We start from the raw sequence: 56936 nt of genomic DNA on the forward strand, positions 1-56936 counted from the left end.
GGCCGGCCGGCTGCTGAAGATGCTGGGCATGCAGGGCAGGACCGGATCGCGCTGGCCGTCGCTCTCGCAGGGCGAGCGGGGCCGTACGCTCATCGCCCGCGCTCTGATGCCGCAGCCGCGGCTGCTGCTTCTCGACGAGCCGGCCACCGGTCTGGATCTCGCTGCCCGCGAGCAGCTGCTGGACGCCCTGGACACCTTGCGCCAGGAACACCCCGAGCTGGCGACTGTCCTGGTCACGCACCATCTCGAGGAACTGCCCGCCTCCACCACGCATGCGATGCTGCTTCGGGCGGGGCGGTGTGTGGCCTCGGGTCCGGCCGACGAGGTGCTGACCACGGCTCAGGTCAGTGACTGCTTCGGACATCCGGTGCGGATCGCCCGTACGGACGGCCGGTGGACGGCGCGGGCGCAGCGCGTCACGCGCGGCTGACGGCAGTCGACCGCCGTCGGACGCCGTCAGCCGTCGGACGGTTCGGCGCTGAACGACGTGGCCTGGTGGAAGTAGAGGAGCCAGCCGCGCCCGGTCAGCCGCCACAGTGAACTGCGGTGAGCCCTGAGCCCCTTGTACTCGGAGTCGAAGGTCAGATGGACGAGTTCGTCGGCGAGCTGGACACCGCGCATCCGTGACGCGGTGAGCTGTCCGGGCCGTGGGGCCTCGTCCGCGGTCAGCGAGGCGATGGTCGCGTCGCGGTCCCAGAAGCGGCCGGCGGTGTCGATCTCGCGGAACTCCGGGTGCAACACCTGGACGAGGAGATCGGCGGAGCAGCGCACCAGCGGGTCGAGGAGTCTGAGTTCGCCCTCGACGGCGGCGGCCACGCCGGGCGGCGGCTCAGTCACGCGTCATCTCCACGAGTTTGGCGACGGTGTTCCAGTTACGTGTGGTGGCGGTGAGGCCCTTGGTGAGGGAAGGACGGTGGAGCGCCTCGGCAAGCTTGGAACGGCCCAGTCCGTCGGGGGCATAGAGGTAGAGCGCACGGTCGCCGAGCCGGAACTCCTCCGGGCGGAAGGCGTCGGCGTCGATCGCCGCGAAGCGTGTGGCGTCCACCGGCCGGTCGAAGTAGGTGACGTGCAGCTGCTTGCCCTCGAGGGCGGCGGCCGGGAACGGGCAGGCCTCGGCGACCGATCCGAGATAAGGGCCGTTCCGGATCAGACACGGGACGGCGAAGCCGAAGCGTTCCTCGATGGCCTGCTCCAGCTGTGCGGTGAGCGCGTCCTGGTCGCCCGACGCGCTGCTGAAGACGGCATTGCCGCTCTGCAGGTACGTACGGACATCCGCATGGCCCAGCTCCGTGAGGAGTGTGCGGAGTTCGGCCATCGGGACCTTCTTGTGGCCGCTCACATTGATCCCGCGCAACAGCGCCGCGTACCTGGTGGTCATGGCCACACCATAGGACGATCCGCCGGGGGTGTGCGGCCGCCGCGCCCCGTGGGGGAGAGCGCGGCGGCCGCCGTCTCGGTGGTGGCCGCTACTCGACGATCTTCAGCAGCTTGTTCGGCGTTCCCTCGGTCGCATTGGAGATCGCGTCGGGGGTGGCGCCGTCGGTGAGGGCCGTGGCGACCTCCGCCGGGGTGGCGTCCGGGTGTCCGGCGAGGTAGACGGCGGCGGCACCGACGACGTGCGGAGTCGCCATGGACGTACCGGAGATGGTGTTCGTCGCGTCGTCGCTGTCGTTCCAGGACGAGGTGATGTCCGAACCCGGGGCGTAGATGTCCACGACCGGGCCGTAGTTGGAGAACGACGACTGCTCGTCGTCCACCGTGGACGAGGCGACCGTGATGGCCTCCGGGACGCGGGCCGGGGAGCCCTCGCTCGCGTCGGCGGACTCGTTTCCTGCGGCCACCGCGAAGGTGACTCCGGAGGCGATGGCCTTCTGGACCGCGGCGTCGAGAGCCGGATCGGCACTGCCGCCGAGGCTCATGTTGGCGACGGACGGACCCTCGTGGTGCGCGGTGACCCAGTCGATGCCGGCGACGACCTGCTCGGTGGTGCCCGAGCCGGAGTCGTCCAGGACCCGGACGGCGACGATCTTCGCCTTCTTGGCGACGCCGAACGTCGCACCGGCTATGGTGCCGGCCACGTGCGTCCCGTGGCCGTTGCCGTCGTCCGCGCTGTCGTCGTTGTCCACGGCGTCGAAGCCCGAGCTCGCCCGGCCCTCGAACTCCTTGTGCGTGACGCGGACACCGGTGTCGATGACATACGCCGTGACGCCTTCGCCCGCGCTGTCCGGGTAGGTGTACGCATGGTCGCCGGCGGTCCCGGTCTGGTCGATCCGGTCGAGACCCCACGACGGCGGGTTGTCCTGGGTGGCGTCGATGTGGAACTTCTTGTTCTGGACGACCTTGGAGACGGCCGGGTCGGCCGCGAGCTGCTTGGCCTCGGCCTGCGAAAGGCCGCTGGCGGAGAAGCCGTTGATGGCGGAGCTGTAGGTGCGCTTCAGCTTGCCGCCGTACTCCTTGGCGAGCTTCGCCTTGTCGGCCTTCTGGTCCAGCATCACGATGTAGCTGCCCGAGACGGCGGTCGCCGCGTCCGCACCGTAGACCGTCCCCATCGCGGGAGCGGGTGCGGCTCCGGCGTAGGACGTGCCCAGCAGGGTGACTCCGGCAGCTGCGGCCGCCGCGGTGATCGCCGCGGTCAGCTTGGTCCGGGATGTGCGCTTGTGCATGGCCATGAAGAGGGGTCTCCTCGGCATTGTTTGTGGGGGGATTGACCCTCGGGCGGAAGATCTCCGGGGGCTGGCTCGAAACCCTCGCCGATTGACACGCTCAGATCAACCCCTTCATGCAGCTGTGACTTACTCAACAAGGTTTCGTAATAAGAAATCGGCCAGCGATGGTCAAGTCGGGCGACCGGCCCCAACGCCCCACACACGTATGGGGCGTTGCACGTGCGTGGGACGCACAGTGGAGAAGGACCTCGGTCGGTCCGCCGGGCCTCAGCGCTGGTAGCGGGCCAGTACCCGGTTCCCGTCGTCGACCAGGCGCCTGTTCAGCTCGTCCCGGCCGATCGCCCCGCTGTAGTACTCCTGCAGCGCGGGCGTGGCGACCTTGTCCTTCCACTCGGGGTATCCGCGCACCGACTGGGCGGGCGCCGAGCGCAACCCCTTCGCCAGGGCTGCGCCGGTCGCCCAGCCGTTCTCGGTGGTGTGCAGGGCCGGGTCCGCGAGCGCGGCCGTGCCGGTCGGCAGCATCCAGTCGCCCTCTGCCAGGCGCACCATGTTCGGCGGACGCAGCAGGAAGTCGATGAACTGCGCGGCCGCCTTCTTGTGCGGGCTGGACTCGGCGACGGAGAGGGTCTGCGGGCTCACGCCCTGGGCGAGCCCGTCGCTGCCGGCCGGGGCGGGCAACACCTTCCATTCGAAGCCCTCGGGGGCCTGCTCGACGACCTGCTGACGGTACGAGAACCCAAGCGGGACCATCGCGTACCGCCCACCGAACAGCCCGGGGAGGGTGTCGGAGCCGCCCATGCCGAGCGCGGTGCGGGCAGCGCTGTGGTCGGTGTCGACCTGGTCGCGGATGGTGCCGGGGACCACCTGGTCGCCTTCGTCGAGGCGGATGGTCACCTTGCCGTCGGCGCCGCGGTGGAAGAGCTGTCCGCCGCTGGAGAGGCCGAGGTTGAGGGTGACGGAGACGGGTTCCTTCAGCGGCCAGGCGATGCCGTACGTCGCCTTCCCCTTCCCCTTGCCCGTCAGCTCCTTGGTGACCTGCCGGAATTCGTCCCAGCTCCACGGGTTCGCCGGGGTCGGGATACGGACGCCGGAGGCCTTGAGGATCTTGGTGTTGGCGATCAGGACCCGGGACTCCTGCAGGAACGGCACCCCGTAGACACCGTCGCCGAAGGTCGTGGTCCGCCAGCTCTGCTCCGGGATGTCGGCGGTCAGCCGGTCGGGCAGGAGGGCACGCAGATCGGCGAGATAGCCGCCGTACGCGAAGTCGGCGAGGTCGTCGGAGGCGTCGTGGATGACGTCCGGAGCCTCGTCGCCCTCGAAGGAGGTGAGCAGTTGGTCGTGGACACTGTCCCAGCTGCCCTGCACGTACTCGACGTGGATGTCGGGGTGGGTGGCGTTCCACTCCTTGACCAGCTGCTTGTTGGCGTCGACGGACTCCTTCTGCCAGGCCAGCGACTGGAAGCGCAGTTCGATCTTCCCGTTGGTGTCCGTTCCGCCTCCGTCACCGCTGCAGCCGGTGAGCAGCAGGGCCAGCGCGGTGGCCGCGGCGGCCGCCGTCCGTACCAGTGGGCGCATCAGCTCTTCACCGCCCCGGCGAGCATGCCACCGGTGATCCGGCGCTGGATGACCGCGAAGAGGACGAGGGAGGGCAGGGTGGCGAGGAAAGCGGCGGCGGCGAGCGGCCCGAGTTCGGCCGCGCCCTCCGCGCCGAGGAAGTGGGTGAGTACGACCGGCAAGGTCTGCTTCTCCGGTGTCTTGAGCAGGACGAGTGCGAAGAAGAACTCGTTCCATGCGGTGATGAACGCGAAGAGTGCGGTGGCGACGATTCCTGGGGCCAGCAGCGGGACGGTGACCGAGACGAGCGTCCGCAGCCGGCTCGCGCCGTCGACCGAGGCGGCCTCTTCGAGTTCGGGCGGTACGGCACGGACGTAGCCGACCAGCATCCACAGCGCGAACGGCAGCGCCCAGACGACGTACACCATGATCAGCCCCCACAGGGAGTTGATCAGATGCAGATTCTTGAGAATCAGGAAGAGCGGAATGATCAGCAGCACGAAGGGGAACGCCTGGCTGACCACGACCCAGCCGGTTGCGGCCGCCGAGAGCCTGGTGCGATGCCGGGCCATCACATAGGCCATGGGCGTCGCGATGACGACGGCGATCAGGGCGGCGGACAGTGCGGCGATCAGTGAGTTGGCTGCGGCCTGGAGCAGCGGCTGTTCGTCGAAGGCCTGCCGGAAGTTGTCCAGGGTCGGATGCTCGGGGATCCAGGTGGGGTGCAGGGAACCCAGTTCGCGGGCCGGCTTGAAGGCCGTGGAGATCAGCCAGAGGAACGGGAACGCCAGGAAGACGAGGTAGCCCAGGAGCGCGACGTACTGTCCGGTGCGGGCGGATCTGCTGGTACGGAGGCTCACTGGTCCTCGCCTCCCCTGAGCCGGCCGACGAGATGGAGGGCGAGGACGACGGAGATCACCGCGACCATCACACAGCCCATCGCCGCGGCGTAGCCGAACTGGCCGTAGCGGAAGGCCTCCTCGTAGGCGAAGAGCATCGGCAGCCTGGTCCGGCCACCGGGGCCGCCGTTGGTCAGGACGTAGACCAGGGCGAACGAGTTGAAGTTCCAGATGAAATTGAGGGCGGTGATGGCGAGCGCGACCGGTCTCAGAGCCGGCCAGGTGACGGTACGGAACCGGCGCCAGGCTCCCGCGCCGTCCAGGGCGGCCGCTTCGTGGAGTTCGTGCGGGGTGTTCTGGAGCCCGGCCAGGAGCGCGACAGTGGTCTGCGGCATGCCCGCCCAGACACCTACGACGATCACGGCGGGCAGTGCGGTGGCCAGTCCGGTCAGCCAGTCCCGGCCGTCACCGAACCCGAGATCGCGGATGGTCTCGTTGAGGACGCCCGCGTCCGGGTTGTAGACGAGCCGCCACATGATGCCGACGACGACTTCGGGCATGGCCCAGGGGATGATCGCGAGGGCCCGCGCCAGCCAGCGCATCCGCAGGTTCTGGTTGAGCAGGAGGGCGAGGCCCAGCGCGAGCAGGAACTGCGGGACGGTGACGCCGACCGCCCAGACGAGGCCGATCCGGAACGAGTCCCAGAACAGGGTGTCGTGAAGCAGGTCCTGGAAGTTCAGGCCGCCGACCCACTGGGTGGACCGGGTGCGGCCGGACTGGGCATCGGTGAACGCCAGGGCGACGCCGTAGAGCAGGGGACCGACGCTGAGGATCAGGATCGGGATCAGGGCGGGCAGCACCAGGAACCAGGTGCCGGCGTTCCGGTTGATCCGCGGAGCCTGTCTGCCCTGTCTGCCCCGTCGGGACAGCGGACTGCCGGGCGGACCGTGCTGTCCGGACTGTACGGTTGCATTCGCCAACGTCATGAATTCGACCCCCTTGCGTCATTGGATCGCTTTCACCCAGTTCCGGCCGCTCAGGTGGCCCCCGCCATGGTGCTGACGGGTCGTCGGTTCGTCAAGGTGGCGTGCACGGATGCGAAAATCGGACCATGAACGAGATGCGTGCGCGCGAGGTGCTGACCGCTGCCGGACTCTCCGGCGACACCGAGCTGATCGCGCTGGGCGAGAACGCGGTGTTCGCCGTCGGCGACCTGGTGGTCAAGGTCGGCCGGGACGCCGTACAGAACCCGGAACTGCGCAGCCGGGCCGAGCGCGAGGTGGCCGTCGCGCAGTGGCTCGCCGCTTCGGGCATCCCCGCCGTGCGGGCGGCGGAGCCGGAGGCGCGGCTTGTCGAAGGACACCCGGTGACGGTCTGGCACCGGCTCCCCGACGCGGTGCGCCCCGCCGAGCCGCGGGATCTGGCGCCGCTGCTCACCCTGGTCCACGCGCTGCCCGCCCCGGACGGACTGGCGCTGCCGCGGCGGGAGCTGCTGGGTGGGGTGGAGCGGTGGCTGCGGATCGCGGGCGACGCGATCGATCCGGCCGACGCCGCATATCTGCGGGAGCGGCGGGACGGGTTCGCCGCGGCCGCGGCCGCATTGGTGCCGCATCTGCCGCCGGGGCCGATCCACGGTGACGCACTGCCGCGCAACGTGCATGTCGGTCCGGACGGGCCGGTGCTGGTGGACCTCGAGACGTTCTCCGCGGATCTGCGGGAGCACGATCTGGTGGTTCTTGCGCTGTCCCGCGACCGGTACGGGCTGGCGGCGGAGGCGTACGACGCGTTCACCGCAGCGTACGGCTGGGACGTCCGGGAGTGGGACGGCTGCGCGGTACTGCGCGGGGCCCGGGAGACGGCCAGCTGTGCGTGGGTCTCGCAGCATGCGCCGGGCAACCCGAAGGCGCTCGCGGAGTTCCGGCGCAGGGTTGCGTCCTTGCGTGACGGTGACCCCGAGGTGCGGTGGTATCCGTTCTAACGGTTGTGCCGGGGTCGCCCGGCGGCCGCTTTGTCCTCAATCTCCCCTATGGCCTCCAGAGCATGGAGGACCACGGACTCGGGTCTGCGGGCGGGCTCGGGTTTGCGGGTGGGGTTCAGGTGGTGATCTGCGCCGGTTCCCGTACGGGCCAGTGGGGGTCGATCACTGCGTCCGGGGTGCCCTTGCGGCGCAGGAAGGACTGGAAGCCGGACGCCCAGTCCGCGTACCAGGTGATCTGACGCTCGTGCAGTTCGGCCGCCGTCAGCGCGGCCACCGAGCCGTGCCGTTCGGCTATCGCGTACGCCACGCGCACCGCGGCCAGCGCGTCCGCGCCCGCGTCATGGGCTCCGCCGTGCACCACCCCGTACTCGACGCAGACCGCCTCCAGCGTCCGCTTGCCCTTGCGGTAGCGGTCGACCGCCCGATCGATCGTGTACGGGTCGACGACCGGACCGATCCCGCCGCCGTCGAGCCGGTCGCTCAGCGACGGCAGTCCGTGCCGGCGCAACTCCGCCGTCAGCAGCGTCAGATCGAAGGCCGCGTTGTACGCGACGACCGGCACCCCCTGGCGCCAGTAGCCCGCGAGCGTCTCGGCGATCTCGTCCGCCACCTCGCGCGCCGGCCGCCCCTCCGCCGCCGCCCGCTCGCTGCTGATGCCGTGGATCGCCGAGGCCTGTGCGGGGATGCGGATCCCCGGATCCGCCAGCCAGGTGCGCTGCCGCACCGGCTTCCCGTCCCTGCCGTCGACGCCGACGACCGCAGCCGTCACGATCCGGGCCTCCAGCGGCTCCGTACCCGTCGTCTCCAGGTCGAAGCCGACCAGCGCCTCCCGGTGCCAGCTCATCCCGTACCTCCTTCGTGGTGCTCTCCCCCAGGTGATGACCACCCTGCCATGCACCACTGACAACGGTCTCAGGCGGTTGGCTCAGGAGACGGGGCGGGAGTCCGTCCACACGGACTCGAACTCCTCGCGGTAGGTCTCGAACAGCCCGTGCTCGTTGTCCTGCCCCGCGCGGACCACCGCCCGGCCTCCGCCCCGCAGCACCAGCACCGGCGCCTCCATGCCGCGTGCGCGCCGCAGATACGGCTGGACGACGCCCACCGCGTCCGCCCCGTCACCGTCCACCAGATAGGCCGTGAAGCGCGGCGTCTCGTCGAAGACATGGATCTCGAAGGCGCCCGGGTCACGGAGCTTGGAACGGACCCGGCGCATATGGAGGATGTTCATCTCCACGGACCGGCTCAGCTCGCCCTTCTTGAGGCCCAGTTCGCGCTCGCGGCGCTTGACCGCACTGCTCGCAGGGTTGATGAAGAGCAGCCGGATCCGGCAGCCCGATTCGGCCAGCCGGACGAGCCTGCGGCCGGAGAAGTTCTGCACCAGCAGATTGAGGCCTATGCCGATCGCGTCGAGGCGGCGCGAGCCGCCGAAGAGGTCCTCGGCGGGGAGCTGGCGCTGCAGCCGGACCCGGTCGGGGTGGATGGAGACCACATCCGCGTAGCGGTCGCCGACCAGTTCCTCGACGGCGTCGACCGGCAGCCGGTCGGCGGACGGCACCGCCGCGCCGCTGCCGAGGATCTCCAGGAGCCGCGCCGAGGCGCGCTCGGCCTGGGCGAGAACTGCCTCGTTCAGTGCGCGGTTGCGGGAGACCACATTGCGGGCGACCTCCAGTTCGTCGAGCGCCAGCTCGACATCGCGCCGGTCGTCGAAGTACGGCTCGAAGCACGGCCAGTGCTGGATCATCAGCTCCCGCAGCTGCGGGAGCGTGAGGAAGCTGAGCACATTGTCGTCGGCCGGGTCGAGAAGATATCCCTTGCGGCGGGAGACCTCGCGCACGGCGACGGCGCGCTGCACCCATTCCTGCCCGGCGGGCCCCGCGGCAGCGACCACCCAGTCGTCGCCGTGCACCGGTTCGTAGATGGGCCGCAGCACCGCGGCGACAACGGCGCGCAGCCGCTGTTCCACGAGATTCAGCCAGATGTAGGCCCGCCCGGCGCGCTGGGCCCGGGTCCGGACCTCGCTCCAGGCATCCGCGCCCCAGTCCAGTTCGGCGCCGATCTCCATGGGCTGCGCAAGCGATACCGCCCCGGGCGGGGCGTCGACGGATTCCCCCTCGTGACCTGCGTCACCTGGGGGCAGCTCGAACCCTCCCGAGCTCACCCGCGCACCGCCTTCCGCTCCCCCACCAATGATCAAGGAAGGGTACTCCGGGAGCGGGAGCCGGTGCAGCCGGATGCACAGGCTCCTTTCCCAACTCCCCCATGACTAAAGCCTGTTCCCGATGGCAAGATCTGCCGGAGTGAGCGGATTCACGGTGATTGGGCACCCCGTCAGGTGCCGCATACCGGACGTGTGCCCCGGTCAGGTTCTCGGATTCCGGTTCCGGGCGACACCGAGAGGACCGATGTTGACAGGACCGGGCGACGTCCTAGGTGCGGGGCACTCTTTCGGGGAAGATCTGGCCGGGTCGGTCCCAAGTGCCCCCAGCACCCGGATCAGAAGTGGAAGAGTCATATCTATGCAGGTCTGGCCGGGACAGGCGTATCCCCTCGGTGCCACGTACGACGGCGTCGGCACCAACTTCGCGGTCTTCTCGGAGGCCGCCGACAGAATCGAGTTGTGCCTGCTGCACGACGACGGTTCCGAGACGGCGGTGGAGCTGAGAGAGACCGATGCCTTCGTCCGCCATGCCTATCTGCCCGGGGTGATGCCCGGGCAGCGGTACGGGTTCCGGGTGCACGGACCGTACGAGCCTCAGCACGGGACCCGCTGCAACTCGGCGAAGCTGCTGCTCGATCCGTACGCGCGGGCGGTCTCCGGACAGATCCGGTGGGGCGAGGCGGTGTACGGCTATCCGTTCGGCCGCCCCGACGCACGCAACGACCTCGACTCCGCGCCGCACACCATGACGTCGGTGGTGGTCAACCCGTACTTCGACTGGGGCGACGACCGACGGCCCCGTACGGACTACCACCGCACGGTGATCTACGAGGCCCATGTGAAGGGCCTGACCATGCTCCATCCGGGACTGCCGAAGGAGCTGCGCGGCACCTACGCGGCGCTGGCCCACCCGGAGGTCATCGCACATCTGACGGAGCTCGGTGTCACGGCGATCGAGCTGATGCCGGTGCACCAGTTCGTCCAGGACCACCGGCTGGCGGACGCGGGGCTCGCCAATTACTGGGGCTACAACACCATCGGCTTCTTCGCCCCGCACAACGCGTACGCCTCCCGCGGCGACCGCGGTGAACAGGTGAGCGAGTTCAAGCAGGCGGTACGGGCGCTGCACCAGGCGGGTATCGAGGTCATCCTCGACGTCGTCTACAACCACACCGCGGAGGGCAACCATCTGGGGCCGACGCTGTCGTTCCGGGGACTGGACAACGCCTCGTACTACCGGCTGGCGGACGACCAGCGGTACTACATGGACACCACAGGCACCGGCAACTCGCTGCTGATGCGGTCGCCGCACGTGCTCCAGCTGATCATGGACTCGCTGCGGTACTGGGTGACCGAGATGCATGTGGACGGCTTCCGCTTCGATCTGGCGGCCACGCTGGCCCGGCAGTTCCACGAGGTGGACCGGCTGTCGTCGTTCTTCGACCTGGTGCAGCAGGACCCGGTGGTCAGCCAGGTGAAGCTGATCGCCGAGCCGTGGGACGTGGGTGAGGGCGGCTACCAGGTGGGGAACTTCCCGCCGCTGTGGACCGAGTGGAACGGCAAGTACCGGGACACCGTGCGCGACCTGTGGCGCGGCGAGCCGCGGACCCTCGCCGAGTTCGCGGGGCGGCTGACCGGCTCCTCGGACCTCTACCAGGACGACGGCCGACGGCCGCTCGCCTCGATCAACTTCACCACCTGCCACGACGGGTTCACCCTGCACGACCTGGTCTCGTACAACGACAAGCACAACGACGCCAACGGTGAGGCCAACCGGGACGGCGAGAGCCACAACCGGTCGTGGAACTGCGGCGTGGAGGGCGAGACTGACCAGCCGGAGGTGCTGGGGCTGCGCGAGCGGCAGATGCGGAACTTCATCGCCACGCTGATGGTGTCGCAGGGGGTGCCGATGCTGAGTCACGGCGACGAGTTCGCACGCACGCAGCGCGGCAACAACAACGCGTACTGCCAGGACAACGAGCTGTCGTGGGTGCACTGGCCGGAGCCGCGCAAGGCCGGCGCCCAGGACGGGGACGGGACCGGGGACGGGGCCGAGGACGACGGCGGGGCGGGCTCCGTCTCCGCCAGCACCCTGCTGGAGTTCACCCGGGCGATGGTCTGGCTCCGTCGCGACCACCCGGTCTTCCGGCGTCGCCGGTTCTTCCACGGGCGGCCGGTGGAGGGCACGCACGACGAACTCTCCGACATCGCCTGGTTCACGCCCGAAGGCAGTGAGATGAAACAGCGGGACTGGCAGGCGGCGCACGCCAAGGCGCTGACGGTCTTTCTGAACGGGCACGCGATCTCGGAGCCGGGGCCGCGCGGTGAGCGGATCTCCGACGACTCGTTCCTGCTGATGTTCAACGCGAGCGCCGACACGCTGGAGTTCGCCGTTCCGGTGAACCATGGGCGGCAGTGGTCGATCGTGGTCGACACGGCCAGCCCGGACGGGGTACGGCCGGGGGCGGGGCCGAAGGTGGCGGCGGGCGAGCGGGTGACGTTGGTGGGGCGGAGCATGGCGGTGCTGCAGCGTCCGGCTTAGGGCCTTTCTCCTTCCGATGCGGCATGATCCGAACGAGAGCCCCTGGGGGGATGAGAGAGCGGTGACGGGGGCACCCGGGCCGCTCCGTGATGACCGCTCATCCGGATGGATGGGGCGGGTGCGGTGTCACAGTCGGCGTCAGGCTGGGTACGTACGTTCGTATGACGCCTACCGCCACGTACCGGCTTCAGCTCCAGCCCGACTTCCCGTTCTCGGCCGCCGGGCACGCGGTGCCGTATCTCGCCGCGCTCGGCGTCTCCCATCTGCATCTGTCCCCGGTTCTCGAAGCCGTGCCCGGCTCCACACACGGCTATGACGTCGTCGACCACAGCCGTGTCCGGGCCGAGCTCGGCGGTGAGGAGGGGCTGCGGCAGCTGGCTCGCACGGCGCGGGAGCACGGGCTCGGGCTGGTGCTGGACATCGTGCCGAACCATATGGCCGCTGCTCCCCGGCACAACCGCGCGCTGTGGGAGGTCCTGCGCGAGGGCCCCGGGTCCCCCTACGCCCGCTGGTTCGACATCGACTGGGCGGCGGGCGGCGGCAAGGTGCTGCTGCCGGTGCTCGGCGGCCGGATCAACGACGAGAGGGACCGGTTCCGGGTCGACGGGGAGGTGCTGCACTACGGCGAGCAGGAGTTCCCGCTCCGGGCCGGCACCGCCGGTATGCCGCTGACGAAGCTGCTGGATGCGCAGCACTACCGGCTCGGCTGGTGGCGGCTGGCCCGTACCGAGCTGAACTACCGGCGGTTCTTCACCATCTCCGACCTCATCGGGGTGCGGGTCGAGGACCCCGAGGTCTTCGCCGCCACCCATGACAAGATCCTCGAACTGGTCCGGGACGGTGTGGTCGACGGGCTGCGCGTCGACCATCCGGACGGACTCGCCGATCCCGCCGCCTATCTGGAGCGGCTCGGCGAGGCGACCGGTGGCCGGTGGACGGTCGTGGAGAAGATCCTCACCGGCGCCGAGCCGCTGCCGGCGGGCTGGGCCGTCGCCGGGACGACCGGGTACGACTCCCTGCACCGGGTCGACGGGCTGTTCATCGATCCGGTGGGCGCCGCCGAGCTGGCCGGCAGGTACCGGGAGTTCGCGAGTCCGGCCGGGGACCGCGGCGGCTACTGGGCGGCGACGGTCCGCCGGGCCGCGTACCGAGTGGTGACGCATGAGCTGGCCGCCGAGACCGAACACCTGACCAGGCTCGCCGTACGCATCTGCGCCGAGGACCCCGCGCTGCGCGACCACGCCCCCTGGGCGCTGCACACCGCCGTGCGCGAACTGCTCGTCCGGGTTCCGGTCTACCGTCCGTACGTCACCGCCGGCGGGCCCTGCACGGCGGCGGCGGAGGCGACGCTGCCGGACACGGCCGTACGGGAGGCCAGAGCGGTGTTCTCCGTGCCGCAGGAGGCGACGGCCGTCGATGTGGTGCGGGATCTGGCGCTCGGGCGGCTCGGTGACGGGCCGGACCGGGCGGCGTTCTGCGCGCGGTTCGCGCAGACCGCGTCCGCGCTGCGGGCCAAGTCGGTCGAGGACACGGCGTTCTACCGGTACGCGCCACTGATCTCGGCGACCGAGGTGGGCGGTGATCCCGGGTCCCCGGCGGTGGCCCCGGAGGAGTTCCATGCGTTCTCTGCCCGGCTGGCGCGCGACTGGCCCGCCACCGGTACGGCGCTGACGACCCATGACACCAAGCGCAGTGCGGATGTGCGGGCCCGCATCGCGGTGCTGTCGGAGTGCCCGGAGCAGTGGTCGGAGCTGCTGGCGGAGCTCGGGCGGGCGGCGCCGACGGCGACCGCACCCGATCCGCAGCTGGCCTGGCAGGCCTGGCAGACGGCGTTCGGCTGCGCGGGGCTGCCGGTCGCGGAAAGAGCGGGCAGGCTCGAACCCGCACTGCTCAAGGCGGTTCGGGAGGCGGGACTTTTCACCAGCTGGACCGAGCCCGATCCGGTGTACGAGCGTGCGGTGACGGATTTCGTCGCGGCGGGACCGGCCGCCGGCACCGGCCCGGCGCGGGCGGTGCTGGAGCGGTTCGCGGCCGCGCTCGAACCGTTCGCACGGGCCAACATCGCCGGCGCGGCGCTGGTGCAGCTGACGATGCCGGGGGTGCCGGACCTGTACCAGGGGACGGAGCTGGAGTACGCCGCCCTGGTCGACCCGGACAACCGGCAACCGTTCCGGCGGCCGCCCGAGGACGGGCCCGTCAGTGAGAAGGCCGCGCTCACGGTGGCGGCGCTCCGGCTGCGGCGCGAGCGGCCGGAGCTTTTCGGCGAATCGGGAACGTACACCCCGCTGACCGCGAAGGGTCCGGCGGCCGCGCACTGTCTGGCCTTCTGCCGCTCGGGCGAGGTGGTCACGGCAGTGACCCGGCTGTCGCTGCGGCTGGCCGGGGCGGGCGGCTGGCGCGGGACGGAGCTGACGCTGCCGGACGACGGCACGTGGACCGATCTGCTGACGCCGGGCCGGGAGTTCTCCAGGGGTGCGGTCGCGGTGGCCGAACTGTTCGCCGAGCGGCCGGTGGCACTCCTCAGCCGGGCCGGACGAGAAGGATCCGCGGACCGCGGGTGATCAGGCCGGTGCCGGCCGGGCGGAACCCGTCCGCCCAGCGGAGCCGGGGCATGGCGTTGAGCAGGGCGCCCAGTCCCTGCTCGGCCTCCAGCCGGCCGAGCAGGACGGCCGGGCAGGACTCCGGTCCGGCCGTGGACGTGCCCTGGTCACGGCGGAAGGGGTCGAAGAGGTCGGGTGAGGCGTACCGCTCCGGGTCGCGGCCCGCCGCACCGATCAGACAGGCGACGGGTGCACCGGCGGGGAGCGTGCCGCCGCTGACCCGGACCTCGGCGACGGTGCGGCGCAGCACGAACTGCACGGGAGGGTCGCGGCGCAGCGATTCGGTCCAGGCACGGTGGGTGAGGGCGGGTTCGACCCGCAGGGCGGCCAGGAGGTCGGGGTCGTCCAGCACATTGGCGAGGAAAGAGGCGAGCGCGGTTTCGCGGAGGCCGGTCTGCCGGGTGCAGGGGGCTGTTGCGGCGTTGCGGGGAAGCGGGCCCAGGTCCGGGTACGCACCGGCGCCGACGGGTAGCCAGCGGCAGAACTCCTCGACGAGGTCCGCCTGTTGCCGCCCGGCGATGCGGCGGGCGAGGACGTAGGCGGTCCGCTCGACGCGCTCGGTGAGGTGACGGGGGGCGGTCGCTGCCGCCCTCGCGATGTCCTGCGGCCGGGGCTGGCAGAGCATGCTGCCGTGGCAGAGCCCGCGCGGCGCGGGTCCGCCGCGGGGTGCCCCGTCGTGCGGGAAGCCGGTGAACCGCGGGTCGGTGAGGGCGGTGGTCACATCGGCGTGCCGGCTGAGCAGCCAGGCGCCGAGGAGTGCGTCGTAGCTGAGCGGGTACTCCTCGCGCAGCACGCGGTAGAGCCGGTACGGATCGTGCGCGGCGCCGGGGGCGAGGAGGCTCGGGCCGGTGCCGGGCCGGGCGGCGCGGCGGCCGCGGCCCGCTGCGGGCACGGGCGTGGGCACGGGTATGCCGTCGGGGGCATCAGCCGGCATCCGTACCCCCTGGATCGGTGCGCCGCGGTACGGCGCGGATGAATTCAGGGGACCATCGCGGCGTACTCACTGCAGTGGCGGTGCGGCCATTCGGGTGAAGGAGGGGCCGGGAGCGGTTACCGACCGTGCCCCCATCCGCAATGGTGGGAGCCGGCTTTCGCCGGGTGCACCCAGCCCGCCCGCAGCAGCTCCGTGAACGAGGAAGGAGTACCGATGTGCGGCCCGCGAGGCGGTCGTCGAACGGGATCACCAAGACGATCAACGCCGGACGCGGCCTCCACCAACAGGCCTGATCCGCGGCTGCCCCGTCGACGTCAGACCGGACGCCCGGGAATCCCCGGGGACTCGGGCGGCTTGAGTACGGGCGCGGAGAGCCGGAAGGTGATCCGGCCGAAGCTCACCTGGTCCCCGTCGCGCACCGACACCGCCCCGGTCACCCGCTGCCCGTTCACACACGTACCGTTGGTCGAGCCGAGGTCGCGCAGGATCCATCGGCCGCCCTGCACCGTGAGTTCGGCGTGCATCCGCGAGACGGTCTCGTGGGTGAGCCGCAGTCCGTTCGCCGGGTCGCGCCCGATGAGCACGGGGTACGGGGTGGGCGCGGGCAGCAGCAGCTTCGGCAGCCGCTCGGCCTGCCAGGCCCTGCGCACCCGGGCTGGGAACCCGGAGACCGCGCCCACCACCTGGAACAGCCCTCGTGTCCAACGGCCTTCGGTCCGCAGGTCGGCGGTGAGTGCCTCCAGCTCCTCCGAGCGGTGGGCGGACAGGGCCAGTTCCATGCGCCGCATGAACGTGTCATGGGACAGCTTGCCCTGGGCCGCGCCTTCTCTGAGCACACCGAGAACACGGTCGCGCTGGGCGTCGGAGACCCGCGCGGGATACGTGTGGAACTCGAAGGAGGACGTCACAGGACCGATTGTCGGGCCGACCGCCCCGGAGTGTCCAGAAGAAGCCTGCTTTCCGCCCGCCTGACCTGCGCGGAACGGCTGCGTGGAACGCCCGTGCCGAAAAAGTCGGGGGCGGTGTCCGGTGAACGTTGGTACTGTCTGCCGCCGCGTGCCGTGAGCGCCGAATGGCCGGCACGCCTCAAACAGATGTGGAGACTTGGTGACCCCTGCACCACTGGAGCTGACCGTCCGTCCGCTCACCGGGCCCGACGAACTCGGGCTCTTCCGCCGCCTGTCGTACGTCCTCGACCACGAACTGGCCGACGACCTCGCCGCAGGGCGCCGCCGCCCGGAGTGGCTGTGGGTGGCGCTGCGCGGCGACCGGGTGGTGGCGCGGGCCGGCTGGTGGAGCCAGGGCGGAGACGTACCGCTGGCGCTCGACTTCTTCGACGTCGACGACGCGCTGCCCGAGCCCGAGCGGACCGAGACAGGTCTGCGGCTGCTGGAGGCGGCGACGGCGGCCGTCGTTCCCGCCGGGGTCACGCGGCCGGAGTACGGACGTTTCGTACCGCCGGACTGGCACGAGGACCCGGTGGCCCGCGACATCGTCGAGGCCCGGATCCGGGTGATGGAGCGCACCGGTGCGCGGATGCTGGTCGAGCGGCTGCGCCTGGAGTGGCGGGCGGGTACGCCGGTCCCGGCCGACACCGGCCGGCTGCGCTTCCGTCCGGTGGCCGGGCGCGAGGATCTGCTCGCGCTGATGACCCCGGTGATGGAGGGCACCCTCGACGCACACGGTCAGGAGGACCTCGCGTCGGGGCTGTCCGCGCGCAAGGCGGCGGAGAAGCACTACGACGAGGAGCTCGCGGAGTACACCACCCCGCGGGAGTGGTGGCGGATCGCCGAACTCCCCGGCGGTGAGCCGGTCGGGTTCGTGATCCCGGCTCGCAACAGCTACAACCCGATCATCGCGTACATCGGTGTGGTGCCGGCGCAGCGCGGTCGCGGCCATATCGACGAGCTGCTCGCCGAGGGCACCCGGGTGCTCGCCGCGCAGGACGGCGTGGAGCGGATCCGGGCCGCGACGGACCTCGGCAATGTGCCGATGGCGAAGTCGTTCGAGCGCCTGGGGTACGTCAACTTCGAGCGCGCGTTCAACATGATCTGGGACCCGGCATAAATCGGTGGACCGTGCGCCGCGGCGCCGGTTACGTTGGTCACCCGCCCGAGGATCGAGGAAGGAGGCGAGAACAGTGCGTACCAGTACCACTTCATTCCCGCGCTCCCGTCCCGTTCGCCGGGCGGTTTCGGTTTCGGTCTGACCGGGAGCGCATCGCTTCTTCCGGAGGACTTTTTCCATGACCGATCTGGTCGTTCGCGCGCTCACCGAGAGCGACGCACATCTTTTCCACACCCTGCAGGACCCCGGTCTCGTCGGCCGCGCCGCCTTCGGCCACAGCTATGCCACGGTGGGCGAGGGCGGCGAGTACCGCCCCGAGTGGACCTGGATCGCGCTGCGCGACGGTGTCGTCGTGGCCAGGGCGGCCTGGTGGTCGGGGCCCGACGACACCGAGCCGGTGCTCCTCAACTGGTTCGACTTCGCCGACGGCGAGGACGAGGCGGGCAGCGAACTGCTGCGCCGTGCGGCGCTGTACGCCGAGTACGAGCTGATGCTGCCCGCCGACTGGCGGGAGCGGCCCGATGTCACGGCCGCCGCCGGGGCGAGGATCGCCGCCGCGCGCGCGGCCGGTATGGAGCCGCTGGTGGAGCGGTACCGGTACGAGTGGACGCCGGAGTGCGGGCTGCCCGAGCGGCCCGGGCGGCTCACGTTCCGCCCGGAGCCGGACGACACAGTGATCCTCGATGTGTTGCGCCGGGTCCACTCCGTCACGCTGGACGCGCACGCCCGGCGGGCCATCGAGGGCCCCGGCGGACTGGAGCAGGCGGCCCAGGAGGAGCTCGACTTCTTCCACTGGTGCCCCTCGCCGCGCTCCTGGTGGCAGCTGGCGTACACCCCCGACGGCGAGGTGGCCGGCATCCATGTGCCGGCCCGTAACCCGGGCGGTCCGTGCATCGGCTTCATCGGCGTCGTACCCGAACAGCGCGGCCACGGCTACGGGTACGACCTGCTCGTCGAGTGCACGCACTTCCTGGCGGCCGAGGGCGCCGAGTTCATCGCGGGCGCCACCGACCTGGGTAATGCGCCGATGGCGGCCGCGTTCGCCCGGGCCGGCCATCGGCTCATACAGGAACGCATCCATCTGGTGTGAGGTCCGGGGTGAGTTCCGCCAGCCAGTCGAGGCGGAGCTGCTGCGCGGCGGGGATGGTCGCATCCTCGCCGCGCGGCCCCACATTGAGCAGCAGGTTGCCGCCCGCGGCCGCCGTCCCGGTCACCAGCGCGGTCAGCGCGGTGCGGCTGAGGAAGGCGTCGGGCGGCGAGTTGCGGTTGTAGCCGAAGCTGTGGTCGATGCCCCGGGTGATCTCGTACGGGTCCGGCCCGATGTAGCGGGCGAATTCGGGTGTACGGAAGTCGTAGTACGGGGGCTTGCGCGGCACGAAGCCCTCGCCCTGTGCGATCGTGCGGCGCTCCCACCGGTTGTACAGGGGCTTGGCGCCGGGCAGTCGCAACGCGCTCCACAGCGGTGCGCGGGGGAACAGCCGGTCGTTGACGACGCCGTTCGGGACGGTGAAGCGGTAGTACTCGATGAGCCGCTGCACATCGGCGCGCGACCCCGGCCAGGCGATGTCGTTCCACAGGATGTCGGGCCGGTAGCGGCGGATCAGTTCGCGCATCTGGGCGGCGGCGTACGCGGGGTAGCTGCCGCGCGGCACGGCAGAGACCATGTCCGCACCGGTGCCGATGGGCCGGTCGTCGAAGGTCCAGTCGAGTCCGCCGGAGTAGTAGACCCCGAACCGCAGGCCCTCGGCCCGGGCCGCTTCGGCGAACTCGCCGACCACATCGCGAGTGGTGTGCCAGCCGGTCCGGTGCGGGTTGCGGACCTCGGACGGCCAGAGACAGAAGCCGTCGTGGTGCTTGGTGACGAGGACGGCGTAGCGGGCGCCCGCGGCGCGGAAGCTGCGAGCCCAGGCCGCCGGGTCCCAGCCCTCCATGGCGTCGTTGAAGTCCTGGCCGAAGGCGGTGTACGGGCGGGTCCCGTAGGTCGCCCGGTGATGGGCGGAGACGGGGCTGCCGGGGAAGCGGAGCGCGTTCTCGTACCACTCGGCGTACGACGTCCAGCCGAGCGGCGTACGGCGGCCCGCAAGGGGCAATCGGTCCGCGGGAACGTACGGCGGGGCCCAGCCCGGTACGGACGCGGGTGTCCAGTGCACAAAGATCCCCAGCTGGGCCCGGGACCACCACGAAGCAACCATGGCGCGAAGTATTGATCACTCAGGGGGGCGTTCGTAAGATCCGGGCACCTCCGGGGCACCTCCGACCGTGATGGCTACGCGCACGACCGAGCTGATGGCGAGCGGCCGATGACCGTGGACGACACCCGAACGGAACCGCAGTCCCGCGTCGGCGGCGGCTGGATCAGTGGTCTGGTGCTGGCCAACCTGGGCCTGTACATGGCTTTCCTCACCCCGATCCAGGTACTGCTCGCCGAGCAGATCGACGATCTGACGACGTCCGGCAAAGAGGTGTCGCTCGGCTGGGCGACCGGTGTCGGGGCGTTGGTCGCGGTGGTCGCCAACCCGGTCGCCGGTGCGCTGTCGGACCGGACCGGCGGGAGGTTCGGGCGCCGTCACCCGTGGATCGTGGGCGGGGCGCTGGTGGGTGCGGTCGGTCTGGTGGTCACGGCGGCGCAGACCACCGTGGTCGGGGTGGCCCTCGGCTGGTGTCTGGCGCAGCTGGGGCTGAACGCGATGCTGGCGGGCACGAACGCGGTGGTGCCGGACCAGGTGCCGGTGCGGCAGCGGGCGGCGGTGTCCGGGTTCATCGGGATACCGCAGACACTGGGACTGGTCCTCGGCGTGCTCCTGGTGTCGGTGGTGGTGACCGGAATCGCCTCGGGGTATCTGATGCTGGCGGGTCTGGTGGTCCTGTGTGCGGTGCCGTTCGTGCTGCTGACCCGCGATCCGGCGGTGCCCGGGATTCCGGGGCCGGCGGTGCGGCTGAAGGACTTCTGGGTGAGTCCGCGGCTGCATCCGGACTTCGGCTGGGCGTGGCTGACCCGGTTCCTCGTCCAGCTGGGCAATGCGATCGGCACGCTGTATCTGCTGTATTTCCTCAAGGACGCGGTGCATTACCCGGACCCGGACATGGGTGTGCTGTATCTGACGCTGCTCTACACCGGCGGTGTGGTGCTGACGGCGGTGGCGGGCGGCATCGTCTCGGACCGGCTGGGCAAGCGGAAGATGATGGTCAGCGTCTGTTCGATGGTGATGGCGGTGGGTTCGCTGCTGCTGACGTTCTGGCACACCTGGCCGGCGGCGATGGGCGCGGCGGTGCTGCTCGGGCTCGGCTACGGGATCTATGTGGCGGTCGACCAGGCGCTGATCACCCAGGTCCTGCCGGCGGCCGAGGACCGGGCCAAGGACCTGGGGGTGATCAATGTCGCCAACTCGGCTCCCCAGGTGCTCGGTCCGGCGCTGGCCGCGCCGATGGTGGCGTACGCGGGTGGCTACGCGGGGCTGTACCTGGCGTCCACCGTGGTGACGGTGGTGGGCGGGGTGCTGGTGTGGCGGATCAGGTCAGTCCGCTGACTCCGCGGGCCGTGCGGCCTTCTGGCTGCGGATGACGTCGCGGTACCAGGCGTACGACTCCTTGGGGGTCCGGCGCAGCGTCTCGTAGTCGATGTGGACGAGGCCGAAGCGCTTGCTGGCGCCCTCGATCCACTCGACGTTGTCGGTCAGTGACCAGGTGAAGTAGCCGCGGACGTCGACGCCTGCGTCGATCGCGGTGCGCAGCGCGCCCAGGTGGCCTTCGAGGAAGGCGATCCGGCGGGTGTCGGTGACGGCCTCGTCGACGGCGCAGCCGTTCTCGGTGATGTACAGGGGAGGGAGCCGGTCGCCGTAGCGGGCCTGCAGCTGGACGAGGGTTTCGCGCAGTCCGTCGGGGACGACGGGCCAGCCGAAGTCGGTCTTTTCGTATCCCTCGATCTCCCGGATGCCGAAGGGGAGTTCGGCGGGCATCCCGAAGCCGGAGAACGTTTCGAGGGCGTCCGCCCTGGGGGCGCCGACGAGGGTGGGGTTGTAGTAGTTGACCCCGTACCAGTCGAGCGGGGTGGAGATGGTCCTGAGGTCGTCCTCGACCGGTCCGGGCATCAGCGCGGCGAAGTTCTCGTCGGGGTAGCGGCCGGTGAGGATCGGGTCGGCGAACATCCAGTTGGTGAGGGTGTCGTACAGCTCGGCGCCGAACCGGTCCTCCTCCGACTCCCCCGCGGTCCAGACGGGGGTGTGCGAGACGGCGACGCCGATCTCGGTGGCGCCGGCCGCCCGCAGCGCGCGGACGCCCAGACCGTGGGCGAGGAGCTGGTGGTGGGCGGCGGGCAGCGCGTCGAAGAGGAGCGTGCGGCCCGGGGCGTGCTCGCCCAACGCGTAGCCGAGCATGGTCACTTCAGCGGGTTCGTTGATGGTGATCCACATGGGTACGCGGTCGGCGAGCCGCTCGGCGACGATGCCCGCGTACTCGGCGAAGCGGTAGGCGGTGTCCCGGTTCAGCCAGCCGCCCGCCTCGTCGAGCGGCAGCGGGGTGTCCCAGTGGTAGAGGGTGGGGGCCGGGGTGATGCCGTGGGCACAGAGTTCGTCGACGAGCCGGTCGTAGAAGTCGAGCCCTGCCGGGTTGACGGCTCCGCTGCCGCCCGGCACCACGCGCGGCCAGCTGACGGAGAACCGGAAGGCGTCGGCGCCGAGGCCGGCCAGCAGGGCGACGTCCTCGCGGTAACGCTCGTGGAAGCCGGTGCCGCGGCTGGTGTCGGTGCCGTCCTTGATCCGTCCCGGCTGGGCGGCGAAGGCGTCCCAGCCCGAGGGGCCCTTGCCGTCGGCGTCGGCCGCTCCTTCGGTCTGGAAGGCGGAGGCGGAGGCTCCCCAGAGGAATCCCGGCGGGAACGTCGGCACAGTCATCTCGGCCTCCAGCAGCCGTACGTATGAGCAGAACCTGGCAGGGCAATGATCAGAACCAGACCTTAATCGCCAGTAATGGGCTCGATCCAGTGTCGCGGGCCGGTGATCGCGACTTCTGCCGACCATGGGGCCGAGGCGACGAGACGAGGAGCGATGCATGCTGTTCGAGGTATGGGCACCTGAGGCGGACTCGGTCGGCCTGCGACTGGCCGGCGCGCTGCGGCCGATGACGCGTGACGGAGTACGAACGGGCTGGTGGACGGCCGATGCGGAGGCCGCGGACGGCGACCGGTACGGCTTCGTCCTCGACGACGGCCCCGTGCTGCCCGACCCGCGTTCGCGCCGCCAGCCCGACGGCCCGGACGGCGAGAGCGCCGTCGTCGACCAGGAGGCGTACCCCTGGCGCGCCGCGTGGACGGGGCGCGGGCTACCGGGCGCCGTCCTGTACGAGCTGCACATCGGTACGTACACCGGGGAGGGCACCTTCGACGCCGCCGCGGCGCGCCTGCCGCACCTCGCCGAGCTGGGCATCACACATGTGTCCCTGATGCCCGTCTGCCCGTTCCCCGGCACTCACGGGTGGGGGTACGAGGGGGTGTCGCTGTGGGCCGTGCACGAACCGTACGGCGGCCCGGAGGGACTGAAGCGCTTTGTCGACACGGCGCACGGGCTCGGTCTCGCGGTGGTCCTCGACGTGGTCCACAACCACCTGGGCCCGTCCGGCAACTACCTCCCGGCGTTCGGCCCGTACTTCACCGAGACCCATCACACGCCGTGGGGCGCCGCGGTCAACCTCGACGCCGCCGGCTCGGACGAGGTCCGCGCGTATCTGCTCGGCAGTGCGCTCGGCTGGCTGCGCGACTACCGGCTCGACGGGCTGCGGCTCGACGCCGTCCACGCACTCGCCGACACCCGGGCCCTCACCTTCCTGGAGGAGCTGTCCACGGCGGTCGACGCACTCGCCGCGGAACTCAGCCGTCCGCTGACCCTGATCGCCGAGTCCGACCTCTGTGACCCGCGCACCACGACGCCGCGCGCGGAGGGCGGGATCGGTCTGCACGCCCAGTGGAACGACGACTTCCACCACGCCCTGCACACGGCCCTGACCGGCGAGTCCCAGGGCTACTACGCCGACTTCGCCACCGCCCCGCTGGCCGCCCTCGCCAAGACCGCGACCAGCGCCTTCTTCCACAACGGCACGTACTCCGGCTTCCGCGGCCGCACGCACGGCCGCCCCGTCGACACCGTCCGCACCCCGGCCACCCGCTTCGTCGGCTATGCGCAGACCCATGACCAGATCGGCAACCGGGCGCTCGGCGACCGGCTCTCCGCCACGCTCTCCCCCGGTCTGCTGGCCTGCGCGGCGGCACTGGTACTGACCGGCCCGTTCACCCCGATGCTGTTCATGGGAGAGGAGTGGGGTGCCCGCACACCCTGGCAGTTCTTCACCGACCACACCGATCCGGCGCTCGCCGAGGCGGTACGCAACGGCAGGCGGCGGGAGTTCGCGGCGCACGGCTGGGCGGCGGACGACATCCCGGACCCGCAGGACCCGGCCACCCGCAACCGCTCCTGCCTGGACTGGACCGAACCGGAACGCGAACCGCATGCCCGCCTCCACGCCTGGTACCGCGAACTGATCGCGCTGCGCCGCACCGTGCCCGATCTGTCGGATCCGGATCTGGCCGCGGTGAAGACCGCCCACGACGAGCAGGGACGCTGGCTGGCGTACCGCAGGGGCGACCTGCGGATCGCGGTCAACCTCGACGAGAAGCCGGCCACGATCCCGCTCGGCGGTGGACGGAACCGGACCGGCATGGGCAGGGTGCTGGCGGCCTGGGAACCGGTGGCGGCGCCGGACGCGGACGGGCTGCTGCATCTGCCGCCGGAGTCGAGCGTGGTACTCGCCGACGACTGACGCGGCCCGCACCACGGGACACGGAACGAGACACGTGGGCCGTCGAGACGTCTTGCCTTCGTGTGCGCTCCACCTCGTACGGTCGGTGCCATGAAGCAGCGATTTCTCGGCAGGACCGGACTCCAGGTCAGCGAACTGTGCCTGGGCACCATGACGTTCACCAGGGCGGGCGACGAAGCGGCCGCCCACCACGTTCTCGACACCTTCACCGAGGCGGGCGGCACCTTCATCGACACCGCGGACATGTACGACCGCGGCGGCTCGGAGGAGGTGCTCGGCCGCTGGCTGAAGGGCCGCAACCGCGACGATCTCGTCATCGCGACCAAGGTGTGGGGTCAGATGGGCGACGGCGCGAACGACGGGGGGCTGAGCCGCAAGCACATCCTCTCCGCCGTCGAGGCAAGTCTGCGCCGCCTGAACACGGAGTACATCGACCTGTACCAGACCCATCTGTGGGACGCGACGACGCCGATCGAGGAGACCCTCGCCACGCTCGACACACTGGTGAAGGCCGGCAAGGTCCGCTATCTCGGCGCGAGCAATCTCGCCCCCTCCCAGCTCCAGAAGTCCCTGGACCTCGCGAGCCGGCGCGACTGGACGCCGTACGTGTGCCTCCAGCCGCTCTACAACCTGCTGCACCGCGAGGTGGAGTGGGAGCTGGCCCCGCTGAGCGTCCAGGAGGGCGTCGGAATCATCCCGTGGTCCCCGCTGGACGGCGGCTGGCTGTCCGGCAAGTACCGGCGCGGCATGACCGAGGCGCCCGCCGGCTCCCGCGCCGCCGTCCGGCAGGAGAACGGGAGCGACGACTGGCGGCTCCGGGACAACGAGGAGACCTGGGGCGTCGTGGACGCCGTCGTCGCCGTCGCCGAGGAGGCCGGCCGCACACCCGGCCCAGGTCGCGCTGCGCTGGCTGCTCGGACGGCCGGGGGTCACCGCCCCGATCATCGGGGCCCGTACGGTCGAGCAGCTGACCGACAATCTCGGCGCCGTGGGCTGGGAACTGACGGCAGAGCAGGCGGCGCGGCTCGACGGGGCGAGCGCGCGCCCGCTGCCGTATCCGTACGCGACCCTGGAGCGTCTCAGCAACCGCGGCGGCTCGTGAACTACTCGACGACTGCCATTTCGCGCGCGGTGGTGTTCAGCCGCCGCCCGCCGTCGTCGGTGACGGTCACGATGTCCTCGATGCGCACGCCGAACCGGCCCGGCAGATAGATCCCGGGCTCCACGGAGAAGCACATCCCGGGCACCAGCAGCTGCTCCTCGCCCTCGATCATGTACGGGGGTTCATGGGTGGTTACGCCGATGCCGTGGCCGGTGCGGTGGATGAAGCGCTCGCCGTAACCGAACTCGGTGATGACGGCGCGGGCCGCCCGGTCGATCTCCTGGCAGGCGATGCCGGGCCGGACGGCGCGGCAGCCGGCCTCCTGCGCCTCCCGCACGATGTCGTGCACCCGCTGCTCCTCGGCGGTGGGTTCGCCGACATGGACCGTGCGGGAGGTGTCGGAGCCGTAGCCGTGCTTGAGGCCGCCGAAGTCGAGCACCACCATGTCGCCGCGCTCGATGGTGCGGTCGCCCGCCTCGTGGTGCGGGTTGGCGCCGTTCGGGCCGGAGCCGACGACGGTGAAGTCGACCTGCGAGTGTCCGAACTGCTTGAGCAATGCGGCGAGATCGGCGGCGACGTCGGTCTCCTTGCGGCCGGAGAAGCGGACCTTCAGGATCTCCTCGTACGTGGCGTCCGCGGCGGCCCCCGCCGCGGCGAGCCGTTCCAGCTCGGCCGCGTCCTTGACCGCCCGCAGCATCGGCAGGGCCTCGGTGAGTGAGACGTACGAGGTGCCGGGGAGGAACTGCTGCAGCCCGAGCAGATGCATCGCCCAGGCGTTGTCGCTGATCCCGAACCGGCCGTCCGCGTCGAGCAGCGGGGCGGCCACGGCGTACGGGTCCTTGCCGTCGGTCCAGTCGCACAGGGTCAGGGCCGGGGAGCCGACCGCCCGCTCGGCGTCCGGCGCCTCCAGGGTGGGGACGACGAGCACCGGGTCCTCGCCCGCCCTGAGGACGAGGAGAGTGAGGCGTTCGGTGTTCACGGGCCGGTAGCCGGTGAGGTGGACGAGGTCCGGGCCCGGTGCGACGAGGACGCCTGCGAGCCCGGCTTCGGCGGCGGACTCGGCGGCCCGCGCCATCCTCGCCCGATAGTCGTCGGCGGTGAACGGCACGGGCTGGTTCGGGCTGGACATGCGGAACCTCCTGGCGAAGCGATACGGCACACAGCATCCTGCCCGGCGGCGGGGACGGGCGCGAGTGCGGGTCAGACGGCGGGGCGCAGACGCACGACGAGGTCGGCGCGGTCCCGGCCACGGTCGACGAGCCGGGCATTGGTCTCGTCCGACTCGGCGACCCAGCGCTCGGCGTACGGCCGGGGCTTGCCGAACCGCACATGGCGGTCGACGAGTCGGCGGACCCTGACGTCCGGGTCGAGATCCAGGAACCAGACCTCGTCGAGCAGCCGGCGCACCGGCGCCCACGGCCCGTCGTCATGGAGGAGGTAGTTGCCCTCGGTGACGACGAGCGGGATGTCCGGGGGGACGGGAATGGCCCCGGCGATCGGCTCCTCCAGGGCTCGGTCGAAGACGGGGGCGTAGACGGGCCCCTGATCCCCGGGCGTGCGCAGGCGTCGGAGCAGGGCGGCGTATCCGGCGGCGTCGAAGGTGTCGGGGGCGCCCTTGCGACCGGCGCGGCCGAGGCGGTCCAGTTCGGCCTGCGCGAGATGGAAGCCGTCCATCGGGACGAGGACGGCGAGCCCGCCGAGCCCGCCGACCAGCCGCTCGGCGAGCGTGGACTTCCCGGCGCCGGGCGGCCCCGCGATGCCGAGGATGCGGCGGCGGCCGGGGACGGCGAGCCGGCGGGCGCGGGCCGACAGTTCACCGACGTCACTCGTCTGCATGCGGCGCATTGTTCCGGCACGAGCGGCACCCTCGGTAGTGTTACGTATAACTGACCCACGTACCCTCGAGGAACCGCCATGTCACACATCGCCCTGGTCACCCTGGTCGTCCGCGACTACGACGAGGCCATCTCCTTCTACACGGACGCCCTCGGCTTCGAGCTCCTGGAGGACACCGACCGCGGGGACGGCTCCCGCTGGGTCGTCGTCCGGCCGCGCGGCGCGGCGGAGGGGACGGGGCTGCTGCTGGCCCGCGCGAAGGACGACGACCAGCAAAGCCGCGTCGGCACACAGACCGGCGGCCGGGTCGGCTTCTTCCTGCACACCGAGGACTTCGCGGCCGACCATGCGCGGATGCAGGCAGCCGGAGTGCGCTTCCTGGAGGAGCCGCGCCACGAACCGTACGGCTCGGTCGCGGTCTTCGAGGACCTGTACGGCAACCGCTGGGACCTGCTGCAGCCCGCGTGAGCCGGCCTGGAGGACGATGTCGCTCGTGCCGGTGCGGCGACAGAAGGACGGGCGACCGCCACCCCGGGAGGTGTTGCTGCCGCCCGCGGACTCCGGCGACATGGGATCGAGCCCTTGCGAGGACCGGCCCCTCGGAATGCAGGCGCCTTCGACCGCCACGAAGGGATCAGCCCGCTTGCAGGTACTCAGTCGTGAGGCCTGGCCGCAGGTCCGGGCAGGACCGTGACCTCGGCCGGGGTGAGCGCGCCGTGCTCACCGGAGCACTCGACCACGACCTGCACCGGGGCGCCGCAATCGCTGTGCCGGATGTCCAGGACCGGCCCCTCGGCGTCGGCGACGTAGGCCTCGCCCCACTGCCTGAGCGCCACGAGAACGGGCCACAGGTCCCGGCCCTTGCGGGTCAGGCGATATTCGTGCCGGGTCCGGCTGCCCTGCTCCTGATACGGGACGGTGTGCAGGACCCCGGCCGCGACCAGCTTGCGGAGCCGGCCGGCCAGGACCGCCTCCGAGAGCCCCACATGCCGGCGGAAGTCGTCGAAGCGGCGCACTCCGTTGAAGGCGTCACGCAGGATCAGCAGCGTCCACTTCTCGCCGACCACGTCGAGGGTGCGCTGGACCGTGCAGTTCTCCGTGCTCATCTCCAGCCACTTCATCCCGTCATGGTAGCCCGCCTGGCTTCGATATTGACAGTCAGCTGCACCGAGAGCTAGCTTCATCGAACAAAGCCAGACGAGGAGGAGCAGCCGCATGGGACGGTCACGTACATACGAATGGGAAGATCCGGCGGTCTCGGCGGCCGCCGTCGGACAGACCACGGGTCTGGAGTTCGTGCGCGAGATCGCCACCGGACGGCTGCCCGGCCCTCCGATCGCCGCCACCCTGGACTTCACTCTGGACGAAGCCGAGCACGGGCGTGTGGTGTTCTCGCTGGTCCCGGGCGAGGAGCACTACAACCCCATCGGCAGCGTGCACGGCGGGGTCTACGCCACACTGCTGGACTCGGCCGCCGGCTGCGCAGTCCAGTCCACCCTGCCGCAAGGCATGGGGTACACCTCGCTCGACCTGACCGTGAAGTTCCTGCGCCCCGTCACCGTCGACACCGGCAGGATCCGGGCCGTCGGCACGGTCATCAGCAGCGGCCGCCGCACCGCCCTCGCCGAAGCCCGACTCCTCGACGAGAAGGACCGTCTCCTCGCTCACGCCACCAGTACATGCATGCTGTTTCCGCTGCCGGCGTCCTGACCCCCTGAGGGCTTCAGAGGCCTTGGCCGAGTCCTGCGCGGCGAGGCTAAGACTGCGACGCAGCGCGCGAAGTGGCGGGCCTGCAAGTCGGCGGCCGACTACGCTGACGACGCGATGGGAGCCCGTCCGGCGATCGAGGGCAGAGCCCGCCGCAGGCGGACCCCCACTCAGCCCGCGGGCAACCGCACCGCCGCCCCCCGCAAGGCATCGAGCACCGGTCTGATCAGTGGGTGGCCCTCCGCCCCGTGCCGTACCGCTGCGAACACCCGTCGGGTCGGTGCGCTGCCCTCCACCGGCCGCACCACCACGCCCGCAAGGTCCATGCCGCGCAGTGCCCACCTCGGCACCAGTGCCACTCCGGCCCCCGCGCCGGCCAGCGCCACCACCGCCCGGAAGTCGTCCGAGGAGTGCTCGAGTCTCGGCTGGAAGCCGGCGAATTCGCAGGCCAGGACCACCACGTCATGGCACGGGTTGCCGGGATACTGACCGATCCACGGGTCCTTCTCCAGGTCCGCGATCGTCACCTGGTCCTGGCCGGCCAGCCGGTGGCCCACCGGCAGCACCGCGTCGAACGGCTCCGAGTACAGCGGTACCCGGGTCAGCCGCCGGTCGTCCTCGTCGGGCGCGCCCCGGTATTCGACGGCGACCGCCACATCCACCTGCCGGTCGAGCACCATCGGCACGCTCGCGTCGCCCTCCGCGTCCTGGACTCGGACCCGGATGCCGGGGGCGGTCCGCGTCAGCTCGGCGATCGCGGGGGCGAGCACCAGGCCGATGCCCGTGGCGAACGCGGCGACCGTGATCGTACCGGCGTCCCCCGCGCTGTACGCGGCGAGCTCGGCCTCAGCCCGTTCCAGTTGGGCGAGGACCGCGTTGGTATGGGTCAGCAGGATCTCGCCGGCGGCGGTGAGCCGGACGCCCCGGGCGCTGCGGTCGACCAGCCGGTGGCCGGTCTCCTGTTCCAGCGCGGCGAGCTGCTGGGAGACGGCGGAAGGGGTCAGATACAGCGCGGCGGCTGCCGCGGTCACGGTGCGGTGGTCGGCCACCGCACGGAGAATACGCAGCCGCCGTGCATCGATCATGCGATCCATTGTCCCAGGTCCCGCGGGATGTCCGGGCTCTGGGACCGGGCGGGGAGGCCCGGGACTGTCCGGTCCCGGGCCTCCGGCGCGGTCCTACTCGCTCAGCGCGGCCCGCGCGTCGACGAATGCGTCCACCGCACGGTTCACATCGTCCGTGGAGTGCGCGGCGGACAGCTGCACGCGGATGCGTGCCGCGCCCTGCGGGACCACCGGGTACGAGAACCCGATCACGTACACACCGCGCTCCAGGAGCAGCTCCGCCATCCGGCCTGCCTTCGCCGCGTCCCCGATCATGACGGGGGCGATGGCGTGGTCGCCGGGCAGGATGTCGAAGCCTTCCTCGGTCATCCGGGTACGGAAGAGCGCGGTGTTGGCGTTGAGCCGCTCACGCAGGTCACCGGCGGACTCCAGCAGGTCGATGACCTTCAGCGAGGCCGCCGCGATGACCGGGGCGAGGGAGTTGGAGAAGAGGTACGGGCGGGACCGCTGGCGCAGCAGCGCGACGATCTCGGCGCGGGCCGCGACGTAACCGCCGGACGCACCGCCGAGCGCCTTGCCGAGGGTGCCGGTGATGATGTCGACACGGTCCATGACGTCGTGCAGCTCGGGGGTGCCGCGGCCGCCGGGGCCGACGAAGCCGACGGCGTGCGAGTCGTCGACCATGACCATGGCGTCGTACCGGTCGGCCAGGTCGCAGATCTCGCGCAGCGGGGCGACGTAGCCGTCCATGGAGAACACACCGTCGGTGACGATGAGCCGGCGCCGGGCGTCGGACGCCTCCTTGAGCTGCTTCTCCAGGTCGTCCATGTCGCGGTTGGCGTAGCGGAACCGCTTGGCCTTGGAGAGGCGGATGCCGTCGATGATGGAGGCGTGGTTGAGGGCGTCGGAGATGACCGCGTCCTCCGGGCCGAGGACGGTCTCGAAGACGCCGCCGTTGGCATCGAAGCAGGAGGAGTAGAGGATCGTGTCCTCCTGGCCGAGGAACGACGAGAGCCGCTGCTCCAGCTCCTTGTGGACCTCCTGGGTGCCGCAGATGAAGCGGACCGAGGCCATCCCGTAGCCCCAGCGGTCCAGCGCCTCGTGGGCGGCGGCGATCACGTCGGGGTGGTCGGCGAGGCCCAGGTAGTTGTTGGCGCAGAAGTTGAGCACCTCACCGGGGCGGCCACCCGCGGTGACGGCGACGGTCGCGGACTGCGGGGTGCCGATCACGCGCTCGGGCTTGTGGAGTCCGGCGGCCTTGATCTCGTCGAGGGTGGTGCGCATGTCGTCGCGTACGGAGTCGAACATGAGGGGTGTCTCCCGGCTCGATAGCTGGATACGGGTGGTCAGGAGGTCCAGTCGAGGATGACCTTGCCGCCGAGTCCGCTCGCCGCGTCGTCGAAGGCCGCCTCGAAGTCGCGGTAGCCGTACCGTCCGGTGATCACCGGGGCGAGGTCGAGGCCGCCCTCCAGCAGCACGGACATGGCGTACCAGGTCTCGTACATCTCGCGGCCGTAGATCCCCTTGATCGTGATCATCGAGGTGACGATGCGCGACCAGTCGACGGCGAACTCCTCGGACGGCAGTCCGAGCATGGCGATCCGTCCGCCGTGCGTCATGTTCGCGATCATGTCGCGCATGGCCTCGGGGCGGCCGGACATCTCCAGGCCGATGTCGAAGCCCTCGCGCAGGCCGAGCTTCTGCTGACCGTCGGCGATGGTCTGCTCGCCGACGTTGAGGGCGAGGCTGACGCCGACCCTCCGGGCCAGGTCGAGCCGGGCCTCGCTGACGTCGGTGATGACGACGTTGCGGGCGCCCGCGTGCTTGGCGACGGCGGCGGCCATGATGCCGATCGGGCCGGCGCCGGTGATCAGGACGTCCTCGCCGACCAGCGGGAACGACAGCGCGGTGTGCACGGCGTTGCCGAACGGGTCGAAGATCGCGGCGATGTCGAGGTCGACGGGGACCCGGTGCACCCACACGTTGGAGGCGGGCAGCGCGACGTACTCGGCGAATGCCCCGTCTCGGCCCACGCCGAGTCCCAGGGTGGAGCGGCACAGGTGGCGGCGTCCGGCCAGACAGTTGCGGCACTTTCCGCAGACCAGGTGGCCTTCGCCGCTGACCAGGTCGCCGACGGTGATGTCGACGACGTCGGCGCCGATCGCGGCGACCTCGCCGACGAACTCGTGGCCGAGGACGAGCGGCGTCTTCACAGCCTGCTGGGCCCAGCCGTCGTAGTTGCGGATGTGCAGGTCGGTCCCGCAGATACCGGTACGGAGCACCTTGATCAGCACGTCCGAGGGGCCGATCTCCGGCTCGGGAACATCCATCAGCCAGAGCCCGGGCTCGGCCTTCTGCTTCACGAGTGCCTTCACGGCTGCGGCTCCCTGTACGTGGTACGTGGTGATTGCCCCGGGCCGGGGGCATGCCTGAGGCAGCCTGCGGCCCGGGGAAGAAGGAGGGACGGCATGGGCAGCGCGCGCGGTGATCGGCTGCCGCGCACCATCCTCTGCCGTCACGGAGAAATCTGCCGTACCCCGCGCCCCAGGTCCATCGAGGTTTTCTTAAGCGCAGCCGCAGCTCCGCTTCATGCCCGCCCCGGACGGAGGGTCCGGCCGCCCTGTGGAACGGGCGACCGGCCCCCTGGAACCGAGCGGGCGATCAGTCGCCGATCGCCCGCGGCGGGTTGTCGCGGCCCGGCACCTCATCGGGTGAGGGGACCCGGTCGTCCCCCGGTTGCGGCTTGGCCCATCCGGTGGACGCGGGGGCGCGGCCCCGGCTGTACGCCTCGCCGGCATCACCGCCGCTGGAGCAGCCGCAAGGTCGAGCGGAACTCACCCTCCCTCCGGGGTGTTGAGGAGTGCCAGGCCGAGGGGGGTGAGGCTGTGGAGTACGGAATTTCGGTGACGGAGAGAGTGGATCAATCCGGCTTCGCGAAGAACGGATGCGTGTTCGCTTGCGCTCGCAGGTGCGATACCTGCACGAGCGGCCAATTCCTTGGTTGAACAGCCTTGGTGCTCCGCGATGGTGGTGAGCACCGTGGTACGCGTGCGGCCCAGAAGCGTCGACACACCGGGGGAGCGAGCCTGACCGGGCGCGGAAGCAGGGGTGGTGAGCTCACGGGGGCGGTGGTCCTGGCCGGCGGGATAGCTCACGGAAACGGGCCGGCCATCGGTGACGATGGCGCGTGTGCAGAACATCGACGGAACGAACAGGAAGCCTTCCCCTTCCAGGTAGAGGTCACGATCGGCTCCGTTCACCATCCGGACTTCCAGAACCGGCGGGTTCCACCGCATCCACTGGGGGTTGGCCTGGGTCAGCAGCTGCTCGACACCGCCGGTGAGCAACTGCTGCAAACGCAGGGTTCGATCGACCGCCAGGTGTTCCGTGAACTGGTCCCAGTGCGGACCGAGCAGGCATGCGTGCAGATGGCTGAGTCCTGTGCAGAGCTCAGCGAACAAAGATGCATCGTCTGCCAGGTGGCGAGTCCACTCGGGGAGGGAGGGATGATGATGCGCCGTTTCCAGCAGACTCGCCCTCACCCGCTCGCGAGGTGTGCTGCGTACCTGTTCCAAAAGGTCTTCGACAGCGCCCACTTTGGTGGGGCTGAGGAAGCCTGGCGAATATCCCACAGCAGGCATGAGAGTCAGGACCATGCGCGCTTGGGCAGACAGCTGCGCGCGAGCATGGTGCCGCCAGGCGTCGAGTCGGGCGGGCTGGCTGCGGCTCTGCAGGGCTCGCGCTGCAAGTTCCAGCTCGTGCAGCGGCATCGGCGCCTCAGCCACACGAGTCCGGGCCAGATCCTGAACCGTGAAGTGTATGCGGTAGACCATGACAGCCTGAGGCGATCCTTCCGGAATGTCGTTCTTCGGTCCAGGCCGAATCACATCGAGTTCGTAGCGTTCGCAGGTGATGCTGAGCCCGCAGTCAGCAGGAGTCGACGGCGCACGGGCACCTGAGCAGCCACGAGTTGGTCATGCAGTCAAATGACCGACGCAACCCTGGGCCCGGCACACGGTCGACACACGCACTCCCAGGTGGTGGTGACGGAGGACGCCCGACAACGTACGCGCTCTTGCTTTCTCACCTCACTCGAGGGGTCTCCTTGCGCAGCATTCCCATGCCCCGACCAGGGGCGGGCCGCGCGGCGACGCCGCTCCGGTGGAGATCACCGACACGGTCGGCCTCGTCGGCCGGCCGCAGGGGCCACGGATCGTCGTGCGCCCCGAGCCGGCGTACCCCAAGTACGCCAAGGATCTGAAGTCGAGCCGAAAAACACCATAACGAGATCAGGCTTCATCTGGCGCAACCTGACGATGTGTAACACATCGGAAAAAATGGTTGCCATGCCCATAAAGGAATCAGTATGCCCTCCATACCCGCCCGCAGACGGGCGGCGCTGGCTATCGGTGTCGTGCTGGCCGTGTTCACGGCTCAGCAGGCGGTGCCTGCCACCGCAGCACCGGGTACCAACACACCGGACCGGTCCTCCGCCAGCACTGCGACACACCAGCCGACCTCACGTACCGTCACCTTGCTGACCGGCGACAAAGTCACCGTCAACACTGCCGCCGACGGCAGGGTCACCCGTTCCGTACAGGGTGCGGACGGTCAGCTCACCGGCGCCACGACCTACAAGGTCGGCAAGAACACCTACGTATACCCGGACGCCGCCGTTCCGTACCTCGCCGCCGGGAAGCTGGACCGCGAGCTCTTCAACGTCACCAAGCTGCTGGCGGACGGCTACGGGGACGAGCAGAGCAGCAGCCTGCCCCTGATCGTCACCTACACCGACGCTGCCGTCCGCGCGCGGACCCAGGCCGTGCCCTCCGGCGCCTCCAGGACCCTCGCCCTGAGCAGCATTCAGGGCGCGGCGCTGTCGGAGCACCGGACGAAGGCCGCAGACTTCTGGTCCTCGCTCACCGGCGGGACCGCGGCGGCGACTGGTCGCAGCGCAGGGGCCAAGCCCCAGCTGCGCAACGGGATCGCGAAGGTCTGGCTGGACGGGAAGGTCAAGGCCGACCTGGCCGACACCACCGCGCAGATCGGCGCACCGCAGGTGTGGGCGGGTGGTGACACCGGACAGGGTGTCGACGTGGCCGTGCTGGACACCGGTGTGGACACCCAGCACCCCGACATCGTCGGCCAGGTGGCCGAAAGCACGAGCTTCGTGCCCGACCAGGACGTCGAGGACCACAACGGTCACGGCACTCACGTCGCCTCGACCATCGCCGGCACCGGCGCCGCCTCCGACGGCAAGGAGAAGGGCGTCGCCCCCGGCGCGCGCCTGCACATCGGCAAGGTGCTGGACAATGACGGCTCCGGCCAGGAGTCCTGGGTGCTGGCGGGCATGGAGTGGGCCGCCCGCGACCAGCACGCCAAGGTCATCAGCATGAGCCTGGGCGCCGGGCCCACCGACGGCCACGACCCGATGAGCGAGGCCGTCAACCAGCTCAGCGCCGAGACCGGCGCGCTGTTCACCATCGCGGCCGGCAACGGCGGCTCGCACACCGTCTCGACGCCCAGCGTCGCCGACGCCGCGCTGTCCGTCGGCGCGGTGGACACCTCCGACCGGCTCGCCGAGTTCTCCAGCACCGGCCCTCGCCAGGGCGACGCCGGGCTGAAGCCGGAGCTGACCGCACCGGGCGTGGACGTGCTGGCGGCCCGCTCGCAGTACGCCGCCGACGGCGAGGGCTACTACCAGACGCTGAGCGGGACCTCGATGGCCACCCCGCATGTGGCCGGCGCCGCCGCGCTGCTCGCCGAGGCCCATCCGGACTGGACCGGGCAGCAGCTCAAGGACGGCCTGGTCAGCACCACCAAAAAGACCTCCCAGTACTCGTCGTACGAGGGCGGCAGCGGCCGGCTCGACGTCGCCGCCGCCGTCAAGGGCACGGTGTTCGCCACCGACAGCGTGTACGGCGGCTACCGAGCCTCCACGGCGCCGGCCGACGACAAGTCCGACAAGCAGGTGACCTACACGAACACCGGGGACAGTCCGGTCACCCTCGACCTGGCGGTCCAGGTTCCCGGTGCCGCCACCGGCGCGTTCACCCTGTCGGCACCTCAGGTCACCGTCCCCGCGCACGGCAGCAGCAAGGTAACCCTCACGACCGACTTCGGCCTCGTGAAGGCCGACACCATGACCTCGGGGCAGATCCTCGCCACCGATGCGTCCGGTGCGCTGCTCGCCCATACCATTACCGGCGCCTACAAGCAGGCCCCGCGCCACACCCTCACGCTCAACGGCAAGGACCGCAGCGGCCGCCCGATGGCCGGCGATGTGTACCTGATCAGCGACAAGGTCTTCATGGGGCCGCTGCAGCTGGACGACTCGGGCACCGGCACGGTCGAGGTGCCCGCCGGCACCTACCTCGTGACCCTGGAGAGCGATGTCGAGGGTGCGCACGGGCCGCACTCCAAGGGCAAGGCGATCCTGACTGTTCCCGAGGTGGCCGTCGACCAGGACACCACGGTGGACCTGGACGCCTCCAAGGCCAAGCAGGTGTCCGCCCAGGCCCCACAGGAGACCACCCTCGCCGAGACCCGCATCGACCTCTACCGCGGGTTCGACAGCGGGAACTGGCTGTCCTTGCAGCGGTGGCCCAACAACGGGTACGACAGCGTCTGGGCCCTGCCCACCAAGCCGGTCACCACGGGCACCTTCGGGTTCGGCGGTAACTGGCGCCTGACAGAGCCGGCCCTGAAGGTCGTGTCCGGCACGCGCAACTTCGACGACCTGATCGTCGCGCGCGGACAGACCCCGCTCCAGGAGGGCACGCGCCAGTACACGGCCGTCTATGCCGGGGAGGGCGGCGGCGCCGCCTACGCCGGTATCGACGCCGTGGGCAAGGCCGTCGTGGTCCGGCGCAGCGATGCAGTCGGGCCGGCCGAGCAGGCCGAGCAGGCAGCCAAGGCCGGAGCGAAGGTGCTGCTCGTCGTCAACGACGGTGACGGACGCCTGGACCCGTGGGGCACCGACCTGGATAATCCCTGGGCCGAGACCGGGAACCCGCCGCCCCTGACGGTGGCCTCGCTGACCGCGGACGAGGGCGACGAGCTGATCGCCCGGATCCAGAAGGGCGGGAGCACGGCGCTCAAGGTGACCTCCCACCCGACCACGGACTACCTCTACGACATCAGCCACCACGAGGCCGTCATCCCGGCGGACCCGACCTACCGGCCGCAGAGCGGTGACCTCAACCGGGTGGATGTCTCCTTCCGCAACAACCGGCCTGCGCGGGGCATGGAGTTCCGTTCCGCCGTGTGGCTGGGCTTCTCCGGAGCCAACCTGTTGCCCACCCCCGCCCAGGCCGAGCGCACCGACTGGGTGTCGCGCGACACGGACTGGGTGGAAGAGGCCGATGTCAATCAGCAGCTTCAGATCAGCAGTGACTCCGTGAAGCGGTACCCGACCGGCACGACCTCCCACCTGGAGTACTTCGGGCCGATCCAGCGTCCCCGGTCGAACGCCAACTACGTGCCTGTGCGTGTGGGCGACGATGTCCTGGCAGTGATCCCGGGCTGGGCCGACTCCGGATCCGGACACGTCGGCAGGACCCTCAACAACACCGGTGTGCGTAACAGTGTGCAGATGTACCAGGGCGACCTCATGCTCAGGTACTCCACGACCGACACCATCGGCAGCCCTCGGTACCCCCTCACGCTGGACAGTCCCGACAAGCAGTCCTACCGCCTGGTCTCGGAGAACATGCGGGGCTTCTGGGACAACGACTACTCGGTCACGACCAGGACCGAGTGGGGCTTCACCTCCCAGCGGCCCGACCCCGGTACCTACGCTGTTCTGCCGCTGATCCAGCTCGACTACGCGGTCGAGGGTATGAACGCCGCCGGCAAGACAGGCCGGCGAGCCGCTATCACCGTCACGCCCTCGCACATTCCGGGCGGCCCCAGCTCCGACACCATCAAAACGGTGAACGTGGACGTCTCCTACGATGACGGCGTCACGTGGCAGCACCCGGCCCTGACCCACACCGCCCAGGGCTGGAGCACCCAGCTGAACGCCCCCGCCAAGGCGCGGTACGTGACGCTGCGCACCAGCGCCGGCGACACCGAGGGCAACACTGTCAAGCAGAACATCACCCGGGCCTTCGGCCTGAAGTGAGTGTCCACCCGGTCAGCTCTCGCTGACCGGCACGGGGGCGGGGCCGCATCCAGCGGCCTCGCCCCCTCTTCGTTGCCGTTGCGGAGAGACCGAACACTCGCGCCGGTCCGCCAGGCCGCGACAACACCCCGGAGTCACCGCGACCTCGATGCGGTGCGCCGGGGGCGGCCGGCGTGGGAGCGCGTACAGGAGTCCTTCGACGGTGTCCGGCGGCGGCGTGTCCACCCCCTGGTGCCGGATCGTGCCGAGGGCCGTGGCCCCGAAGGCGTACCCCTTGCCGAGCTAGGCGCTCACCAGCGCACCGGCTCCACCACTCCAGCGGCATCCCGCCCATCCGCATCGTGCTCCTCTCCCGCTGGAGATGGGAGTTGTGGGCGTGGATGAGTGCCGGGCCACGGGTGGCGACGGCGAGGAGGTTGTGGGCCATCATCTGGTCCCGCACGCCCACCAGCTGGGTCATGCGGGCCGGTGAGGTGGCGGCCATCCAGTGTGGTAGCGCAGCAGACCGAGGGCGGTGCGCCCGTACAGTCGCGCCCGGTCCCAGTCGTCCCGCGAGCTCGCAGCCGCAGTTGGCCGGCCTGGGCCGATCAATACAGTCGAAGTCCGTCGTCACGCCGTCATGTTTGTCAAGCAGATCTGGGCAGGTCTCTCACCACCGTTAGGATTCTTACGGCGAACGAGCGTTGCCCCTTGGCGCGAGGCGGGCATCGGCCCTCTCCGCCGACAGCGCCCGGTCGGCACGTCCCATCGGCCAGATCCGAGCAGGTGAACTTCCCATGGGCGACGCCTTTGGTTCCAACAGCCCCCTGCACCTCGTTGGTCCTCGTGCGTCTCGCAGACCGGTTGCCCCGGACAGTAACGACGGGCCGGACGGGTCCGATCCGGTCGGATGGTTGCGGAGTCTGGGGGCGCAGCAGCTGCGACGACTCCTCGATGCACGACCCGACGCAGCGGTGGCACCGGACCCGCGGTCGCTCGGCGAGCTCGCGGAGCGCCTTCAGCGGATCGGGTCGGTGGTGGATAGCCTGAACAAGCTGCCGCTCCCTTGTCTGCAGCTGGCCCAGGCGCTTGCGGCCCTGCCGCAGCCGGCCTCCCGCACGGCCTCGGAGACGCTGCTCGGCACGGACGCCCAGGGCATCTCCGCCGCGCTGGATACCCTCACCGCCCATGCCCTCGTCTGGCCGGACCTGGCAGGCCGACTGCATATGACTCCGGCGCTGCGGGGCGCGTGGGAGTCCCCGCTCGGTCTCGGTCAGGGCGTGGCCGAGCTGTTGGCCGCTGTCCCGTCGGCAGAGCTCGGTAAGACCGCCGCCAGGCTGGGACTCAAGCCCGGTACTCGGCGGCAGGACCGTCTCGACGCAATCGTGGCGCATCACCAGGACCCGCAGATCATGCTTGCCCTTCTGGCCTCGGCGCCGCCGAGTGCCCGCGAGGCGCTGACCCGGTTCCTCGACCCAGAGGAGTATCACGGAGCCGGCCGGTCGGGGGCCGGCGAACGCTGGCTGCTGGAGCGGGCGTTGATTGTGATGGACCAACGGGGGTACGGCCCCGTTCACGTGCCCGCCGAAGTGAGAATCGCGCAGTACGGTCCGGACTGGCACGCCTCGTTCGACCCGCAGCCGCCGAAACCGGCCCTTGCAAAGGTGACCGAAGGCGAGATCGAGCGTGAGGCCGCAGCCGCGAGCACCTCCTTCGCCGGCCAGGCCGCGGTACTTCTCGCCCGGTGCGCGGAGCGCCCTGTGGCGGCCCTCAAGTCCGGAGGCGTCGGCGCACGTGAACTGGCCAGTCTGGGCAAGGACAGCGGGTCCGAGGAAGTGGTGGTGCGGCTGGTGCTGGAGTGTGCGTACGCGGCCGGCCTGGTCGAGTACGAGGGCACGGTCCTGGCCGTGACCGATGCGTATGACGTGTGGGCCTCATGGGAGCCCGCGGAACGGTTCGTCCTGCTGCTGCGTGCCTGGTGGCTGCTCGGACTCACCCCGACCGGATCCCGCGACGAGGACGGCAAGGCGCTGCCCGCGGTACGCCGGGCGGCACACTGTACCGGGTGTGCGACGGCACGGCAGGGAGTGCTGGACGCCGCGGCTTCCCTTCCGCCCGGCCATGGCGCGCGGGCGGTTGTCGACCTCGGCTCGTCGGTATCCTGGTTCCGTCCGCTCGCCGACGAACTCCCTGATGATGCCACCCCGTTTGCCTCTGTGACCCGGGAGACCGAACTGCTCGGGACCGTCGCCCGGGGCGCGCTGACCCCGCTGGGCGCGGCCCTGCTGGGCCAGGACCCGGCGGCCCTTCGCGACCACGCCCGACGGCTGCTGCCCGACGCAACCGACCGCGCCCGCATGGGCGCCGACCTCACCGCCGTGGTGACCGGCACTCCAACTGCCCGGCTGGCGACACTCCTGGACTCCCTTGCCGACCGGGAAACCCGGTCGGCCGCCTCGGTCTGGCGGTTCAGCCCTGCATCGCTGCGTCGAGCGCTGGACGCGGGACACACCCCTGACCGGATCGAGGCAGATCTCCGCAAGGTGACGGACGCCGCTCTGCCCCAGGCACTGAGCTACCTGATCACGGACGCAGCCCGACGCCACGGCCGCATCCGGCTCGCCCCGGCCGCCTGTGTCCTGGTCAGCGAGGACACAGCGCTGCTCGTCGAGGTGGCCGCACATCGCGAGCTGACCCACCTGGGGCTGCGTTCCGTCGCCCCGACCGTGCTTCTGTGCCGCGCGGAGCCCGACGCAGCACTGGCAGCCCTGCGCGCTACCGGATACTCGCCGGTGGCAACGGCCGACGACGGATCCGTTCGGGTGGAGCGGCCGGGGCGGCGGCGCGTGTCCCAGCCCGCCGCCGCGACCGTCAGCCCGACCGTGCCTGCATCCCGCAGAAGGCCGCCGGACGCGGGCCGGACCGCCGATCTGGCGGCCCGGCTGCTGGCGGCCCCCGACCATGCGCCGCGGCCGTGCCCCGGTACGGGAGTCCCCTACGGGACCGACACCGAGGAGATCCTGGACGGCAGTACCGATGCGCTGACCCTGGCTGACGTGCGCCAGCTCGCGTACGCCATCGACGAGGGCGAGCCCATCACCATCGAGTACATCGCGGCGTCCGGGGGCCGGACCGTCCGCACCGTGAGCGAACTCGACTTCGATCCGCCCTATCTCTACGGCTACTGCCATCTGCGCCAGGACAACCGGGTATTCACCATCTCCCGCATCCAGGCCGTCCTGCCGGCCTGAGTGCGGAACGCCGCCGCCTCGGTCAGTACAGCAGGTCCAGTTCGGCGCGGACCGTCTTGCCCGGCTGTACGCGGTCCAGCACCGCCCACCGGTCGGCCAGCGCCTCGACCAGGATCAGCCCGTGCCCGTTGCCGGAACCGGGCGGTGGCGCCACCAGCTCCCCCGGCCCCGGCGGGCGCCGCTCGCCCCGGGTGTCCGTGACCTCGATCCGCAGGACGCCGAGCGTGCGTCCGTCGCCCGCAGCGTGGACGATCCTCAACTCGAAGTCCCGGCCCGGCACCCGGCCGTGCGTGACCGCGTTCGCCGCCAGCTCGGCGACGATCAGCGCAGCGGTCTCGGACGCGTCACCGCCGTACGGGACGCCCCAGTCGTTCAGTTGGTGCAGGGCAAGCTTTCGAGCGAGCCGCGCGCCGCGCGGCGTGGAGCTGAAGCGCTGCACGAACACACGGACGGTAACGGGAAGCTGGGGGGCCGAGGGTGCATCCATGCGCCCACCGTGACGGACGTCAGACCCCTCCCACCAGCTCACGAACTCGTACGCTGAGTCGGCGTACGAGTGCAACGGGTCGACAGTACGCGTAACAGTCAGTGACCATAGGTGAGTTGCTGACCGGGAACAGGCGGGCACGGGAGGTGGCCGGGACATGACGGACGGCGCGGGTGGCACGGGCGGCACGACGGGTGCGGACGGGGAGCCGGAGCCTTCGGACGGTCTGAAGGCGTTCGGCGAGGTGGTCAAGGTCTTCCGTAAGCGGGCGCGGCTCACGCAGGAGGAGTTCGCCCCCAGGGTGCGGTACTCGGTGCCGACGGTCGCCTCGATCGAACAGGGGCGCCGGTTCCCACCGCCCGCGTTCGTGGACCGGGCGGAGGAGGTATTGGATGCGTTCGGCGTGATCAAGGCTGCGGCGAAGCACTTGTCGCGGCAGCGGGGGTTGGCGAAGTGGTTCCACCACTGGGCGCAGTTGGAGACGGATGCGATCAGTCTCAGCACATACGAATGCCGAGTGGTCCCGGGGCTGTTGCAATCCGATACCTACGTCAGGGCGGTCTTCGAAAACCGCGTGCCAGCATTGAGCGATGACCAGATCGAGGTGCAGCTCTTAGCTCGCACTGAGCGCCAGCGGCTCCTGCGGGAGGGACGTCACACTGAGTACAGCTTCATCATCGAAGAGGCCCTGTTCCTGCGCCGCACAGGCGGCAAGGAGACCACCAAGGACCTCATCGACCACGTACTGCAGTGTGCAGAACTGCGTAACGTCGAGCTTCAGGTGATGCCTCTACAACGGGAGAACCACGCCGGGCTGGAGGGTCCCATTCAGCTTCTTGAGACGACGGACCACAGACTTCTCGCATACTCCGAGGGGCAGCGCACCGGCCACCTGATCTCTGATCCGGATGTAAGTGTGCTGCAGAGGCGGTATGCCAAGATGCGCTCGCAGGCTCTCACCCATGAGGACACGGTGAGTCTGCTCGAGCGAATGCGAGGAGCGCTATGAGCACGTCCGAACCGGCCTGGTTCAAGAGCACCTACAGCGGTGGAGACGGCGACTCCTGCGTAGAGATCGCCACCTGCCCCGACACCGTCCACGTCCGGGATTCCAAGAACGAAGAAGGACCACAGCTCACCCTCTCTCCCGCCGCCTGGACCGGCTTCGTCGCCTACGCCGCCCGAGCCTGAGGTTACCTACGGCAGGTACCTCGTCCCGCTGGACCGACCGGCCCGGGACAGTTGCACAGATCACGTTTCGGCAGCGTGCCTGCGGCCCCGCCGCACCTTGATAGCGTCGCTCCCGCGATTGCGGACCGTTCCCCGCCGGGGTCGTCGCCGCGCCCGTACGGCCGGTCCATGACGGACGGCCGACGAGGGCGGGGCGTGCTGACGCACGGGGACGTACGTGGCAAGGACGAAGAGGGCCGACGCATGAGCCTCGCGCAGTTGCACTACACCTCTGCCTCCGCGGGGGAAGACGGGGTCGGCGCACGGTTCACGGCGGTCGGTGGCGGCATACCCACGCCGGTGCTGACCGAGGCGGAGCAGCTGCTCGGTTACGAGCCTCCGGCCGGGGCGCCGTACCGTCCGACCGCCGCTGAACTCCGTTCCTTTCCCGAGACGTTCAGCTTCAGCGCGCTCTCCGACGGCAGCCATCTGCTGAGCCGCACCGTGGCACTCGGAGGTTCCGGCGCCGGTCACTTCCACGCGCATGCGGTGCATCTTCCGGCCGGCACGCGCCTGCCGGGCGACGCGCTCCCCATCACGGCGTGGCGGTCGCCGAGCTGGGCATCGACCACGCCCGACGGCGGTACACCGGACCGCATATCGGCCCTCCCCGCCTCTGCCGTCTTCGGGCAGGAGGCGCTCAACGACTTCGCGGTCTCCCGCAGCCCCTGGCTCGCGACGGTCTTCGCCGATCTGCGCCGGGTGAGCGAGAAACGGTCGTCGGCGCAGATCGTCCTCGTGGAACGGCAGAGCGCGGACGTGGCCCGGTGGATCGCGCTGGCCGGAGCCGTACTCCCGCCGGAGGACGCACACCGGCTGACGTTCACCACGTACACCCGCCGCCCGGCGCACTCCCCGCACCAGGTGATCGGCGTAATGCCGGACGACGCACACGAGCTGACCGGCCCGGGCTTCCGTGTGCACGCATGCGCCGGCCGCGCTCCGGAGGGGCCGGCGGACGATGCCTGGGCGGAGACGGTGGCCCGGATCTGGCGCAGCCGCGCACCGGAACTTTTCCGGGCAGCTGCCGGGCTGCCCGGCGAACCCTTCGCCGCCGGACCGCTCGCCTTCACCGCACTGCACGCGGGCATCGCGCTCGGCCCCAACGGGCGTGCTGCGGCCGCCGATTGGGCTGCCGAGAGGCCGTACGCGCTGGACGAGCAGCAGGCGCACCGGCTGACCACCGCACTCGCGGCACCGGCCGACGACCGTACCGCCGCCGAGTCGGCGTCGGTCGCCCGGCTGCTGGCGGCGCTCGAAGGACGTGCCCCTGCCACCGCCACGGCACCGCTCGCCGCACTACTGGTGACGGAGGCGGTGCGGCGCAGCGACATCGTGCTCGCACTACCGCCCCGCTCGGCGTTCGCCGAACCCGCCGCCGTGAAGCAGCTGGCCTCGGATCTCGGTCCGGCCCTGCTCGCCGAGCTCACCTCGGAAACGACGGAATCCACGGTCGGGGAGACCATCGGGCGCCAGGTGCAGCTGCTCCGGATCGCCCGGCTGCTCGACATGGATCTGATGGACCAACTTCCTTCCGTCGCCCGGCACATGGCTCGGACTCTGCTTGCTGCTCCGGCGCCGGACAGAGGCCACGCACTGCTCGATCTCCTGGACGAACAGTTCGACGTCCGCACGGCGCTCCTCGGCGAACTCGACCAACTCGCCCTGACCGCCCCCTCCGCCGCCGAAGAACTCCTCACCCGCGTCGCCCTCCCCTTCACCGGCGCGCAGGCACTGCCGCATCTGCGGATGTGCGCCGAGGCGCCCCGCGCGAAGGAGCAGGGCTCCGACCGCATCATGGCGCTGCACACGGTGCTGCGAGCCGCCGGGTTCTCGCCCTTCGCCGAGCCGCTGGTACTGCGTACCGCCGTCGGGCTGATCTGGGGCGATGCCACCCCGACGGCGGGCGAGGCACGGCTCCTCCTCGGCGAGTCCGGCTCCGACTCCCACCGGACGGCCGGTACGTGGTCACATCTCGTCGCCGCCGCACTCTCCGCGCCTTCCGACGACGCGGAGGCCGCCGAACTCTCCCACGATCTGCTGCGCTGCTTCCCCCAGGAGATCGACGCACGGGGCCGCGGTGCACTGCAGCTGCTGGAGTTCGCCCGCGACATCAGGTCCGGCGAGTCGGCGCCCGGCTGGCCCGACCGAGCAAAGGCTCTGCGCGCCCGCGCCGAGCCGGTGGAACTCACTGTGCTGGAGCACGCCTACGGCACCCTTGCGCACAGCCTGCTTGCGCCGGACCGCCCTGAGGCGGAGCTGTACGCATTCGTGCACAGCGACGACCTGGATCTGATCGCGGCCTACGGCAGGGCCGCCCGCCACGACACCGTCCTGGCCCGGCTGCGGACCGAACCGGCGTACGTGGCCGACTGTTTCACCGTCTGGACCTCCCACCCGCACGCGGGCCGGGCCTGGAGCGAAACCCGGGCCGCACTGCTGGAGGAGGTGCTGCGCCCCGTGGTACGCGACCTGTCGGGCAGCGAGATCGCGGCGGTGGAGAAGGCCGCCGAACGCACGGGCAGCAGCCGCACAGCGGAGGCGTTCCGGGCCTGGCGCCGCCGCCCAGGCACCCTCGGCAGGCGACTGGGAAGCCGGCTGGCGGCACGAGTGCGACGGTTCTAGCCGGGTCCCGGCCTCGCTCGCTGCGCATCCCCCGGCTACCCCTCGTCGTCCTCGTCGTCCTCGTCGGAGTCGCCCAGCACGTCGGAGAGGTGCTGGACGATGGAGTTGCCCAGCTCGTCTTCGGTGGTGAACAGTCCGTGCACGGCGCCCATCGGATAGATGGCCTCCTCCGTGTCCTCTCCGGGCAACCCCACGCAGGGGTCGTCGATGACCCCTGACGGATCCGCCTCCCCGAACAGGGACGGCAGTTCGGCGCCCTTCACGGCGAACGGCTCGAACTTCCACACCGCTCCCTGGGTGCGGCAGACCACTTCCCCGATGTACCAGCACGCCCCCTGAAGAAATGCGTCGCGTCGCGCGGTGAGGGTCTCAGCGTCGTTGTCGTACCGGCTGCGGATGAGATCTTCCAGCGCGTCCAGGGACCGGGGGGAGAAGTCCCATGCCTCGGGGGTGCTGGTGGCCTCGGCCCAGTGCTCGAAGCCCTGGGCGCGTTCGGTCAGCCACGCCGACAGGTCGGGGTGGGTCTGCGGGTCGATGCTGTGGTCTGCGCGATCAGCCATGCCGCCCACTGTAGACAGCCACTCGGACAGTGGAATGAACTGTCCTTCCTGTCACACCAGTTGACACGCCGAACCTCAACAACCCGTTGTATCAGCCGGCACATGAAGCTCTAGGGTGTGGGGCTGGACGGTGGCAAGCACGGGGGCCCCACCGTCCAACTCCATGTCCCATGAGCCCCCCACAGGGACAGACACACGTGAGTACCTCCATACGATCACGCTTACGGCTCCGGCTGGCCGCCTGCTTCGCCACGGCAGCCGCAGCCGGACTCATCGTCACCGGCCTGCCCGCCCTACAGGGCACGGCCGACGCCGCACCGGGCAAGATCCGCTGCGACGAGAAGTTCCTCGGCCGCAAATACAACATGGACGAGGCCCGCGGCGTCCAGGGCAAGAACACCCCTTACAGCCAGAACCCCGAAGACACCTGGGGCGACTACTTCTTCGACAACCCCTCCCACGCCTTCGACGGGATGTCCACGCCGGACCAGGCGAAGCTGGACGCCGCCGGCAAGACCGAAGATGACGTCCAGAAGTGGAAGAAGAAGTACGGCCAGACCGGTGACCCGCAGTACCGGGCCCTGGAGATCTACGCCCGCTACAACAAGCAGCTGGTCGGCGACGGCCCTCGGAAGATGACGGACTTCCGCCTCTGGCTCGACCAGAGGGTCATCGGCAACGAGGCCAACCAGCGCAAGGGCGACGGCTTCGAATCCCGCGTCGTCAAGCAGTTCAAGCTCGTCGGACCGGACTGGATCTGCCAGAAGGAAGTGCCGGTCTTCGACAAGAACGGCAAGGCGGTCATCAACCCCAGGACCGGCGAGCAGGCGGTCCGCAAGTACGACGCCTACAACGCCAAGACCAAAGAGTTCGTCGAGTTCAAGTCCAACGGCAAGCACATCGCCGAACAGCTCCGCTGGGACAAGCACATCCTGCGCAACAAGGAGTACGCCGACCACAAGCTCCGCCTGATCACCGGCGACGAGACCACGGGCAACACCAAGCGCCAGTACGCCTCCCTGAACCGGCAACTCCAGAGCGAACGCGGCACGAACCTCCCCCAGGCCACCATCCGCGAGCAGCGCGCCAACGGCCATGCCCGCTGGACGCCGAACAGGTACACCCGCTACGACAAGGTCTTCAACCCCGATCCGCGCCGCATCGGCTCCTACGGCCCGCTGCACGACGACGTGTGGCGCTCGGCGAAGAGCCCTGAGCAGGCACGCAAGCTCCAGCACCAGTACAACCAGGTCAACACCCGTGGCGGCTTCGGGCGGCCCGGGGGCATCGACTTCTCCACCCTGGAGCTCCAGTACGTCGGCAACCCGACCAAGGGCAAGGGTCTCGACTACTCCTTCAAGGCCGACATGGTCGAGGACGAGGACAAGAACCCCGGCTGGGGCGGTGAGCAGCGCCTTCAGCTCTCCTCCGATGCGATGTTCGCCTGGCTGGCGCTGACGCCGGACAAGTTCTGGGTCAACCTCAACCCGGACCAGCCCGACAAGATCATGGACAAGACGTTCGGGAAGACCGACGCCGGACGTGTCCTGCTTCAGGCCGACCTGGAGATGAAGCACGACTACGCGCGTGACATGGACCCGCGCAGCGGCATCGGCAAGCAGTACTGGGATGCCATGACGGCCGCGAACATCCCCTGCGGGCACCAGATCCGGCTGTGGATCGTACCCAGGACCGCCAAGGTCCGCGCCGACAACAAGGGCCTGTACATCCTGGATGCGCCACTGAAGGTCAACGCCGAACCCCAGAAGGTCAACTACCCCAGCCCCAACGGCAAGTGCGACCTGACCGAGGCCCAGATCGACACCTCACAGCGCCTGGTCGAGCAGTACGTGATCCCCGACGTCGAGAAGAAGGTCAACAGCGGGAGCGCGTACGCCGACCTGCGCCGCGTCTACAACGCCCGCGTCGCGGCCGAGTACGTCCGCACCCAGGACAAGGACCACGTCACCGACTTCCGGCCCATCATCAACAGCAACGACGTGGCCCGGTGGCCGCTGCGGGGCAAGGCCAGGACCTGGACCCCGAAGCAGACGTGGGACGACTACATGAAGTCGTACACGCAGGGCGACTACAGCTACCCCTGCCAGGTCGACGGCCAGAACAAGACCTGCATCATGGGCGGCGTCGACTTCTCCAAGGCCCCGAAGCGCAACATCTCCAAGGTGGAGTTCAACCTCCAGCACCCCAGGACGGACACCACCACCAAGACCTCCAGGACCACCACGGTCACCTACCGCAACAGCAACACCGTCATGTTCGGCGGCTCCAGCTCCGGCCAGGTCGACAACGGCGGCGGGGGCAACACCCCGGGCCCGAAGCCGACCGACACGGGCAAACCCACCAGCAAGCCGACCCATACGCCCACCACCCCGGCACCGGAACCTTCCGACAGCCACACCCCCGCCCACACCGGCGCTCCGAAGGACCCGGACGGCGACCTCGCCGACACCGGCTCCGACACCCCCATCGGTCCGATCGCCTCCCTCGCCGCGGCACTCGCCGTCGGCGGAGCGGGCCTGACCTGGTGGATGCGCCGCCGTAGGGCCGCCGGCAGCTGACGGTCGCACCCCACGCCGGACCCGCACAGCAGAGGCCCCGACCCCTCCATCCAGGAGAGGTCGGGGCCTTCCTCCTGGCCGGCTCAGTGACGTCGGCAGCTGTCCGGTCACGGTTGGTGGTCGACGGTGCGCCATCTCTGTGAGGGCCGATCGTGGAGCCCGGGCCCAATTCGGTTGGCAGCAGCGCGCCCATGCCGTGAACTTCAGCCCATGACATTCACAACTGAGGTGCGACGCACGGCAATTGTCACCGGCGCGGCACGCGGCATCGGTGCCGCGGTGGCCAGGCAGCTGGCCCGTGACGGCCTGGCGGTCGGCGTGATCGACCTGGACGAGGCGGACTGCGAAGGGACGGTGGAGGCCATCAGGAGCGACGGCGGGTCGGCGGTGGCGGTCGCCGCCGATGTCGCGGACGAGGCCGCGGTGACCGCCGCCGTCGCCCGGGTCACCACCGAGCTGGGTCCACCGACAGTACTGGTCAACAACGCCGGTGTCGGTCCCCGTGCCGACCTCGTGGAGATGACCACGGAGCAGTGGGACACGGTCCTGGGGGTCAATCTGCGCGGCCCGTTCTTCTTCACCCGGGCCGTCACCCCACACATGATCGCGGCCGGCTGGGGGCGGATCGTCACCATGTCGAGCATCTCCGCGGTCGGCGACGCCGCGCGTGTCGACTACGCCAGCGCGAAGGCTGGCCTGCTCGGTTTCACCAAGTCGCTCGCCCTGCAGCTCGGCCGGCACGGCATCACGGCCAACGCCATCGCCCCGGGCTTCGTGGTGAGCGACATGACCAGGACCTCGGCCCGCCGGCTGGGTCTCGGCTTCGAGGAGTTCCAGCGCAACGCGGCGCAGTCCATTCCGGTCGGGCGAGTGGGTCAGCCGGAGGACATCGCCCATACGGCGTCCTACCTTGTGAGCCCCGGGGCGGGGTTCGTCTCCGGCCAGGTGATCTACGTGGCGGGCGGGCCGGTGGACTGAGACGGCCGGGCGTGTGTCACGCGCCGCCCGGGGCGCCGGGTACCGTGGGACGTACCGATTTCGTGGGCCTCCTGGCGGGCTGCGTATACCCAGGAGGAGCTCATGACGACGAACCGCGGACGCAAGGACGTCATCCGCGACCGGATGGCCGCCACCGGCGAGTCGTACAACGTCGCCGCCCGCAATCTCAAGGCGATGAAGGACATGGGCGCCACCCGTGACGCCGTCCTCACCCAGCGCTGGCACCCGGCGGACTCGCTCGATGTGCCGTGCCCCTGCGGCGGGATGTGCGAGCCGGGCGAGAGGTGCGAGCGCTGTCACGCCCGGCACCGGCACGTGGCGCGCTACCCCGGCAGCGTCACCGACGTGGAGACGTGGGTGGACCGGTACGACTGCCTGGGCTGCTCGTCCTCGTACACGCTGACCGTCGTCCTGCGCGGCCGCCCCTGGGGCGTCGCCGAGACAGTGGTTCAGGGCGGGGCGGCGGAGCCGGTGGTCAGGGCGCGGGTGTTCCCCGGCGTCGCCCACCCCCTGCTGCGCCCCGAGACCTCCGAGGACGACTGACCGGCTGCGGGCGGATGCGCCCCGCGGCCGGGCGTCGCGTCAGCTCTCGTCCGGTGCCAGGCGCAGCGAGATCGAGTTGATGCAGTACCGCTGGTCGGTCGGCGTGGGGTACCCCTCGCCCTCGAAGACGTGCCCCAGGTGCGAGCCGCAGCGCGCGCACCGCACCTCGGTGCGGACCATGCCGAGGCTGCGGTCCTGGATCAGCTCGACCGCGTCCGTGTCCTTCGGGTCGTAGAAGGACGGCCAGCCGCAGTGCGACTCGAACTTCGTGTCCGAGCGGAACAGCTCGGTGCCACAGGCCCGGCAGGAGTAGACGCCGGCCGTCTTGGTGTCGGTGTACTCACCTACGAAGGCCGGTTCGGTGCCGGCCTGGCGCAGGACCGCGTACTCCGCGGGCGTCAGCTCCGCCCGCCATTCCTCGTCCGGCTTCTCGATGTCGTACGACACGGTGGCTCCCTCAGCTCGACAGGTGGTCCAGGATCTGCGGGCCGAGGTCCGTGACGTCGCCCGCGCCCATGGTGAGAACGAGGTCACCGGGCTTCGCCATTCCCGCGACGACCTCGGGGACCGCCGCCTTGTCGTGGACGGCGGTGACGTCGGCGCCGGCCGCCTTCGCCGCGTCGATGATCAGGGTGCTGGTGACGCCCGGGATCGGGTCCTCACGGGCCGGGTAGATGTCCAGGACCACGGAGGCGTCGGCGAGGGCGAGGGCTTGGCCCATCTCCGTACCGAGCTCCTGGGTGCGGGAGAAGAGGTGCGGCTGGAAGACGACCAGGAGGCGCGCGTCGGAAGCGGCGCCGCGCATCGCTTCGAGGTCGGCGGTCATCTCCGTCGGGTGGTGCGCGTACGAGTCGATGACCTGGACGCCCGCCGCCTCGCCCTTGAGCTGGAGGCGGCGCTTGACCCCGGTGTACTTGCCGAGCGCGGAGGCCAGATTGTGGGCCGGGATGCCCAGTGCGACACCGGCGGCCAGGGCGGCGACCGCGTTGTGGGCGTAGTGGCTGCCCGGGACGGAGACCGTGAACGTGAGGAACTTGCCGTTCAGGACGACCGTGACTTCGCTGGTCAGACCGCGCGGGGTGATCTTGTGGACGCGTACGTCGGCGGTCTCGGCCTCACCGTACGTGACGATGTTGAGGGAGGAGAGGTCGCGTACGCGCCTCGTCAGCTCGACGGCGCCGGACTGGTCCGCGGAGACGACCAGGGTGCCACCGGGGACGATCTTCCCGACGAACGTCTCGAAGGAGTCGTAGATCTCGTCCATCGAGGCGTAATTCGCGTGGTGGTCCAGCTCCACGTTGAGGACGATCGCGACCTCGGGGTCGTACTTCTGGAAGCTGCGGTCGCTCTCGTCGGCCTCGGCGACGAAGATGTCGCCCTCACCGTGCGTCGCGTTGGTGCCGGGGCCCGCCAGGTCGCCGCCGATGGCGTACGACGGGTCGAGGCCCAGCTCGGAGAGGGCGACGGCCAGCATCGACGTGGTGGTCGTCTTGCCGTGGGTGCCGGCGACGGCGATGGCGCGCAGGCCCTGCATCAGCGAGGCGAGCGCGTCCGATCGGTGCACGACGGGGACCGACCGCTCGGCGGCGCGCAGCAGCTCCGGGTTGTCGGCGCGGATGGCGCTGGAAACGACCACGCAGGACGCGTCGTCCGCCAGATGACCGGCGGCGTGCCCGATGTGGACGGTCGCGCCCAGTGCCCGCAGGGCCTCGGCCGTGCCGGACTCCTTGGCGTCGCTGCCAGCGACCTTCGCGCCGCGCCGGGCGAGGATCTTCGCGATGCCCGACATTCCGGCGCCGCCGATGCCGATGAAGTGCGGTCGTTCCATGGCGGCAGGAATACCGGGTGCCATGCGCGTATCTCCCAAAAGTTGTGGTGCGACGCCCCCAGCCTATTCGCTGTGCGCGAAGAGTTTGAGCACAGGTACGCCGACCTTGTGCCGGGCCCTGGACGCCCAGTCACGGTGGAAGAACTCCTCCACGTAGTGCGGGGCGGTCAGCACGATGACCTCGTCGGCCCCCGCCTCGTCGACCACGGATTTCAGCTTGTCCAGCGGGTGGTCCTCGACCACTTGTCCGACCGCTTCGGAGCCCGCCTTGCGCAGCGCGGCGAGCGAGACCTCGAGGGCCAGCTCGGCGGACTGCCTGGCGTCCTTGCCCTCGGGCTCCCCGAGCTCGCGGGCCGCTTCCTTCAGCTCGCCGATCGCCACGTCGTCGATGGCGCGCAGCAGTACGTCGGCCTGGTCACCGCGCGGCTGCATCAGTACGACGAACGAGGTCCCCTCGTCCCCGTGGAGGGTGGTGACGAACTCGACGTCCTCGGAAGTGAGGGGCTTCTCGATCATCAAAACGCTGGTGAACACCACAGGCGCCCTTCTGTTCCATCGACCGTCGCAGGCCGCTGCCGAAACCGTCCTTCCCCGTGCCGGCACGGGGACTGCGAGAGCTATTGTGCCCACCGGAAGCTAACCGGAACGGGATATTCCGCTTATTGTCAGATCCGACGGTACCGAGTGAAGAGGAACCCGGCCTCCTCCAGCAGCGACGCCAGGGTGAATCGTTCCGGCACCGCCACCGCCGGACCTCCGGCGATCCGCTGGGCGTCCCCGGCCGTCAGCATCGGCGAGAGGGTCAGACACAGCTCGTCCAGCACCCCGGCAGCGATGAACTGACCGAGCAGCCGGGGTCCGCCCTCCGCCAGCTGCCGCTTGAGCCCGCGGTCCGCGAGTTCCCGTACGGCCCTGGCGGGGTCCACCCGGGAGCCCTCCCCCGCGGTCACCACCTCGGCGCCCGCCTTCCGGGCCGCTTCGATCCGATCCGGCGGCGCGCCGTTGCCGGTGAGGACGAGGGTCGGGACGAGCGGCGAGACGAACAGCGGAAGCGAGAAGTCCAGATCCAGGCTGCCGCTGACCACGGCGATCGCCGGGGCGGGCCCTTGCCCGGCCGCCGCCCGCCGCGCGGCGAAGGCCTCCCGGGCCCGGGCCGGCCGGTATCCCTCCATGCGCACGGTCTCCGCACCCACCACGACGACATCGGCCAGGCCGCGCAACGTACCGAAGATCCGCATGTCCGTCTCGCAGGAGATCGGCTGCGAGCGGCCGTCGTGCTGGGCGGCGCCGTCGAGCGTGGAGACCATGTTGGCGCGCAGCCACGGGCCGTCCCCTGCGGGGTACGCATAGGCGTCGGCCAGCTCGTCCAGACTCCACTCCCCTGCTTCGGCAGCCGGTGTCTGGTCGGTCACAGGGAAGAGGCGTCGCATTCGTGCAGTCTCGCACGGCGCTTAAGCTTGACAGCTGTGTCGTCCTCCACCGCCGTGCCTGGGCAGAGTCCCATAGCCGAAACGGCCCCGCTGTCCCTGTGCGCCCTTGAGCCGCACGTCCCTGCCGACCGTCTGGTCGCCGAGATGGTGCCGCCGCCGCGCTTCGACACGGTGCGCTTCGACACGTACGTCCCCGACCCCGACCAGCCCAGTCAGGTCGAGGCGGTCAAGGTCCTCAGCGAGTTCGCGACCGGGCTCGGCGGTGCGCACGCCACAGGTGTGGGCAAGCGCAAGTGGTTCAGCAGGAAGGCTGCGCCGGTGGCCGGGCCGCTCGGTGTGTATCTCGACGGTGGTTACGGCGTCGGCAAGACGCACCTGCTGGCCTCGCTCTGGCACGCCACGCCCGCCGCCCCGTCGCTCAAGGCGTTCGGCACCTTCGTGGAGCTGACAAACCTGGTGGGCGCCCTGGGCTTCCAGCAGACCGTGCAGACACTCAGCGGGCACCGGCTGCTCTGCATCGACGAGTTCGAACTCGACGACCCGGGCGACACCGTCCTCGTGTCGTCGCTGCTCAGCAGGCTGGTCGAGGCGGGGGTCGCGCTGGCCGCCACCTCCAACACGCTGCCCGGCAAGCTCGGCGAGGGGCGCTTCGCCGCCGCCGACTTCCTGCGGGAGATCCAGGGCCTGTCCTCGCACTTCCGCCCGCTGCGGATCGATGGCGAGGACTACCGGCACCGCGGGCTGCCCGAGGCCCCCGCGCCGTACTCCGACGAGCAGGTCACCAGGGCGGCGTACGCCACCGAGGGCGCGAGCCTGGACGACTTCCCGTCGCTGCTCGACCATCTGGCCCGTGTCCATCCGAGCCGGTACGGCGCGCTGACGGACGGCATCCGGGCGGTCTGCCTCACCGACGTGCAGCCGGTGCCGGACCAGTCGACGGCGCTGCGGCTCGTGGTGCTCGCCGACCGGCTGTACGACCGCGAGATACCGGTGCTCGCCTCCGGGCTCCCGTTCGACCGGCTGTTCAGCGACGAGATGCTGAACGGGGGGTACCGGAAGAAGTACTTCCGGGCGATCTCCCGGCTGACGGCGCTGGCGCGCGACGCAAAGGGACTGGTGGCGCAGTAGGTTCGGATGCGGTAACTCCATCATCCGAAGGGAACCAGCATGGCAACCACGCGTCAGGCGCACACGGTCTGGGAAGGCAACCTGATCGAGGGCGAGGGCGTTGTCACCTTCGACTCCTCCGGCATCGGGGAGTACGCGGTGTCGTGGCCGTCCCGCGCGGAAAAGGCGAACGGCAAGACCAGCCCGGAGGAGCTCATCGCGGCGGCGCACTCCAGCTGCTTCTCGATGGCGCTGTCCAACGGTCTGACCACGGCCGGCAACGCGCCGACCCGGCTGAACACCCAGGCCGAGGTCACCTTCCAGCCCGGCACCGGCATCACCGGCATCCACCTCACCGTGCAGGGCGAGGTGCCCGGTCTCGACGAGGCGGGCTTCGTCAAGGCGGCCGAGGACGCCAAGGCGAACTGCCCGGTCAGCCAGGCGCTCACGGGCACGACGATCACGTTGACCGCTTCGCTCGTCTGATCCCACGGGCCACGGCAGGCCCGCGACGCGCCACCAGGCACAGTGGCCCGCATGGTTCCCGTGCGGCGATACGCGTGGTACACACATGCGGGTCACTTCTCCTGTCCGCCAGCAGGGAGTTGCCTCATGTCATCTGCACCAGCACGACGACTCGCAACACGACGACAGGTCCTGGCCGGCAGCGGTGCGACCGCTGTCTCGATCGCCTTCGCCGGGGCCTTCTCCGAACTCTTCGCGGGCACCGCCGCCGCCCGTGGCCACAGCGGCTACGGACCGCTGGTCCCCGACCCGGACGGCCTGCTCGATCTGCCGAAGGGCTTCCGCTACCGGGTGCTGTCCCGAGAGGGCGACCGGCTCCGCTCCGGCGAGGGCCCGGTCCCCAGCAACCACGACGGCATGGCTGCCTTCGCCGGCCACCGGGGCCGCGTCCATCTCGTCCGCAACCACGAGAACCGGGTCACCGCGAAGATCGCGGTCCCGGCCGTCGAAGGCCTCACCTACGACCCGATGGGCAAGGGCGGCTGCACAGCACTGGAGCTCGACAGCCGCGGCGCCGTCCTCGGCGAACGCGTGGCCATCGCCGGCACGGCGGTGAACTGCGCGGGCGGCCGCACCCCTTGGAACACCTGGCTGACCTGCGAGGAGACCGAGGACCGAGCCGGCACCAACGGCTACACCAAGGACCACGGCTTCATCTTCGAGGTGGACGGCGCCGACCCGCACCGCACCGGAGCCGTGCCGCTCACCGCGATGGGCCGGTTCCAGCACGAGGCGATCGCGATCGATCCGAACAACGGGATCGTCTACGAGACGGAGGACGCGTTCGAGAAGCCGTTCGGGCTCTTCTACCGCTTCCTGCCGGAGAAACCACTGGGCGGCACGGGCTCCTTGCGGGCCGGCGGCGAACTGCAGGCCATGCGGGTGCCCGGCGTCCCCGACCTCTCCGTCATCCAGGAGACCGGTGCGAGCTTCGACCGGATCGAGTGGGTCCCCGTACCGGATCCGCAGGCCGCGGGGACGCCCATCCGGCTGCAGGACTTCGGTCCGAAGGGCATCACACACGCCCAGAAGCTGGAGGGCTGCTACTGGGGCGGCTCGTCGGTCTACTTCGTCTCCAGCTTCGCGCAGAGTGCGGCGGGCTCGGCAGCCGACCACTTCGGCCAGGTGTGGCGGTACGAACCGAAGCGCCGCCGCCTCACCCTGGTGGTCGTCTTCGGCCCCGGTACGGATGTTCAGCTGCCCGGCGAGTCCCCCGACAACATCTGCCTGTCGTCCGACGGCGGGCTGATGGTGTGCGAGGACGGCAACGGCGCCCAGCATGTGTTCGGTGTGACGCGGAGCGGCGAGGTGTACGCGATGGCGCGCGGCCGCCAGAACATCGGTACGCCCCAGGAGCCGGAGTGGGGCGAGTTCGCCGGGGTCACGTTCGCGCCGGACGGCGGAACGATGTTCGTGAACTGCTACACGCCCGGGACGACGTTCGCCGTGACGGGCCCTTGGCGCTGATGCGACTGATGCGCTGAGCAGTACGGGGGCGGCGGGCGGCACCGTCCGCCGCCCCCGTACCGGATCGGTCCGCGGCGCCCACCAGTTGGTGAAGGGCCCTCGAGGTCTCCCGTGGCCGGGTCGGCCGGCGCCGGGGAGGAGCGGCTGTCGATGTCGCCCGCGGTGTTCTTCTGCACCCGCTCCCGGCTCGTCAGCCCGAGCAGGCCGTGCGCTGCGCCTCCTGCCACTCGCAGACCGGGCAGAGCGTGATCCCCTTGACCGACTCCGGATACTCGGTCGGCTCCCGGCACAGCACGCACTCGGCGTACGGAGGTCCCGATTCCGGTGCGTCGGAAGCCACCGGCACGGGC

General features: G+C 70.4%; 48 protein-coding genes and 2 pseudogenes (2 of these 50 running past the window's edge). 23 read left to right on the forward strand and 27 right to left on the reverse strand.

Annotation, left to right across the window (positions count from 1 at the left end):
* On the forward strand, positions 1-430 hold the 3' portion of the coding sequence (locus OHA03_RS03345; RefSeq protein WP_267000548.1) for an ABC transporter ATP-binding protein. Its footprint begins 410 nt before the window's first position; the window shows 430 of its 840 coding nt (coding positions 411-840); the start codon falls outside the window, past its left edge; its stop codon occupies positions 428-430.
* A 26-nt stretch (positions 431-456) separates the two neighbouring features.
* Here the strand turns inward: OHA03_RS03345 and OHA03_RS03350 are convergent, their stop codons facing one another.
* The 6 genes from OHA03_RS03350 to OHA03_RS03375 form a co-directional block, all read right to left on the reverse strand.
* Positions 457-837 (reverse strand): nuclear transport factor 2 family protein, encoded by a 381-nt coding sequence (locus tag OHA03_RS03350; protein ID WP_267000550.1) that lies wholly within the window; start codon positions 835-837, stop codon positions 457-459.
* Positions 830-1378 carry a DUF1697 domain-containing protein gene (locus OHA03_RS03355; RefSeq protein ID WP_267000552.1) on the reverse strand — a complete coding sequence of 183 codons (549 nt, stop codon included), beginning with the start codon at positions 1376-1378 and terminating at the stop codon, positions 830-832. Before OHA03_RS03355 ends, OHA03_RS03350 begins: the two co-directional genes overlap by 8 nt.
* Before the next feature lie 88 nt (positions 1379-1466).
* Positions 1467-2669 (reverse strand): S8 family peptidase, encoded by a 1203-nt coding sequence (locus OHA03_RS03360; RefSeq protein WP_267000554.1) that lies wholly within the window; start codon positions 2667-2669, stop codon positions 1467-1469.
* 264 nt (positions 2670-2933) lie between these two features.
* Positions 2934-4241: a sugar ABC transporter substrate-binding protein gene (locus tag OHA03_RS03365; RefSeq protein ID WP_267000556.1), complete on the reverse strand. Its 1308-nt coding sequence runs from the start codon at positions 4239-4241 to the stop codon at positions 2934-2936.
* On the reverse strand, positions 4241-5080 hold the full coding sequence (locus OHA03_RS03370; RefSeq protein ID WP_267000558.1) for a carbohydrate ABC transporter permease: 840 nt from the start codon (positions 5078-5080) through the stop codon (positions 4241-4243). The genes OHA03_RS03365 and OHA03_RS03370 overlap by 1 nt, the downstream gene beginning before the upstream one ends.
* Positions 5077-6045: a carbohydrate ABC transporter permease gene (locus tag OHA03_RS03375; protein ID WP_267000560.1), complete on the reverse strand. Its 969-nt coding sequence runs from the start codon at positions 6043-6045 to the stop codon at positions 5077-5079. The genes OHA03_RS03370 and OHA03_RS03375 overlap by 4 nt, the downstream gene beginning before the upstream one ends.
* A gap of 125 nt (positions 6046-6170) precedes the next feature.
* Here OHA03_RS03375 and OHA03_RS03380 point away from each other — a divergent pair, with 125 nt between their 5' ends.
* Positions 6171-7037, forward strand: a complete 867-nt coding sequence (locus tag OHA03_RS03380; protein WP_267000562.1) for a phosphotransferase enzyme family protein — start codon at positions 6171-6173, stop codon at positions 7035-7037.
* 115 nt (positions 7038-7152) lie between these two features.
* Here OHA03_RS03380 and OHA03_RS03385 read toward each other — a convergent pair whose 3' ends face one another.
* Entirely contained in the window at positions 7153-7881 is a 729-nt protein-coding gene (locus OHA03_RS03385; protein ID WP_267000564.1) for a 3'-5' exonuclease, read from the reverse strand.
* A gap of 81 nt (positions 7882-7962) precedes the next feature.
* The gene (locus OHA03_RS03390) at positions 7963-9195 is read right to left on the reverse strand and encodes an SAV2148 family HEPN domain-containing protein (RefSeq protein ID WP_267000566.1); all 1233 of its coding nucleotides are present in this window, start codon (positions 9193-9195) and stop codon (positions 7963-7965) included.
* 358 nt (positions 9196-9553) lie between these two features.
* Between OHA03_RS03390 and glgX the strand changes: the two genes are divergently transcribed.
* Both glgX and treY read left to right on the forward strand, forming a co-directional pair.
* A complete protein-coding gene (glgX, locus tag OHA03_RS03395) occupies positions 9554-11737 on the forward strand; it encodes a glycogen debranching protein GlgX (protein WP_267000568.1) in 2184 nt (727 codons plus the stop codon).
* A 161-nt stretch (positions 11738-11898) separates the two neighbouring features.
* Positions 11899-14298: a malto-oligosyltrehalose synthase gene (gene treY, locus OHA03_RS03400; protein WP_267000570.1), complete on the forward strand. Its 2400-nt coding sequence runs from the start codon at positions 11899-11901 to the stop codon at positions 14296-14298.
* Here treY and OHA03_RS03405 read toward each other — a convergent pair.
* Positions 14258-15271 carry a cytochrome P450 gene (locus OHA03_RS03405; RefSeq protein WP_267000572.1) on the reverse strand — a complete coding sequence of 338 codons (1014 nt, stop codon included), beginning with the start codon at positions 15269-15271 and terminating at the stop codon, positions 14258-14260. The genes treY and OHA03_RS03405 overlap by 41 nt on opposite strands.
* A gap of 314 nt (positions 15272-15585) precedes the next feature.
* The gene (locus OHA03_RS03410) at positions 15586-16179 is read right to left on the reverse strand and encodes a DUF1707 and FHA domain-containing protein (RefSeq protein WP_267000574.1); all 594 of its coding nucleotides are present in this window, start codon (positions 16177-16179) and stop codon (positions 15586-15588) included.
* 199 nt (positions 16180-16378) lie between these two features.
* Between OHA03_RS03410 and OHA03_RS03415 the strand changes: the two genes are divergently transcribed.
* Positions 16379-17338, forward strand: coding sequence for a GNAT family N-acetyltransferase (locus tag OHA03_RS03415; protein WP_267000576.1), 960 nt, complete (start codon positions 16379-16381; stop codon positions 17336-17338).
* A 178-nt stretch (positions 17339-17516) separates the two neighbouring features.
* Entirely contained in the window at positions 17517-18428 is a 912-nt protein-coding gene (locus tag OHA03_RS03420) for a GNAT family N-acetyltransferase (RefSeq protein WP_267000578.1), read from the forward strand.
* Here OHA03_RS03420 and OHA03_RS03425 read toward each other — a convergent pair.
* A complete protein-coding gene (locus OHA03_RS03425) occupies positions 18400-19530 on the reverse strand; it encodes an alpha-L-fucosidase (RefSeq protein ID WP_267000579.1) in 1131 nt (376 codons plus the stop codon). The genes OHA03_RS03420 and OHA03_RS03425 overlap by 29 nt on opposite strands.
* Before the next feature lie 108 nt (positions 19531-19638).
* Here OHA03_RS03425 and OHA03_RS03430 point away from each other — a divergent pair, with 108 nt between their 5' ends.
* A complete protein-coding gene (locus tag OHA03_RS03430) occupies positions 19639-20865 on the forward strand; it encodes an MFS transporter (protein WP_267000580.1) in 1227 nt (408 codons plus the stop codon).
* Here OHA03_RS03430 and OHA03_RS03435 read toward each other — a convergent pair.
* Complete coding sequence (locus OHA03_RS03435; protein ID WP_267000582.1) at positions 20854-22224, reverse strand: GH1 family beta-glucosidase; 1371 nt, start codon at positions 22222-22224, stop codon at positions 20854-20856. The two genes, OHA03_RS03430 and OHA03_RS03435, sit on opposite strands and share 12 nt — an antisense overlap.
* A 157-nt stretch (positions 22225-22381) precedes the next feature.
* On the opposite strand from OHA03_RS03435, the gene treZ reads away from it, so the two are divergent.
* Positions 22382-24142 (forward strand): malto-oligosyltrehalose trehalohydrolase, encoded by a 1761-nt coding sequence (gene treZ, locus OHA03_RS03440; RefSeq protein WP_267000584.1) that lies wholly within the window; start codon positions 22382-22384, stop codon positions 24140-24142.
* Between the two features lie 90 nt (positions 24143-24232).
* Positions 24233-25244: pseudogene (locus OHA03_RS03445) on the forward strand (aldo/keto reductase).
* Between the two features lies 1 nt (position 25245).
* On the opposite strand, the gene OHA03_RS03450 reads toward OHA03_RS03445, so the two are convergent.
* Positions 25246-26373 (reverse strand): aminopeptidase P family protein, encoded by a 1128-nt coding sequence (locus OHA03_RS03450; RefSeq protein ID WP_267000586.1) that lies wholly within the window; start codon positions 26371-26373, stop codon positions 25246-25248.
* A 71-nt stretch (positions 26374-26444) separates the two neighbouring features.
* Positions 26445-27080: a nucleoside/nucleotide kinase family protein gene (locus tag OHA03_RS03455; RefSeq protein ID WP_267000588.1), complete on the reverse strand. Its 636-nt coding sequence runs from the start codon at positions 27078-27080 to the stop codon at positions 26445-26447.
* 78 nt (positions 27081-27158) lie between these two features.
* Between OHA03_RS03455 and OHA03_RS03460 the strand changes: the two genes are divergently transcribed.
* Complete coding sequence (locus OHA03_RS03460; protein ID WP_267000590.1) at positions 27159-27548, forward strand: VOC family protein; 390 nt, start codon at positions 27159-27161, stop codon at positions 27546-27548.
* A 185-nt stretch (positions 27549-27733) separates the two neighbouring features.
* Here OHA03_RS03460 and OHA03_RS03465 read toward each other — a convergent pair whose 3' ends face one another.
* A complete protein-coding gene (locus tag OHA03_RS03465) occupies positions 27734-28201 on the reverse strand; it encodes a helix-turn-helix domain-containing protein (RefSeq protein ID WP_267000592.1) in 468 nt (155 codons plus the stop codon).
* A 94-nt stretch (positions 28202-28295) separates the two neighbouring features.
* Here OHA03_RS03465 and OHA03_RS03470 point away from each other — a divergent pair, with 94 nt between their 5' ends.
* Complete coding sequence (locus OHA03_RS03470) at positions 28296-28790, forward strand: PaaI family thioesterase (RefSeq protein ID WP_267000594.1); 495 nt, start codon at positions 28296-28298, stop codon at positions 28788-28790.
* A gap of 167 nt (positions 28791-28957) precedes the next feature.
* On the opposite strand, the gene OHA03_RS03475 is transcribed toward OHA03_RS03470, so the two are convergent.
* The 4 genes from OHA03_RS03475 to OHA03_RS03490 form a co-directional block, all read right to left on the reverse strand.
* Entirely contained in the window at positions 28958-29872 is a 915-nt protein-coding gene (locus tag OHA03_RS03475) for a LysR family transcriptional regulator (RefSeq protein WP_267000596.1), read from the reverse strand.
* Between the two features lie 93 nt (positions 29873-29965).
* Positions 29966-31159 (reverse strand): glycine C-acetyltransferase, encoded by a 1194-nt coding sequence (locus tag OHA03_RS03480; RefSeq protein ID WP_267000598.1) that lies wholly within the window; start codon positions 31157-31159, stop codon positions 29966-29968.
* 38 nt (positions 31160-31197) lie between these two features.
* Complete coding sequence (tdh, locus tag OHA03_RS03485) at positions 31198-32226, reverse strand: L-threonine 3-dehydrogenase (protein WP_267000600.1); 1029 nt, start codon at positions 32224-32226, stop codon at positions 31198-31200.
* A gap of 459 nt (positions 32227-32685) precedes the next feature.
* On the reverse strand, positions 32686-33684 hold the full coding sequence (locus OHA03_RS03490; RefSeq protein ID WP_267000602.1) for a helix-turn-helix transcriptional regulator: 999 nt from the start codon (positions 33682-33684) through the stop codon (positions 32686-32688).
* Positions 33685-34012: 328 nt separating this feature from the next.
* On the opposite strand from OHA03_RS03490, the gene OHA03_RS03495 reads away from it, so the two are divergent.
* Together OHA03_RS03495 and OHA03_RS03500 are read left to right on the forward strand one after the other, a co-directional pair.
* Positions 34013-34135 (forward strand): hypothetical protein, encoded by a 123-nt coding sequence (locus OHA03_RS03495; RefSeq protein WP_267000604.1) that lies wholly within the window; start codon positions 34013-34015, stop codon positions 34133-34135.
* An 82-nt stretch (positions 34136-34217) separates the two neighbouring features.
* Positions 34218-37976, forward strand: a complete 3759-nt coding sequence (locus OHA03_RS03500; protein WP_267000606.1) for a S8 family serine peptidase — start codon at positions 34218-34220, stop codon at positions 37974-37976.
* 174 nt (positions 37977-38150) lie between these two features.
* Here the strand turns inward: OHA03_RS03500 and OHA03_RS03505 are convergent.
* Positions 38151-38537: pseudogene (locus tag OHA03_RS03505) on the reverse strand (erythromycin esterase family protein); the annotation flags it as partial.
* Positions 38538-38869: 332 nt separating this feature from the next.
* Here OHA03_RS03505 and OHA03_RS03510 point away from each other — a divergent pair.
* On the forward strand, positions 38870-41206 hold the full coding sequence (locus OHA03_RS03510) for a helicase C-terminal domain-containing protein (protein WP_267000608.1): 2337 nt from the start codon (positions 38870-38872) through the stop codon (positions 41204-41206).
* Between the two features lie 22 nt (positions 41207-41228).
* Here OHA03_RS03510 and OHA03_RS03515 read toward each other — a convergent pair whose 3' ends face one another.
* Entirely contained in the window at positions 41229-41693 is a 465-nt protein-coding gene (locus OHA03_RS03515; RefSeq protein WP_267000610.1) for an ATP-binding protein, read from the reverse strand.
* 157 nt (positions 41694-41850) lie between these two features.
* On the opposite strand from OHA03_RS03515, the gene OHA03_RS03520 reads away from it, so the two are divergent.
* The 3 genes from OHA03_RS03520 (at position 41851) to OHA03_RS03530 (ending at position 45548) form a co-directional block, all read left to right on the forward strand.
* A complete protein-coding gene (locus tag OHA03_RS03520; RefSeq protein ID WP_267000612.1) occupies positions 41851-42702 on the forward strand; it encodes a helix-turn-helix transcriptional regulator in 852 nt (283 codons plus the stop codon).
* Positions 42699-42884, forward strand: a complete 186-nt coding sequence (locus tag OHA03_RS03525; protein ID WP_267000614.1) for a DUF397 domain-containing protein — start codon at positions 42699-42701, stop codon at positions 42882-42884. Before OHA03_RS03520 ends, OHA03_RS03525 begins: the two co-directional genes overlap by 4 nt.
* A 243-nt stretch (positions 42885-43127) precedes the next feature.
* Positions 43128-45548, forward strand: a complete 2421-nt coding sequence (locus OHA03_RS03530; protein ID WP_267007920.1) for a GTPase-associated protein 1-related protein — start codon at positions 43128-43130, stop codon at positions 45546-45548.
* 35 nt (positions 45549-45583) lie between these two features.
* Here the strand turns inward: OHA03_RS03530 and OHA03_RS03535 are convergent, their stop codons facing one another.
* Positions 45584-46108, reverse strand: coding sequence for a hypothetical protein (locus OHA03_RS03535; RefSeq protein ID WP_267000616.1), 525 nt, complete (start codon positions 46106-46108; stop codon positions 45584-45586).
* A gap of 197 nt (positions 46109-46305) precedes the next feature.
* Between OHA03_RS03535 and OHA03_RS03540 the strand changes: the two genes are divergently transcribed.
* From OHA03_RS03540 to OHA03_RS03550, 3 genes are all read left to right on the forward strand, one after another.
* Positions 46306-48687, forward strand: coding sequence for a hypothetical protein (locus OHA03_RS03540; RefSeq protein WP_267000618.1), 2382 nt, complete (start codon positions 46306-46308; stop codon positions 48685-48687).
* A 210-nt stretch (positions 48688-48897) separates the two neighbouring features.
* Positions 48898-49665, forward strand: coding sequence for an SDR family NAD(P)-dependent oxidoreductase (locus tag OHA03_RS03545; RefSeq protein WP_267000620.1), 768 nt, complete (start codon positions 48898-48900; stop codon positions 49663-49665).
* Positions 49666-49767: 102 nt separating this feature from the next.
* Positions 49768-50229 (forward strand): hypothetical protein, encoded by a 462-nt coding sequence (locus OHA03_RS03550; protein ID WP_267000622.1) that lies wholly within the window; start codon positions 49768-49770, stop codon positions 50227-50229.
* A 39-nt stretch (positions 50230-50268) separates the two neighbouring features.
* On the opposite strand, the gene msrB is transcribed toward OHA03_RS03550, so the two are convergent.
* The 4 genes from msrB to OHA03_RS03570 all read right to left on the reverse strand — a co-directional run bounded on the left by msrB (position 50269) and on the right by OHA03_RS03570 (position 53487).
* The gene (gene msrB, locus OHA03_RS03555; RefSeq protein WP_267000624.1) at positions 50269-50676 is read right to left on the reverse strand and encodes a peptide-methionine (R)-S-oxide reductase MsrB; all 408 of its coding nucleotides are present in this window, start codon (positions 50674-50676) and stop codon (positions 50269-50271) included.
* Between the two features lie 10 nt (positions 50677-50686).
* Positions 50687-52081, reverse strand: a complete 1395-nt coding sequence (murC, locus tag OHA03_RS03560) for a UDP-N-acetylmuramate--L-alanine ligase (protein WP_267000626.1) — start codon at positions 52079-52081, stop codon at positions 50687-50689.
* Between the two features lie 39 nt (positions 52082-52120).
* A complete protein-coding gene (locus OHA03_RS03565) occupies positions 52121-52573 on the reverse strand; it encodes an indole-3-glycerol phosphate synthase (RefSeq protein ID WP_267000628.1) in 453 nt (150 codons plus the stop codon).
* 149 nt (positions 52574-52722) lie between these two features.
* Complete coding sequence (locus OHA03_RS03570; RefSeq protein ID WP_267000630.1) at positions 52723-53487, reverse strand: pyrimidine reductase family protein; 765 nt, start codon at positions 53485-53487, stop codon at positions 52723-52725.
* Between the two features lie 36 nt (positions 53488-53523).
* Between OHA03_RS03570 and zapE the strand changes: the two genes are divergently transcribed.
* The 3 genes from zapE (at position 53524) to OHA03_RS03585 (ending at position 56586) form a co-directional block, all read left to right on the forward strand.
* Positions 53524-54615, forward strand: coding sequence for a cell division protein ZapE (gene zapE, locus OHA03_RS03575; RefSeq protein ID WP_267000632.1), 1092 nt, complete (start codon positions 53524-53526; stop codon positions 54613-54615).
* A gap of 39 nt (positions 54616-54654) precedes the next feature.
* Entirely contained in the window at positions 54655-55080 is a 426-nt protein-coding gene (locus OHA03_RS03580; protein WP_267000634.1) for an OsmC family protein, read from the forward strand.
* 126 nt (positions 55081-55206) lie between these two features.
* The gene (locus OHA03_RS03585) at positions 55207-56586 is read left to right on the forward strand and encodes an alkaline phosphatase PhoX (RefSeq protein ID WP_267000636.1); all 1380 of its coding nucleotides are present in this window, start codon (positions 55207-55209) and stop codon (positions 56584-56586) included.
* A gap of 190 nt (positions 56587-56776) precedes the next feature.
* Here OHA03_RS03585 and OHA03_RS03590 read toward each other — a convergent pair whose 3' ends face one another.
* Positions 56777-56936: the 3' portion of a hypothetical protein gene (locus OHA03_RS03590; RefSeq protein WP_267000638.1), read on the reverse strand. It continues 35 nt past the right edge of the window; 160 of the gene's 195 nt are visible here — the last part of the coding sequence; the start codon falls outside the window, past its right edge; it ends in the stop codon at positions 56777-56779.

The organism is Streptomyces sp. NBC_00154 (assembly GCF_026342835.1).
Classification (GTDB): domain Bacteria; phylum Actinomycetota; class Actinomycetes; order Streptomycetales; family Streptomycetaceae; genus Streptomyces.

What these genes read in the sequence shown, in the direction of transcription:
- OHA03_RS03355 (WP_267000552.1), bottom strand. Translation starts at nt 1,378, where the DNA reads ATGACCACCAGGTACGCGGCGCTGTTGCGCGGGATCAATGTGAGCGGC.
- OHA03_RS03360 (WP_267000554.1), bottom strand. Translation starts at nt 2,669, where the DNA reads ATGGCCATGCACAAGCGCACATCCCGGACCAAGCTGACCGCGGCGATC.
- OHA03_RS03365 (WP_267000556.1), bottom strand. Translation starts at nt 4,241, where the DNA reads ATGCGCCCACTGGTACGGACGGCGGCCGCCGCGGCCACCGCGCTGGCC.
- OHA03_RS03375 (WP_267000560.1), bottom strand. Translation starts at nt 6,045, where the DNA reads ATGACGTTGGCGAATGCAACCGTACAGTCCGGACAGCACGGTCCGCCC.
- OHA03_RS03380 (WP_267000562.1), top strand. Translation starts at nt 6,171, where the DNA reads ATGAACGAGATGCGTGCGCGCGAGGTGCTGACCGCTGCCGGACTCTCC.
- OHA03_RS03385 (WP_267000564.1), bottom strand. Translation starts at nt 7,881, where the DNA reads ATGAGCTGGCACCGGGAGGCGCTGGTCGGCTTCGACCTGGAGACGACG.
- glgX (WP_267000568.1), top strand. Translation starts at nt 9,554, where the DNA reads ATGCAGGTCTGGCCGGGACAGGCGTATCCCCTCGGTGCCACGTACGAC.
- treY (WP_267000570.1), top strand. Translation starts at nt 11,899, where the DNA reads ATGACGCCTACCGCCACGTACCGGCTTCAGCTCCAGCCCGACTTCCCG.
- OHA03_RS03405 (WP_267000572.1), bottom strand. Translation starts at nt 15,271, where the DNA reads ATGCCGGCTGATGCCCCCGACGGCATACCCGTGCCCACGCCCGTGCCC.
- OHA03_RS03420 (WP_267000578.1), top strand. Translation starts at nt 17,517, where the DNA reads ATGACCGATCTGGTCGTTCGCGCGCTCACCGAGAGCGACGCACATCTT.
- OHA03_RS03425 (WP_267000579.1), bottom strand. Translation starts at nt 19,530, where the DNA reads ATGGTTGCTTCGTGGTGGTCCCGGGCCCAGCTGGGGATCTTTGTGCAC.
- OHA03_RS03430 (WP_267000580.1), top strand. Translation starts at nt 19,639, where the DNA reads ATGACCGTGGACGACACCCGAACGGAACCGCAGTCCCGCGTCGGCGGC.
- OHA03_RS03435 (WP_267000582.1), bottom strand. Translation starts at nt 22,224, where the DNA reads ATGACTGTGCCGACGTTCCCGCCGGGATTCCTCTGGGGAGCCTCCGCC.
- treZ (WP_267000584.1), top strand. Translation starts at nt 22,382, where the DNA reads ATGCTGTTCGAGGTATGGGCACCTGAGGCGGACTCGGTCGGCCTGCGA.
- OHA03_RS03450 (WP_267000586.1), bottom strand. Translation starts at nt 26,373, where the DNA reads ATGTCCAGCCCGAACCAGCCCGTGCCGTTCACCGCCGACGACTATCGG.
- OHA03_RS03455 (WP_267000588.1), bottom strand. Translation starts at nt 27,080, where the DNA reads ATGCAGACGAGTGACGTCGGTGAACTGTCGGCCCGCGCCCGCCGGCTC.
- OHA03_RS03460 (WP_267000590.1), top strand. Translation starts at nt 27,159, where the DNA reads ATGTCACACATCGCCCTGGTCACCCTGGTCGTCCGCGACTACGACGAG.
- OHA03_RS03465 (WP_267000592.1), bottom strand. Translation starts at nt 28,201, where the DNA reads ATGAAGTGGCTGGAGATGAGCACGGAGAACTGCACGGTCCAGCGCACC.
- OHA03_RS03470 (WP_267000594.1), top strand. Translation starts at nt 28,296, where the DNA reads ATGGGACGGTCACGTACATACGAATGGGAAGATCCGGCGGTCTCGGCG.
- OHA03_RS03475 (WP_267000596.1), bottom strand. Translation starts at nt 29,872, where the DNA reads ATGATCGATGCACGGCGGCTGCGTATTCTCCGTGCGGTGGCCGACCAC.
- OHA03_RS03480 (WP_267000598.1), bottom strand. Translation starts at nt 31,159, where the DNA reads ATGTTCGACTCCGTACGCGACGACATGCGCACCACCCTCGACGAGATC.
- OHA03_RS03490 (WP_267000602.1), bottom strand. Translation starts at nt 33,684, where the DNA reads ATGGTCTACCGCATACACTTCACGGTTCAGGATCTGGCCCGGACTCGT.
- OHA03_RS03500 (WP_267000606.1), top strand. Translation starts at nt 34,218, where the DNA reads ATGCCCTCCATACCCGCCCGCAGACGGGCGGCGCTGGCTATCGGTGTC.
- OHA03_RS03515 (WP_267000610.1), bottom strand. Translation starts at nt 41,693, where the DNA reads ATGGATGCACCCTCGGCCCCCCAGCTTCCCGTTACCGTCCGTGTGTTC.
- OHA03_RS03520 (WP_267000612.1), top strand. Translation starts at nt 41,851, where the DNA reads ATGACGGACGGCGCGGGTGGCACGGGCGGCACGACGGGTGCGGACGGG.
- OHA03_RS03525 (WP_267000614.1), top strand. Translation starts at nt 42,699, where the DNA reads ATGAGCACGTCCGAACCGGCCTGGTTCAAGAGCACCTACAGCGGTGGA.
- OHA03_RS03530 (WP_267007920.1), top strand. Translation starts at nt 43,128, where the DNA reads ATGAGCCTCGCGCAGTTGCACTACACCTCTGCCTCCGCGGGGGAAGAC.
- OHA03_RS03535 (WP_267000616.1), bottom strand. Translation starts at nt 46,108, where the DNA reads ATGGCTGATCGCGCAGACCACAGCATCGACCCGCAGACCCACCCCGAC.
- OHA03_RS03545 (WP_267000620.1), top strand. Translation starts at nt 48,898, where the DNA reads ATGACATTCACAACTGAGGTGCGACGCACGGCAATTGTCACCGGCGCG.
- OHA03_RS03550 (WP_267000622.1), top strand. Translation starts at nt 49,768, where the DNA reads ATGACGACGAACCGCGGACGCAAGGACGTCATCCGCGACCGGATGGCC.
- murC (WP_267000626.1), bottom strand. Translation starts at nt 52,081, where the DNA reads ATGGCACCCGGTATTCCTGCCGCCATGGAACGACCGCACTTCATCGGC.
- OHA03_RS03565 (WP_267000628.1), bottom strand. Translation starts at nt 52,573, where the DNA reads ATGATCGAGAAGCCCCTCACTTCCGAGGACGTCGAGTTCGTCACCACC.
- OHA03_RS03570 (WP_267000630.1), bottom strand. Translation starts at nt 53,487, where the DNA reads ATGCGACGCCTCTTCCCTGTGACCGACCAGACACCGGCTGCCGAAGCA.
- OHA03_RS03580 (WP_267000634.1), top strand. Translation starts at nt 54,655, where the DNA reads ATGGCAACCACGCGTCAGGCGCACACGGTCTGGGAAGGCAACCTGATC.
- OHA03_RS03585 (WP_267000636.1), top strand. Translation starts at nt 55,207, where the DNA reads ATGTCATCTGCACCAGCACGACGACTCGCAACACGACGACAGGTCCTG.